The sequence below is a fragment of the Salinimicrobium sp. CAU 1759 genome (genome assembly GCF_054482715.1).
The window spans coordinates 978,887-1,036,557 of record NZ_JBTLRK010000001.1 but is presented as its reverse complement, the minus strand read 5'-3'; the positions used below and the strand labels follow the sequence as shown (position 1 = coordinate 1,036,557).

The window sequence follows — 57,671 nt, the reverse complement described above, 5'->3', positions numbered from 1 at the left end:
AATGCCAGCTTATGACAAGCTGGCATTTTTTTTTGGCTTTTGTCAGCATTTTTCGACTGGCACAATTTTCGTCATTAAGGCAATCAAGCATAAAAAATTAATTAACTAAAATACATTTGTAAAATGGCACTAAACATTAAACCTCTTTCAGACAGAGTACTTGTTGAGCCTGTAGCAGCCGAGACACAAACTGCATCAGGTATTTACATTCCCGAAACTGCAAAAGAAAAACCGCAAAAAGGGAAAGTAGTAGCCGTAGGTGGCGGTAAGAAAGATCACGACATGACCGTCAAGGTTGGAGACACCGTTCTTTATGGAAAATACTCAGGTACCGAACTCAAACTGGAAGGTAGAGATTACCTTATGATGAGAGAGGATGATATTCTTGCTATAGTGTAATTACTGTGGTCTTGCCGCCAAACTTCTTTCCCGGCGGTTTTTTTACCTCATTGTATTAAAGAAAACAACTAACTAATTCCCTTTATGGGAGTAAAAATTTAAATTAAAATGGCAAAAGAAATAAAATTTGACATTGAAGCCCGCGACGGTATTAAGCGTGGCGTTGATGCTTTAGCAAATGCAGTAAAAGTTACTTTAGGACCTAAAGGTCGTAATGTGATCATTAGCAAATCTTTTGGTGCTCCTGTAGTGACCAAAGATGGTGTTACTGTGGCAAAAGAGATCGAACTTGAAGATGCTCTTGAGAACATGGGAGCTCAAATGGTGAAGGAAGTTGCTTCCAAGACCAATGATCTTGCCGGTGACGGTACTACTACCGCTACCGTTCTTGCCCAGGCCATCGTTAAAGAAGGTTTGAAGAACGTGGCTGCAGGTGCAAACCCAATGGATCTTAAAAGAGGAATTGACAAGGCTGTTGAGGCTTTGACTGCCAACCTTAAAGAGCAAACTCAGCAGGTTGGGGATTCTTCAGAAAAAATTAAGCAGGTAGCTTCTATCTCTGCTAACAACGATGACCAGATAGGGGAACTAATCGCCCAGGCGTTTGGAAAAGTTGGAAAAGAAGGAGTGATCACTGTTGAAGAAGCAAAGGGAACTGAGACTCACGTTGATGTTGTAGAAGGAATGCAGTTTGACCGCGGATACCTTTCTCCATACTTCGTTACCAACAGCGAGAAAATGACTGCAGATCTTGAGGATCCATATATCCTTATCTATGACAAGAAGATCTCTGCAATGAAAGATCTGCTTCCTGTGCTTGAGCCTGTTGCTCAAAGCGGAAAACCACTCTTGATCATTGCCGAAGATGTTGACGGGGAAGCTCTTGCTACTCTTGTAGTGAACAAACTAAGAGGATCTCTTAAGATCGCTGCTGTTAAGGCTCCCGGATTTGGAGACAGAAGAAAAGCAATGCTTGAGGATATCGCTATCCTTACCGGTGGTACTGTGATCTCTGAAGAAAGAGGTTTCACTCTTGAGAACGCAACTCTTGATATGCTTGGTACTGCTGAAAAAGTAGCTATCGACAAAGACAATACAACTGTAGTAAATGGTGCCGGCGACCAGCAGGCAATCAAAGACCGTGTGAACCAGATCAAGGCTCAGATGGAGACTACTACATCAGATTATGACAAAGAGAAGCTTCAGGAGCGTTTGGCCAAGCTAGCCGGAGGTGTTGCCGTGCTTTATGTAGGTGCTGCATCTGAAGTTGAGATGAAAGAGAAGAAAGACCGTGTAGACGATGCACTTCACGCAACCCGTGCGGCTGTAGAAGAAGGAATCGTTGCCGGTGGTGGTGTTGCACTTGTTCGCGCAAAAGCTGTCCTTGCCAGCCTGAAGCCCGAAAATGCTGATGAAGGTACAGGTATACAGATCGTAAGCCGTGCTATTGAAGCTCCTCTTAGAACTATTGTTGAGAACGCAGGTGGCGAAGGCTCTGTAGTGATCAATAAAGTTCTTGAAGGAAAAGACAACTACGGTTATGACGCTAAGACCGACACTTTCGTTGACATGATGAAAGCCGGAATTATCGATCCTAAGAAAGTGACCCGTGTAGCTCTTGAAAATGCTGCTTCGGTTGCAGGAATGATCCTTACTACCGAGTGTTCTTTGGTTGACATTAAAGAAGACAACGCCGGTGGCGGAATGCCACAAGGAATGGGCGGAGGTATGCCAGGAATGATGTAAAATAGATTTGAGATCTGAGACATGAGAATTGAGATCTAATTTTCTCAGATCTTGTATTCAGGATAATAGTAAGCCCGCTTCTTTACTGAAGCGGGCTTTTTATTTTCCTGTTGCTGTAACAAAAAGTTCTTCCGGTAGTCTATAGGGAATCGACCCAACACACTAAAGATCAATAAAATGAAAACCAAAAAATTAGTTCTTACTGCAGCGATCATTTTCGCCGGTATGACATCAGCAATCGCCCAGGAAATAAACTGGGGAATCAAAGCGGGAGCTAACTATTCAAAAGTAACTTCTGAACTGGATCCCGATTACATCTTCGGATTCCATGCAGGTTTGGTAGCCGAATACAAATTCACTCCGCAATTCGCTTTACAACCCGAACTGCTTTACTCTCTTGAAGGTGCAAAGGCCGAAATGGATTTTAGAGAGGGAGAATTCTTTTTTTCTTCAGAAGAAAAGATCAGACTGGGATACATTAATCTTCCGGTAATGGTTAAATATTATGCTACTCCGGCACTGTCATTCGAGGCGGGACCACAGATCGGGTTCCTTCTGAGTGCTGAAAGCGAATATGAGCTAAGCTCAAATTTTGAGGGATTTGAGATCGACGAATCGGGTACAGAGGATATTAAGGATGAATTAAAGAAGATTTCCTTAGGACTTAACTTTGGATTAGGTTATGACATTAGCAGCAGCCTTTTCGTGCAGGCGAGATACCACCTGGGATTATCAGACATCAGCGACTATGATGACCAGGATGATGACTTCGAAGGGGATTTTGAAGAGATAAAGAACCAGAGTTTCCAGCTGTCTTTGGGATATAAATTTTAGATTTCAGATCTCAATAAAAAAAGGGGTTCCAAAAATGGCATTTTTGGAACCCCTTTTTTTACTACCGTTTTCTTCAGGATTTCATAAAATCGAAAGCGCCCTTCCGAAGATTTATTCCATATTCAAGGTATGCTTTTAAGCTGGCAAGAAAATTAGCCCAGCCTGCGGTGTTTCGACCATACCATAAAATTCCGTTTTCATTGGCATCCAGTTTGCCTTCTGTGATCTTTACCAGAGTTTTGGAGTCTTCAACCTTTTCAAGTTGAATCTCGACTGTTGTTGTAGATCCTTCTATTCCTTCCCATTCAAAAATGACATTTTTGAGGGAGTTTACATTCATGATTTTTACAGGAAAAGACCCCGAAAATTCAGGAAAGGTCCACTCTACTGTCTTTCCCTCTTCCATGTTTCCTGAAGCATGAGAAATGAAATAGTTGGACATCTTCTCCTGCTCTATTATGCCTTCAAAAACCTCTTTTTGAGGCCTGCTTATTTGGATCGCTGTTTTTATCTCAAGTCCTTCCATCTCAGGTATTCCCTTCGGGTTTTGTATAATTGATGATCCAGGTCACGCCATACTTGTCGGTGCACATCCCATAGTAACTACCCCAAAAGACATCACCTATTTGCATGGTGATCTTACCTTCATTGCACAAGCCTTCAAACAACTTATCGGCTTGTTCCTTGCTCTCTGTATTTATCGACAGGGATACATTGTTTCCCACCACCACATCGGGACACCAGCCGTCATCACAATCACTGCCCATAAGCAGACATTTTTCTCCCAGGGGCAGGGCAATATGCATGATCTTATTCATCCTTTCTTCGGGAATGGACAAACCTTCTTCTGAAGGTATGTCACGAAATCTTCCAATAAAAGAAAATTCACCTCCAAAAACAGATTTATAGAAGTTGAAGGCTTCTTCGCAGTTGCCGGGAAAAGTTAAGTAGGGATTTAATTTTTCCATTTTATACTGATTTACAAAACTTTACATTCATTCTAATTTACATCAATATATGAATTGTTCTATTAAAATTTTCAAAAAAGAAAATTCGCCGGAAAATCGGAAATAAAAAAAGCCATCCGGTAAAGAATGGCTTTGTCTTATTATGAACTTTTCTTTTTTCTAAGAAACAGCTTTTAACCTTTTTATACCAGATTTATCGAGTTTTTGCTCGGCATAATCTTTATCCACAACCAGGCTAGTTGAGGCACCTTCAGGCATTTCAAACATAGCATCTGTGAGAATAGCCTCACATAGAGATCTCAAGCCACGGGCACCCAATTTATATTCGATAGCCTTTTCTACAATGAAGTCTAAAGCCTCATCGGTAATGGTGAACTCAATATCATCCATTTCAAACAGCTTTTGATACTGCTTAATAATGGCATTTTTGGGTTCTGTCAAAATAGATCTTAAGGTCTTTCTATCCAAAGGATTCATGTGGGTAAGCACAGGCAAACGGCCAATAATTTCAGGAATTAGTCCGAAATCCTTTAAATCTTTTGGAATGATATATTTCAACAGGTTTTCTCTTTCAATGGCATCATCACTCTTCGAAGCGCTGAAGCCAACTGCCTGCATGTTCAAACGTTTACTGATGTTCCTTTCGATCCCATCAAAAGCCCCTCCCGTAACGAAAAGAATATTTTCGGTATCTACTTCAATAAATTTTTGATCGGGGTGTTTACGCCCTCCTTTTGGCGGTACGTTAACCGTAGTTCCCTCCAGAAGCTTCAACAAAGCCTGTTGCACTCCTTCTCCCGAAACATCACGGGTAATAGAAGGATTGTCACTCTTACGGGCGATCTTGTCTATCTCATCAATGAATACGATCCCGTGCTGAGCTTTCTCAAGGTTGTAATCGGCTGCCTGTAGAAGGCGGGTAAGTATGCTTTCAACATCCTCTCCAACGTAGCCGGCCTCGGTCAATACAGTTGCATCTACTATGGCCAGAGGAACATTAAGCATTTTGGCGATTGTCTTAGCCATAAGGGTCTTCCCTGTTCCTGTCTCCCCCACCATGATGATATTACTCTTTTGTATCTCAATATCGTCATGACTGGTTGGCTGCAACAATCTTTTATAATGATTATAAACAGCAACTGAGAGTACTTTCTTTGTATGCTCCTGCCCAATTACATACTGGTCCAAAAAAGCCTTAATTGCCTGAGGTTTTCTCAGTTTAAGTTCAGATGAAAGTTCTCCAGTACTATCCTGTCGTGATTCTTCTATTACAATACCATGTGCCTGCTCAATACAGCGGTCGCAAATATGTGCGTCCAGCCCGGCTATAAGCAGGTTGGTCTCTGGTTTTTTCCTTCCGCAGAAGGAACATTCTAGTTCTTCTTTTGCCATAAATCTTTTCTTGTCGCCGAAACCGGCTTCCCTACATTCTTCAAAAAAGGGAAATTATTCCCTAGTTAAAATTTCATCAATCATTCCATAATCCAAAGCCTTATCAGCTTTCATCCAGTAGTCACGGTCACTATCTTCGTGTATCTTCTCATAGGTTTGACCCGTGTGCTTGGCTATGATCTCGTAAAGTTCCTTTTTAAGGATGAGGATCTCACGGGCTGTGATCTCTATATCACTTGCCTGTCCCTGGGCACCACCCAACGGCTGGTGGATCATAACACGCGAGTGCGGTAACCCGCTTCTCTTACCTTTTTCACCTGCACAAAGAAGAACTGCTCCCATAGAAGCTGCCATTCCTGTACAAATCGTAGCAACATCGGGCTTGATGAACTGCATGGTATCATAAATACCCAGACCGGCGTAAACACTTCCTCCGGGAGAATTAATATAAATCTGGATGTCCTTAGAGGAATCTGTACTCTCTAAAAACAACAACTGTGCCTGAATAATGTTAGCCACCTGATCGCTAATTCCGGTGCCTAAAAAGATGATGCGGTCCATCATTAACCGGGAGAAAACATCAAAAATAGCGATGTTCATTTGCCGCTCTTCTATAATATTCGGCGTCATCCCCTGGGGGTACATACTGCTAATGATCTTGTCGTAATAATTACTATTGATCCCGTGGTGACGGGTTGCATATTTTTCAAATTCTTTTGCGTAATCCATTGAAATAGTGTCAGTTTTGCTTTGTAAAGGGGAGATAGTTCTCCCCAAAAATTATTTGCCAAAAAAAGGCGTTATCCCGCATTTGGTCTAACGCCCTTAAAGATATAAGTATTAATTAACAAAAGTTCTATTGATAAACTTCTTTAACAAATTCTTCATATGTTACTTCTTTTTCCTCAAGGTTTACTTTTTCCTTGTAAAGCTCAAGAAGCTTTTGATTCATCAATTGCTCAGAAAGACGCTTCACCTCATCCTGGCGTGAAAGGATACGTGCAGCAATGTCATCAAGCTCTTTATCTTCAGGATTCATCTGTCCAAACTGGGCCATTTGTTCTTTGATCCTTTCTTTTGCAAAGGCCTTAAGATCTTCGAACTGTACCTGCAGGTTATGCTCTGCGATAAGTTTTCCTTCAATGAGTTGAAATCTCAATCCTTTCTCGCTCTTTTCGTACTCTTCCTGTGCTTCTTCTGGAGTAAGTTCTTTTTCTCCTGCAGTCTGGATCCACTTTTGAAGGAAATCTTTTGGAAGGTCAAAAGAGGTATTCTCGATCAACATTTCAGTAACATCATTCAGCAGTTGCTGGTCACTTTGTTGCTCAAATTGCTTGGCTGCATCTTCTTTGATCTTCTCTTTAAGCTCGGTTACTGAAGTGACTTCACCTTTTCCAAAGAGTTTATCAAATAACTCCTGATCAAGATCTGCCAACTCCTGGGTGTTAACTTCCTCTACATGAAATTCAACTTCAACATCAAGACCATGCGCTTTATCATGCTCCACCTTCAAGAAGTCCATCAACTGGTGATCATCTTCAAAAAGATCTTTAGCACTTACTTTAACAACATCTCCTGCCTTAGCACCAAGGAAAGGCTCCTTGTTCTTCACCTTTTCAAGAGGTAAGGTTGTCTTAGATTCTATGCCTTCAGCTTCATTTTTGAAAGTCCCGGAAAGTTGATCTCCTTCTTCGGTAACTTCTTTGGAAATTAATTTTCCATATTGCTTCTGGACTGTCTTTATCTGGTTATCGATCATCTCATCACCGGCAACGATCTTGTAATGAGTGATTGGCTCTTTATTTTCAAGGCTAACCTCAAACTGTGGAGAAAGTCCCAGTTCAAATTCGAAAGTATAGTTCTCTGCGTCCCAATCAAAATTCTCCTGCTCTTTTGGTAGCGGATTTCCAAGAACATCCAGTTTTTCTTCGGTAAGGTATTTATTAAGTGCATCCTGAAGCAGCTTGTTCACCTCATCGACCAAAACAGCTTTTCCGTATTGTTTCTTCACCATTCCCATTGGCACATGTCCTTTACGGAAGCCGGGAATATTCGCATTTTTACGGTAATCTTTAAGGACTTTTTCTACTTTACCGCTGTAGTCTTCTTTTGCTATATCTACCTTAAGTACGGCATTAAGATCATCAATGTTCTCTCTCGTTATATTCATTATAAGCGCTTATAAAAATTGGTCTGCAAAAGTACAACTTTTTTGAGAGCGAACAAAGTTTCAAAAACCTGAAATTCAGCAGCCTTTATTTTCTTTCGGCAAGAGAATAAAGCAAGGACTGGAAAATGGATAACAGGATACTAAAGAGCACCGCGATCCAGAATCCACTCACTTCAAATCCTCCAACAAAAGCGTCTACAAGTAGGATTATTATTGCATTGATCACAAGGAGAAAAAGCCCTAAAGTGAGAATGGTCACCGGCAAGGTCAATAAGACCAGGATAGGCTTGATGATAAGATTAAGAAGAGCCAGGACTAAGGCTACCACAATAGCTGTCCAGTAACCCGTCACGGTCACCCCGGGCAGCACATTAGCCAAAAATACTACTACCACCGCAGTGAGAAGAATTCTTAGTAGAAAGAGCATATCAAATAACTTTAACACTAAGATAGTTCTTTAAATGAAAAACGCCGGGACAGGCCCGGCGTTTTAATGATTCTTTATTAAAACTCTTAGTCGTTACTTGGTGTAATCGTACCGTAGTTACCAATATTTACTTTTGGAACTGTAGCATTGTAAGTTTCATTGATCTCGTCGATGATCTTATTAGCCACAAGCGCATATCCACGTGGTGTTAAGTGAACCCCGTCTAAAGAGAATGCACCACCCGTCGCAAAAGTTGAAGTTAAAACTCCACCATCAAAAGGAATTCCCGTTGTTGCTGTTTCCTGAAGTAAACCAGCAGCATCAACAAGACCAAGGCCATTGGCATTAGCGATTTGAGCGATCACCTGGTTATAAGCAGTACGCGCTCCATTGATACTGGCGATTTCTGAAGGCACCAATACATATCTATCCTGCATTGGGTAAGTAACTCCATTAACAGCCAATTGCCCAGCCTGCTCCTGAGTTAATCCCATAGCCATCAACTCCTGTACACGCCCTGTGTTAACCTGCCCAATTACTCCGGAGCTTGTAAGCACTAAAAGATCCTCGGCAGTAGCTTGTCTAACCTGCCCATATTGCATTCCATATATCGTAGCCAAACCAGGATCCATTCCGCTTTGTATCAACACTTCTGTAAGTTGTGCAGAAATATCGGGAAGAGATTCGTCATAAATAATTACTGGACTAGCCGCACTTGCGCTGAATTCAATAGAAAAAACAGATTCCCCCGGAGTCTCTTCAGAAACACCACGTAGAGCAGTCAATGCCGGATTAAGTTGGGCAAAAGTCGCATTGAGTGTTGGGATCATTGGCCCAAAACTAGGATTTGCAGGGCTAAGCGGTGCAAATGGCACAGTTGTAAAGTAAGGTACATTTGTAACATCTGGAATATTTAAAAGCACTCCTTCTTCGGCACCGGCTTCCATCATTGTAGTTACAATGGTTGAATAAGCCTGAGCAAAAACCTGTGGGTCTGTAATGTCATTTGAACCATATTGTGAAGGGTCGAAATTTCCTGTTTGGTCTACTCCTGCTCCACCTGAAGTCGCGAAACCAAGAACATCATTATTTCCAATCCACAAGGTAAAGAAAGTAGGATTCTGAGCTGCTGCATCGGCAAGAACAGTTGTTCCAGGCTCTGATGCAAAGCGTGCAAAGTAAGGATTGGCTGCTCCTGCTGCTACTCCGGCTACATTCCCATATCCGGGAGCAACAAGGTGATAAACCTTAGCCCCGGGAACACCCATATTACTAAATGGCCCACTCAAAAGATCTGTAACTTCTGTAGAAGGTGCCTGACCGGTATAATTTCTTGGCGCAGGATTTCCCTCTGCATCAATACCGAGAACCAGGCGGGTTCCTGCAATTGGCGTTCCGTTTAACAAAAGTCCTCCTGCATTGTCGGCCATAAGCGGCTGATCAAAATCCTGTGTCTCCTGAACTTTTGAAAACTGTTGTGCAAGAATATTAGGATAAGAATTCTGCTGACCTGTGATATAAAGCGCATTGTCTGCATAACCTGCTGTCAAGGAATTTCCAAGCGCCACATAGTTGGAAAAATCTGCTTCCCCGTTGGAGTAAGCGTCATTTTCATCGACCGGATTCTCAAATTCGGGCTCACAGGCAACCATCCCCAGGGCCAGAATTCCGATGTATTTTATATAGTTTTTCATATTCATTTTTTCTTTAATTATAGTTTATATGTCACACCCAAGCCAGGAATAAAAGCTACAGACTTATAGGTTCCTCCAAAAGGAACTGTCTGCATATTCTCATCGACATAATAATCATAGGAAGCATCAACCTCATCAAATCTTATGTAGGCAAATGAAGCATCAATAGCGAGTCTCGAAGTAACGTCAAGTGAAAGCCCGGCAGTGAATCCCATAGAATCATTACGCGGAGTTTCCGGTGCAAAATAGCCCTCTTTTACCGGAGATTCATCCAGGTAATATCCGGCACGAAGTGTAAGCTTGTCTGTTGCGGTATATTGAGCACCAAATCTCCAGGTGTTGGCGTCTTCATAGTTTCGTGGGTTATTCGCCACCCTACCATTTGCAAATTCAATATCCAGAGATTCATAAACTCCCCAGAAAGTCCTGTTGAAGTCAAATGCAAGCAACCACTTATCGTTAAGCTGGTAGGAAAGACCTACAGTAAGTTCTGCCGGCAACGGCAACTCAGCATCAAAGGTAGTATCACTAAAAGGAGCAAGAGGAGTATTTGGAATATTTTCAAAATCGGCTTCTCCGCCTTCCGCATTCATAATGATCTCAGAACGGTAATTCACTCCTATCCTAAGATCTTCAGTAGCAGTAAACATTGCGCTGGCAGACCATCCCCATTCGTTTACCCCAGATGCATCAATAGTCACTTCGGACCTGTTCCCGTCAATATCGGTAAGAGTACGACTTAGATTACGGTTGAAGTTGACAGATCCTGTCACGAAAATTGGACCACCTCCAAGACTTAAGTAATCTGTAACTTTAACAGAAACTAACGGTTGCACGTATATTGCCTGTAGCTTGATATTGTTCACAAGGTGAGATCCAGCCCAATCATCTTCCCACTCTACAGTACTACCATAGGGAGTATAAACACTTAGACCTAAAGACAACCAGTCTTTTAATTTATAGGAAGCATTAAAGTAGAAAGGAGTTCCCACAGGGTTATCTGTACGGGCAAAAGCTCCCGTTGATTCATTTTGCCAGGCGACTTCAGAAAAAACAGCACTAACTCCGGCAGATATTGTCATTTGATTTTCAAGATAAACAAGACCGGCAGGATTAAAGAAGCCCAGTTCGGCACTGTTAACCACGGCAACTCCCGTGTGCCCCATTGCCAGAGCCCGTTGGCCCTGTACAGCCACACGATAACCGCCAGCATAGGTCAGGGTACCTGCAAGAGCAAATACCAATAGCAATAAAACTTTTCTCATAATAGAATTTGTAGGTTTAATTAAGGATCAATGGCCCAAAAATAGTACAAATTGAATATTAGGCAAGAAAAACCTTTATTTATTATGAGCGCATAACATTTTTACCTCAAAAATCAGATAAATCTCATTACCTCATCATAAAACCCCTTCTTGTTTTCAGCATGTACCCAATGACCGGCACGGGGAATTTCCACAATTCTGGAGTCGGGGAAATGGTGTTCTATTAGACCTTGATCCTCTGGAGAAATATAGCTGGACCTTTCTCCTTTTATAAACAAAGTGGGTTTGGAATACGTGTATTGCTTTGGCATTGCCTGTCCCAGTTCTTCTATTTCTTTGGCCAGAACGGAAAGATTCATTCTCAAGCCCAGCTTGTTCTTTTCCTTCCAAAAAAGGTTTTTTAACAGGAACATTCTAACCGCCTGCTCGGGCACATACTTAGAAAGCACCTCGTCTGCCTCACCACGAGACTCCAGGGTAGCATCATCAACAGCTGCCAATCCTTTTAAGATTTCCTGGTGGTGTGGCGCATAATATTTTGGCGCTATATCTACCACGATGAGCTTTTCAATAAGATCTGGAAAAAGGGAAGCCGCAGTCATAGCAGTCTTTCCCCCCATGGAATGGCCTATCAATAGGACATTTTTGAGACCGTGGGTTTCGATATATTCCTTAATATCTTTCGCCAGTTCGGTATAACTAAAAATCTCGCTGTGAGGGCTTCGGCCATGATTTCTTTGATCTACAAGATGCACCTGGAAACCGGCATCGGAAAATTCATTCCCCAGCGTTTTCCAGTTGTCGCTCATTCCTAAAAAACCATGTAGGATCAACATAGGTTGCCCCTCTCCTAATATTGTTGAATGTAGTTGCATTATTGTCTAAGTAAACTTAGGTATTGATTAATAACATATTCCAATCCCTGGTATAAGGATTCGGCAATAAGAGCATGACCTATGGACACCTCCAGCAGTCCGGGAATGTTTTTACTGAAGTATTCAATATTATTCAGGGAAAGATCATGACCGGCATTTATTCCCAGGCCAAGATCATTGGCTACTTCAGCACATTTACGGTATGGCTCAACACCACTTTTATTTCCTTTTTCGTATTGCCTTGCATATTCTTCAGTATACAGCTCGATGCGATCTATACCCGTATTTGCTGCGCCTTTCACCATTTCAGGAACCGGATCCACAAAAATAGAGGTGCGAATGCCTTTGCTCTTGAATTCGGAAATGACCTCCCTTAGATAATCTTTATGTTTTATAGTATCCCAACCCGCATTGGAGGTAATGGCATCTTCGGCATCAGGCACCAGGGTAACCTGTTCGGGCTTTACTTTAAGAACCAGATCTACAAATTTCTGAATTGGATTACCTTCTATATTGAACTCGGTCGTTACTACCGGCTTAAGGTCCAGTACGTCCTGATAACGGATATGACGTTCATCGGGACGGGGATGGACTGTTATACCTTCTCCTCCGAATTTTTGCACATCTTTCGCCACCTGCACAAGGTTTGGAACATCTCCACCACGACTGTTTCGCAGGGTAGCGATCTTGTTTATATTAACACTGAGTTTTGTCATTTTTAGCTCCTGTTTCGAACAAAAATACAAAGTTGAATAAGCAAAAAAGTACTTTATTTTAATTAATTTGCAGAAAAACAAAGGGGCAATGAACATTCAACCTTACATTCTTAACGAGATCAAAATTCCGCAGTTTGACACTACAGTTACAGATGTGCTGGAGATCTTTAATGAGTTTCCATATTCACACCTGCCGGTAATGCAGGAAAAGATCTATATGGGCTGTGTACCTGTTGCCGATGCCAGGGTTTTTGAACCCGAAAAGAAAATGGAAGAATATCAATATGCACTTGAAGGCTTCTTTGTAAGAGATACAGATAACTGGATCGACGTACTGCACAATTTCTCCAAGAATGATTCGAACATCATGCCTGTGCTTAATTCTCAAAACAAATTCCTTGGCTACCTGGAACTACAGGATATCATGAATTTGTTTACTGAATCGCCTTTCCTTAACAATCCCGGTGGTATCCTGGTTGTAGAAAAAGGAATAAAGGATTACTCCTTCAGTGAAATTTGCCAGATAGTGGAGTCAAACGGCACTCACGTCTTAGGTGCCTTTGTTTCGGGAAGTGATAATGAAAGGGCACAGATCACTATAAAAACCGGAACCATTCCTTTTAATGCCCTTTTTCAGACCTTTAGAAGGTACGGCTACGAAGTAGTATCCCAGAATGAAGAAGATTCATTTTCTTCAAGCCTGCAGGACCGGTCGCGTTATCTGGATAAATACCTAAACATCTAGAAATGAAGGCTGCAATTTACGGGCAATTTTACCACGCTAATTCGGGCATCTATATTGAAGAGCTTTTAAACGTTCTGGATTCTGAAAATATTGAAGTTGCCATTGAAGAGAATTTCCTGAAGCTCATTGATGAGAATAATGAAATAAAAAAAGATTTTCATCATTTCGAAACTTTTAAAAAGCTGGACGACAGCTTTGATATCTTCATTAGTGTTGGGGGTGACGGGACAATATTACATTCGGTCAACTTCATTCAGGATCTGGACATTCCTATTATGGGGATCAACACCGGAAGGTTGGGCTTTCTGGCCACGGTTCACAAGGAAGATATTCGCCCTACAATTTCAAGACTTCTTAAAAATGAATACAAGATCTCAGAACGCTCCCTGCTGTGCATAAAAACCGACCCAAATGTGGAAGACTGGTGTAGCAACAACTTCGCCTTAAATGAGATCGCTGTAAGCCGGAAGAACAGTACCTCCATGATCACTATAGACACCTGGCTCGACGAGGAATATCTCACAGCTTACTGGGCAGACGGGCTAATTGTATCTACCCCTACAGGATCTACCGGCTATTCTCTAAGTTGTGGAGGGCCTGTCATTACTCCCGCCACCAAAGCTTTGGTCATCACTCCTATTGCGCCACACAACCTCAATGCGCGCCCACTGGTGATCAAAGACAACACCAAAATCACTTTAAAGGTTTCCGGACGGGCAGAGCATTATCTGGTCTCTATGGACTCGAGATTAGCAACCCTTAGGAACAATACTACTGTGACCATTCAAAAAGCACCTTTTAAACTAAGAATGGTTGAATTCACTGACGATACCTTCCTTAAAACCCTTCGAAAAAAACTTCTTTGGGGAGAAGATAAGCGCAATTAAAACAATAAAATCTCCTGAAATCTGTTAATGCTAAGGTACAAACCGGTACAGGTTATTGCGGGGCAAACAATATTGTTATATTTGCAAACTTTTGAAGACCTATGAGGTATCTTGTTGTTATGGTTCTTATTGCGCTTTGCGGTAACCAAACATATTCCCAAAATTTTGAAATTGGCCCTTTTGTTGGAGGAGCAAACTATGTTGGAGATGTGGGGAACACTACCTATATAAATCCCAACACTCCCGTTTTTGGAGGTTTAGTGAAGTGGAATCGCAGCGACCGCCATTCCTTTAGGTTCTCTCTGCTTTATGCAAAATTGGAAGCCGATGATGCCAAATCCAATGAAGGCCGGAGACTACAGCGCGGTTATTCTTTCTCAAATACTTTAGCTGAAGCTTCTTTAGGATTAGAATTTACTTTTTGGGAATGGGACCTTCATTCCAATACTTACCAATCAACTCCGTATCTTTACAGCGGCATAAATTATTACTTTGCCAAACATTACATGTTAAAGAATTTAGCACATACCAATCCTCAATTGAATCAACTGGAAGAAGCCGGAAACAATTGGGAGTTTTCCATACCTCTTGTTATGGGCTACAAACAAACCCTGAACAGTTTTATGGCCGGGGGCATTGAAATAGGAGCCCGCTATACTTTTACTGATAATCTTGACGGAAGCCAACCCTCTGAAGTTGATCCTTCTGACGCATTCCGTTTAAGGGATTACGGAAATAGAAATACTACTGACTGGTATGTCTTTACCGGAATTTACCTGACCTTTAATTTCGGTAGAGGCTCGGACTGCTTCAATAAATATTAAAATGAATTTCAAAGAAAAAATTGATCCTTCCCAATTGCCCCAACACATCGCCATTATCATGGATGGTAATGGTAGATGGGCAAAGAAGCAGGGGTTAATGCGGGTGCGCGGTCATGAAAAAGGCACTAAAGCGGTTCGTGACGTGGTAGAAGGCTGTGCCGAAATTGGAGTGCAAAATCTTACCCTTTACGCTTTCTCAACCGAAAACTGGAACAGACCCAAAGTGGAAGTGGACACTCTCATGAAACTTTTGGTCTCTTCACTCAAGAAAGAGATCAAGACTTTACAGGAGAATGACATTAGGCTTAACGCCATTGGCTGTCTTGATAATCTTCCTTCTAAAGCATTCCGTGAACTACAGGAAGTGATCCACAAAACAGCTACGAACAGCAGGATGACCCTTACCCTGGCCTTGAGTTATGGCTCCAGAGAAGAGCTTGGCAATATGGTAAAAGAGATCTCCACTAAAGTAGCTGCAGGCGAGATTTCCACTAAAGATATTGATGAATCGGTTATAAATAAGCATCTTTACACCCGCAATTTACCAGATGTAGATCTGGTAATAAGAACAAGCGGAGAACAGCGGATAAGCAATTTCCTATTATGGCAAATCGCTTATGCCGAATTATATTTTTCAGAAATTTTGTGGCCCGATTACAGGAGGGAAGATCTCTTTGAGGCCATTTATAATTATCAAAACAGAGAACGAAGATTTGGAAAAACAAGTGAGCAACTTAGTTAGTGCCTTTAGAACAAGATATAGATTAGCACTTTTGGCCCTTGGCCTTTTATTCAGTTTTACTTCAGCAGCACAGGATCTGCCACTTGCAAACGGCCAGGAGTACACGATAGGAGAAATAAAAGTCACGGGAAATGTCTCCTTCAATGAACAAACAATAATAGCTTATACAAGTCTTAAAAAGGGCGAAAAGATCTTTATTCCCGGAGACAAGATAAGTAAGGTCCTTAAAAAATTATGGGATGTCGGTTCTTTTAGTGACATCAACATCTATGTAACCAACATAGAAGGAAATGTAGCCGACCTTGAACTGGAGATCCAGGAAGTTCCTGCACTTGCCAACGTGAGAATACAGGGCGTAAAGAAGAAAAAAAGTGAAGAACTAATAAAAGAGAACAAGCTCATTGTGGGGACTAAGGTTACAGAAAACCTGGTTACCACTACAAAGAATTACATTCAGAACACTTTTAAAGAGGAAGGATTCCTAAATACGAAAGTTGCCATAAACACAGTCCCTGCAGAAGATACTCTGAACAGGAATACGGTAAACATGGTGATCAATGTCGACAAAGGCGAAAGAGTGAAGATCGAAGATATCGAGATCACCGGGAATGAAGCGCTATCTGATGCCCGCCTGAAGCGAGCGATGAAAAAGACGAAACAGGAGAACTTCTTTAGATTCTGGAAACGCTCCAAATTCATACCCGAAGAATATGAAGCCGATAAGCAGAACCTGCTTAATGTCTATAAAAAAAGAGGTTATCGCGATGCCAGGATAATTTCTGATAGCCTTGTACAAATAGATGAAGACGATGTCGCTTTACGCATCAACGTGGAAGAAGGAGATCAATATTACTTCGGAGATATCGAATTTATTGGAAATTCGGTTTATACAGACCGGGAGCTGCAGCGGGTACTTGGTATAAGCAAGGGAGATGTCTACAATGGGGTATTGCTGGAAAAGCAGATCGCAGACAATACTAAACCCGATGCCAACGATCTTACAAACCTTTACCAGAACAATGGTTACCTTTTCTCAAATATAAACCCGGTTGAAGTGAGGGTTTACAATGACACCATTGACTTTGAGATAAGAATAAGAGAAGGTAAAGTGGCTTATTTCGATGAGATCACGGTAGTTGGGAACGACAAGACAAAAGATCATGTGATCTATAGGGAAATGCGAACAAAACCGGGTCACAAGTACAGCAAGGAAGCTGTGGTGAGAACAGTGAGGGAACTAGGTCAATTAGGTTTCTTTGATGCCGAGAATCTATCCCCCGATTTTAAGAATGTGGACCAGAACGAAGGAACTGTAGACCTTGAGTACTCTGTTGTGGAAGCCGGTGCCAGCCAGATCGAACTGCAGGGTGGATACGGCGGTGGAGGTTTTGTTGGAACCCTTGGACTATCCTTCAATAACTTCTCGCTTAGCGGTCTTTTTGATAAGGAAGCATACAAGCCATTGCCAATGGGAGACGGACAGACCCTTTCCCTGCGTGCACAGGCAAGTACCTATTATCAAACTTATAGTCTTTCCTTCTCTGAACCATGGTGGGGCGGCAAAAAGCCGGTAAGGCTATCTACTTCCCTGCAACACACAGAGCAGTACTTCTATGATTTCAGGAATCGTGAAGCAGACAAAGACAGAAAGTTCTCTATCTCCGGAATTACTTTAGGATTGGCAAGAAGACTCACAGTACCCGATGATTTCTTCATCCTGTCAACTGCAGTTGCCTTTCAGCACTACAACCTTAGCAATTACAACACCGGGCTCTTCACTTTTGGAGACGGGTACTCGAATAACTTCTCTCTTACCCTTGGACTAACCAGAGATAATACCTTTAGCAATCCTATCTTCCCAATGGGAGGCTCAAAATTTGAAGTAGTTGCGAAGCTTACTCCACCATACTCACTGTTTAACGACGTTGATTATGCGAACCTGGGAGACCAGAGAGAATTTCAGCTCGAGAATGATCGAGGAGTATTGATCAACAGGCAGGGAAGACCATTAAGAGAAGGAGAAGATCCAGTGCCAGATCAAACCAAGATAGACCAGGAGAAATACAAATGGCTGGAATTCTATAAGATCAAATTCAACGGTACCTGGTATACTAACCTTTACGAGAAGTTGGTACTAAGAACTCATGCCGAATACGGTTTTCTTGGAGCTTACAACAACGACCGGGGAGTACCTCCATTTGAAAGATTCTACCTGGGAGGGGACGGAATGGGAACTTTTAGTATGGACGGCCGGGAAGCTATTGCCCTAAGAGGATATCCCAACCAATCATTGATTCCGTTGGATAGAGGCGTGATGACCTCGGCGACAGACAACGACGGTGCAACTATTTACAATAAATATTCCCTGGAATTAAGATATCCTATAACTTTGAAACCTACAGCTTCCATTTATGCGCTAACGTTCCTTGAAGCAGGTGCTTCATTTGACGGGTTCAGAGATTATAACCCATTCCAGGTTAACAGGAGTGCTGGTGCAGGGATACGGATCTTTATGCCGGCCTTTGGATTACTTGGAATCGACTTTGGTTATGGATTTGATCCGCTTCCAGGAGAGACCAAGGCCAACGGTTGGGAGACCCACTTTATAATTGGACAGCAGTTTTAATTTGGCACGGTATTTTCTATAAACCTATTGATCATGAAAAAATCAATTCTTTTACCACTAGCTTTTATAGTCCTTTCCGGCTTTGCCGTACAGGCTCAGCAAACAGTAAGAATTGGTTATGTCGATATGGAATACATCCTGGAAAATGTTCCTGAATATCAGGAAGCCTCTGCTCAGCTCGACAAGAAAGTACAGCAGTGGAAAAGAGAGATCGAAACAGAAATGACCAGGGTAGAAAAAATGAGGCAGGATCTTGCCAATGAAAGGCCACTTTTGACAAGCGAGTTGATTGCAGATCGTGAAGATGAGATAAAATTTGAAGAAAAAAAGATCCTCGATTATCAGCAAAAAAGATTCGGTCCAAATGGCGACCTTATCACCCAGAAACTTCAGCTGGTAAAACCAATCCAGGATCAGGTCTTTGTAGCAGTACAGGAGATCGCCAAAGCGCGGAACTATGATCTTATCTTTGACAAATCGGCAGATGTGGTTACCCTCTATGCAGCCGACAGGCTGGATGTGAGCGATCAGGTTCTTAGGAGCATCACCAGGGCTTCCAATAGAGAGGAACTGGAGACCAGACAGGAAAAGAGGGAGCTTTTAAGAGAGGAAGCCAAGACTGTTGAAGAAGATGCAGTACTTTCTGAAAGAGAACAACTTCAGCTGGAAAGAAAGCAGGAAAGAGAAGCTTTACTGGAGGAGCGTCGAAGAGTAAGAGACTCGATTAGAACTGCAAAACAAGAAGAAGCCGAAAGACGTAGGGAAGAGATCCTGAAAGAGCGGCAAAGGAAAAAAGATTCCGTAGCCAAGGCAAGAGAAGAAAGAGGAAATAACTAATACTGAATACAAATACTTTTACAATAAATAATTCAACAATTAAATAATCAATTCTAAAACAATGAAACAATTTAAGACCCTTCTAATAGCTGTAGCTTTAATCCTGGGAGCAAGTTCTTTTGCAAATGCACAAACTAAAGTAGCTCATATTGCAACGCAGGAACTTATTGAGCAAATGCCGTCGTACAAAGCTGCAATGAACCAGTTGGAAAAACTTCAGAAAACCTACGATACCGAAATAAAAGATCTAGTGACTGAAGCTCAGAACACCATGAAAAGGTATGAATCTGAGGCTCAGACCAAAACAGATGAAGAAAACCAGAAGAGAGCTCTTGAGCTACAACAGACTCAGAGATCTATAGGTGAGTACCGCCAGAATGCCGTACAGGAACTTCAGAAAAAAGAAATGGAGCTTCTTAAGCCGGTACTTGAAAAAGCCCGTACTACCATTCAAAAAGTAGCTCGTGCTAAAGGATTCGACTACGTACTTGATTCTACTACCGGAACAGGAGTTATCATGGCCGATGGTTATGACCTTATGCCAGATGTTAAGAAGGAATTAGGAATCTAATTTCAGCTCAAAATAAATATGGAAAACTGCGCATCATTGATGCGCAGTTTTTATTTTTACAAGGATGAGTAAAGACAATCCTATAGGTATTTTTGATTCGGGTGTTGGCGGCACGTCGATCTGGAAAGAAATTCACAACCTGCTCCCCCTGGAACACACAATATACCTGGCCGACAGTGCCAATGCTCCATACGGCGAAAAACCTTCAGAAGAGATCGTTAAACTTAGTGTCAAAAATACTGAGAAACTCCTGGAGATGGGCGCAAAAATTATTGTAGTAGCCTGCAATACGGCAACTACAAATGCTATTTCCCGGCTTAGATCCTCATATAATGTTCCTTTCATTGGAATAGAACCTGCAATTAAACCCGCAGCCCTTCATAGCAAAGCAAAATGTATTGGAATACTGGCCACGAAAGGAACCCTCTCCAGTGCTCTTTTTGCAAAGACATCAGACCTATACTCGCGCGACAACAAGATCATTGAGGTAGTAGGAAAAGGCCTGGTAGAGCAGATCGAAAAAGGGCAAAAGGATTCCCCTTTTTTAAAAGCTATGCTAACCGAACTCCTGCAACCAATGCTCAAGGCAGGAATAGATCACCTGGTACTTGGCTGCAGCCATTATCCTTACCTCATCCCGACCCTGAAGGAGATCCTGCCACCGCATGTGCAGATCATAGATTCGGGTATGGCAGTGGCAAAACAAACTAAAGTGGTACTACAAAGCCTCGACCTGTTAACCGGTACCAAACAGCATATTCCGCAATTTTTCTCGAATGGTAATGCAGAGGTACTACAGCAAATAATTCCTTCTCCCGCCGGGACTTTTGTAGTGAAACAACTGGACTTCTAAGTTCAAGGTTTAACGTTTAAGATCCAAGGTCTAAAAATTCCGGATGAGTCCTAACCTCTGTATACAATATTAAATATCCATTAATCATCCAAGAACTTCATACTTCTAACCTCGTAATCTAATTTCCTATTTAAAAATCGTATTTTTGCGAAAATTTTGACATGAAAAATATCACTATAAATATTCAGCCTACTACTAAACCTACCATTGTTAAGTTTGAGGCCAATATCTTCCTTACAAAACACGAAAATTTTGAGTTCAGGAATATTGAGGAAGCCGACCGCTCTCCCCTGGCCCAACAGCTGTTCCACTTGCCTTTTGTGAAAACGGTCTACGTAGCTCAGAATTTTGTAGCCATAGAGAAATACAACATCGTTCACTGGAAAGATGTGCAGCACGAAATAGCAGAACAAATTCAGTCTTTCCTTAACAGTGGTGGGATTGTAGTGACACCTTCAGAAGAAGAGATCAAAAAGATCCCGGTCACTGTCTATGCCGAAAGCACTCCGAATCCCACGGTGATGAAATTCGTTTCTAATAAGAAACTTGTTTTGCAGAGTGTAGAATTCAAGAACATAGACGAGGCTAAGAATGCTCCGCTCGCAAAAGCCCTTTTTCACTTTCCCTTTGTAAAAGAAGTTTTTATTGATGAGAACTATCTCTCAATCATGAAGTACGATATAGCTGAATGGGAAGAGATCACACAGGAGCTACGGGAATTTATAAGAGAATATTTGGAACAGGGGAAAGAAGTACTAACGGAAGACCATGAGAATACTTCGGCTTCAAAAAAGCAAGATTCGGCACCTGTTCCCGAAGTGCAGCTTGAAGGCACTTCAAAGGAAATTGTAGCTATTCTGGATGAATATATAAAACCTGCAGTTGCTAGTGATGGAGGGAATATCCTGTTTGAAAGTTATGATGAGGATCAGAAGCTGGTAAAGGTGATCCTGCAGGGCGCATGCAGCGGCTGTCCATCTTCTACAATCACTCTAAAGAATGGCATTGAGACTATGCTTAAAGATATGCTCCAGGGACGTGTGGAGCGTGTGGAAGCCATCAATGGCTAAAGAATAAGGAAGCAAACAAAAAATGCCGGAACTTAAAAAAGTTCCGGCATTTTTTGTGTGAATGAGCACTGAATAGTTCAGTTCAAATTAAGTTTAACTGAAAATCCCACCCCCGATTGGCCATAGCTCTTAAAAACTACAGGGTCACCTCTCATTTCAAATTTGGCAGCTTTATTGTGCTTTCGGGCTGCAACGAATAATGGTACAGAAGCAATAACACCTGCAGCACCAACATAGGCGGGCCAAATGCCTTCGTTAGGATCTACGCCTTCACATTCGAAAATACAGAAAGTCTTGTCAAAATTATTGGCTAAACCAAAAGCAATTAAGCCTACACCTCCTCCAACTGCTACCCAACCCCCTGTTCTATTTTGATTGCGCTTTTTTATATGGTATTCATAAGTGGATTTTTCGTCTATGGACTCAGTTTCAATCTTCTGGCTCAACCCCTGGTTTGCACCTCCAATGATAATGGAGACGGCAATTAAAATATGATTTTTCATAATTACCTATTTAGTTAATATTCAAGTATTTACAATAGTTTAAATTACGAAGAATATCAATTGGCAGGAGATATTTTCCTTCTAAAAACTGTACAGCTCTAAAAAATGTAGAGGAGGTTTATTAAGACAACTTCCTGGAGGAAATAAACAAACTAATTCATGGGAAATTTAATCTTAAACGAACTTATTCTCGTGATCATCAAATAGATCTGCTTTACTCACAAAACATAAATAAAGCTGTAAAGGAAGGTTGAGGAGCTGAAAAATAAGTTGGAGCGGTCCCAAAAAGATCAGCTTTAAATATTTCTAAGATCGGTTCTATTTTAATGGCAACCCGGCACCGGGAAAATGAGTGGTCTGCACGGCGATATTAAACTCTCTGTAGAGCTCGAGAAGGTTCATGGTGGAAGTGATAAGATCACGGGTCTCTAAAAGCATTCCAAAATAAAGTTCGGAATTCTTCAGGCTACTTTCGGTAGTTCTGATCCTTTTAATCTGCTTCTCGACCAGCTCCCCTACATCATTTAAAAGATCCTGTTTCCCGGCCAGGACCACATCGATCCTTGCAAAATCCTGTTCATCGAAAATGTTCTGGATCTCATCAAACAACGCCTGCATCTTATCGTCCACCCTCTTAAGGTCCCTTATCTGATTAAATTTAAGATTCTTGTGGTTGTTGTTGACGTGATTGTAGCTGTTCCTGGTAATATAGCCAATAGACTGCACTATATCCTGCAGGTAGTCCAGGATTAGAATATAAAAACGATTAGAGTCCAATGAACCTTCCTCTATGGTTTTGATAAAGTAAAAGACGTTTCGCTTGAGTTCATCAATCTCAGATTCCAGTTTTTTAATGGATTTCTTATTCTTTTTGAGCTTGCTCTTATCGTAATAACCCAGGTTCTTCACCGTCTTAGAGAACATCTGGTTTACGCCGCAAACAATACTGGAAATATTCTTGGAGCTTTCAACCACAATATCATTGATGGTACTGATGTCATTTCTTCGGAAGGGTTTCTTCCGTTTCTTCTCCTTCTCTTTCCTGGAGTGAAGTACGAAGCTGCGAGCTATGCTAAAAATCGCTAGGCCTATTAAAATTGTAATGGCTATAATTCCGCCGAAATAGATAATAGCGGCAAAGATGGCAGCGGCCGAGAATGCAACAAGTGCGGTTACAAACCAGCCTCCAATTACATTTACCACGCCGGCTACCCGGTAAACAGCGCTCTCTCTATCCCATGCTCTATCGGCCAAAGAGGTACCCATTGCAACCATAAAAGTGACATAGGTAGTAGATAGCGGAAGCTTTAGACTCGTACCAATAGAGATCAATATACTGGCTACTACCAGATTGACGGAGGCACGAACCAGGTCAAAGGCAGGTGTATCTTCAGAATCTCTTGTAAAGGCCCTGGGCTTTTGGAATTTTTCTTCGATCTTCTTGCTAATGATCTGCGGAGTTATGGCACCCATCACGTTTCCTAACATCACAGAATACCGCACAATCCCGCGGGAAAGAAAATTGGGATCGAATCTTTCTGTCACTTCTCCCTGCCTGGAAAGGTTCACTCCCGTCTCCACTACATTACGTGCCTTTCTAGAAAACCATAAGGTGATGACCATGACTGCACCGGCTCCCAATAAAAGAAAAGCGGGTGTTGCAACTTCTCCCTGTAATCCACTCATTAAAAATTCTGAAGGCAGAGTGCCGGCAGAAGTATATGCCGCCTGCCATAATTCAAAGGATTGCCAGGCCGCGATAGGTACTCCAATGAAGTTGACAAGGTCATTTCCGGCAAAAGCAAGAGCAAGGGAAAACGTACCCACCAGGATAATGAACTTAAGGATATGAGTTTTGAACAGGCTCATTAAAAGTTGCGAAATAACCGTAAACAGAACCAGTCCTATTCCAATAATTATCAGTGTATTATTGTCAAGGTAGTCCAGAAAATCCTGAGAAACAAAGGTTACCGATTTTAAACCTTTTAAAAGAATAAAGTACAGAATAGCGGTAAGAGATACCCCTCCAAAAACAGCACCTGCGTATTTAATTTTTTTCTCGAATTGAAAGGAAAAAATGAGGCGTGAAAAATACTGTACTATGGCACCAATGAGAAAAGCAATAACGACAGCCAAAAGAATGCCGACAATAATTTCGGTCGCCTTGGAAGTATTGATATAATTAAAAATCTCCCCGTAATCACCCGTGTCATAGTAGATCTTGATCACAGCCATACTTACCGCAGCTCCTAAAAGTTCGAAAACAATGGAAACTGTGGTTGAGGTAGGCAATCCCAAAGAATTAAAGAAATCCAGGAGCAATACATCAGTGATCATTACTGCCATGAAAATGATCATGATCTCCTCAAAATAGAATTCTCCCGGCATAAAGATCCCCTTACGGGCCACTTCCATGATCCCGCTCGAAAAAATAGCACCCACCCCAACTCCTATACTAGCCACTATGAGAATGGTCTTCATTGGAAAGGCGCGGGACCCAATAGCCGAACTAAGGAAGTTGATCGCATCATTGCTAACTCCAACAACCAGGTCGGTCACGGCAAGGCCAAAAAGAGCAACAAGCATTACGATATAAATATCTTCCATAGGGAAAAGCAGGTTTTGCTAATCAAATTTAGGAATTATTTACAGAAAGGCGCGATTATCTGTAAATACCACTCTCACAACAAGTGAACTCCTGAAAACATATTGCCTAACTTTCTTGTTTTCAATATTTTATATGAGTATCTTAGTGTACTTCCCTAAATTAACAACAGTTAAATATCTTCCCTCAACTGTAGTAGACAAGGTCCCTCAAAAGGAACATTATTAATTTAAATGATTGAGCTATGAAAAATTTATTTTTAACATTATTCCTCTTTGGAATAATTAGTCCGGCTTTCGCTCAGATAACTGAGCCTGAGGAACTGAAAGAAGTGAAACTGGTAGCAGTCAACTACAAATATCTCGACGCCGTAACTAAGCAGGAAGTCGCGATCCCGGTAAGAAAATTGGAACAACATGTTGCTAATTATGACATTAAATCCTCAGAAGTATATCATGATGATTACGATATGTATGAAGTTACTTTTTTCATACCTGAAGGTTCTGTCCTGGCGGCCTATGACAGGGATGGAAAATTGATAAGAACTATTGAAAGATATAAGAACGCAGGAATACCTGATGTAGTTAGACAAGCGGTCAATAAAAAATATCCTGACTGGTCAATTTCCAAAGATGTTTATCTGGTCAACTACCACGACGCCAAAGGGGCTGAAAGACAATACAAGCTTAAACTCGAGAACGGGAAAGATGTCGTAAGGATCAAAACAGACGAAAGAGGAAACATTCTTTAACTTTGAAAAAACCGGGGTTTCAAATTCGCTGTCATCCACTTTCCAGGGGTAATGATTGCTGCAAAAGGTTTAACAATTTGTTGCCATTAGGGCGTCTGTGAAATTTGTATATTGATATTCAATCAATTACAAAAATTGCTAACCTTAAAAAGAAATTATCATGGCAGTAATGAAAGTACTGGAGATTATGGCTAATTCAAGCCAGAGTTGGGAAGAAGCCGTAAAGAATGCAGTAAAAACCGCAGCAAAATCTGTAAAAAATATTAGGTCTGTTTATGTAAAAGATCAAACCGCCAATGTAGAAGGTGATAGTATTACAGACTACCGGGTGATCGTAAAGATCACTTTTGAAGTAGATGCCTAAAATACGCACAATTTAATTAGTTAATTAAGCTTCCTTCGGGAAGCTTTTTTAATTTTAAACGACCAGTACTAGTGGTTTTTTATTTATTTTAACAGTTCAAAGGCGTTTTAAAAAGCTGATATTTTCACCTTTGCAGCAAACTAATACTTTACATGGAGGAGATCAACGGTATCAAAGACATTTCTGAAGAATATTTTGAAAAATTCCTGGGTTACTTACCCGATCTATTAGGTGCCATTTTATGGCTGGTAATAGGCTGGTGGCTTATAAAAATAATCATAGGATACCTGCGAAAATTCTTTGCCAAAAGTAATCACGATCCCGCCCTTACCAAGTTTCTTCTAAACCTTGCTAATGGGATCCTACTGGTACTGCTGCTTATTAGTGTGGTAGGAATGCTGGGGATCGAAACCACCTCGTTTATAGCTATTTTAGGAGCCGCAGGTTTAGCGATTGGGCTTGCACTGCAGGGGTCGCTTTCAAATTTTGCAGGGGGTGTGCTTATTCTCCTGCTCAAGCCTTTTAAACTGGGAGACTGGATTGAGGTCAACGGCATCTCGGGGAGTGTAAAGGATATTTCCATGTTCTATACAAAACTTAATACATTTGGAAATCAATTAGCTATTATTCCCAATGGAGAACTCTCCAATGAGAACATCATCAACTATTCCGCTGAAGATAAAAGAAGGGATGCAATCACTATCGGGATCTCCTATGACAGCAATATAAAACTCGCTAAAGACACTTTAATGGGTTTGCTTAACGAGCAGGAAGATATATTGGAAGATCCGGCTCCTGCAGTTGTAGTGACCGAATTAGCCGATAGTTCTGTAAACCTTTCCGTGAGATTCTGGGCCAAAAATGAGGTTTTCTGGGATCGTCACTGGTATACTATTGAAGAGGCCAAGACCCGACTGGAAGCTGCAGGAATCTCAATTCCGTTTCCACAACGCGACGTACATTTCTTCAACCACAGCAAGGGAGAAGTTGAGAGTTAAGACTGCGGAGAAATTTTGGGAACTGGGTGGATTGCATATCCGCGCCATCTGGACATCCGGATTGAGCCGTCAGTGATCAGTCGTCGGTGTTTGGAAAAAATGGATCATTAAACCGGCACAAATTTCAAATCCGCGCCATCTGGTCTCAACTTCAAAAACTTTGAATTCTAAATTCTGAATCTTAAATCCTATCCCGCCTGAAAGTCTTTCAGGTAGTACGGTTCAAAATAAGCTACGTCTTCAAATTTTTTCTTCTGAAATTTTTCTTCGGCCAGGATCAGCATTTCTGCAGCCGAAGGTAGTTTGTCTTCAATGAAAGTGGCATTGGGATGATTACAGATGTTCCTGAATTTTTCTACTCCGTTTCCAATGAAAGTGACAGCAGCATTTTCAAGGTACTTTGAAAACGAATCGGGAGTCAGGATCTCGGCTCGGGTATCAAAGACTTTTCTGTTTTCGGAAGTAAATCCGGCGGAATAGACTTCCATTCTGCGGGCATCCAAAAGTGGGATAATAAAGCCGTCTTTTTCCTGCTTTACCTGCAGGGCAAAAGATTTAAGTGTGGGTACTGAGATCAAAGGAAGATCAAGGGCAAAGCAGAGCCCTTTTGCCGCAGAAACACCTATCCTGAGACCTGTATATGACCCCGGACCTTTACTTACTGCTATCGCCGAAAGATCTTTTGCCTGCAGCTCATTTTCCTTCAGGATCTCCTCAATAAAAATGTGCAACCTTTCGGCATGCGAGTAACTGTTGCTGTAGTCTTCTTTTAAAGCCAGCAATTTTCCATTCTTTCCCAGTGCTACCGAGCAGTTGGTAGTAGCTGTTTCGATACATAAAATCACAGCCGCAAGATAAGGATTATTCCGTTTCCTGTTTTACCTCAACTTTATCGCCCGGTTTTAGAACCTTGGTAACTGTATTGTATGGCCCGGTTATGACTTCCTCTCCTTCTTCAAGACCCTCTGTGATCTCTATCCTGGCATCATCCTGAATCCCGGTTTGCACTACACGCATCTTCGCCTCATCTCCTTCCTTGATGTAGACCGTCTCAAAAAGTTGTTCGGGAGCGGCTGTTTCTTTCACATTTCTGCGATTACCCGATGTAGTATCGGTCTTAACTACCACAGCGCTAATAGGCACAGCAATAACGTCATCTCTACGATTAGTAATAATGTCTACTGTGGCTGTCATTCCCGGTCTAAAAGGAGAATAATTCTCGGGCTTTCCTTGCAGTAGGTGATCGTAGGATTCCTTAAGGATCCTCACCTTCACTTTGAAGTTGGTCACCTGGTCTGCCGTCGCTGTTGCGTTGGCCGAGTTGGAAATTTCTGTCACCACGCCTTTGAATTCCTGCTTCAGGTAGGCATCCACTTCAACAATGGTAGAATCTCCAATGGAAACCTTTACAATATCATTTTCGTTTACATCTACCTCGACTTCCATATCGGTTAGATCGGCTACCCTAAGGATCTCCGTTCCTGCCATTTGCTGGGTTCCAACCACTCTTTCTCCAAGTTCGGCATCAAGAGAGGAAATGGTACCGCTCATAGGGGCGTAAATATTTGTTCTTCCAAGATTTTCTGCAGCCTCCTTTACACTGGCTTCGGCACTCCTTACATTGTAGAAAGCCGCCTGCCTTGTTGCTTGTGCAACTTCATAAGCAGAAACGATCCTATCCCATTCCGCCTTAGAAATTATACCTTTCTCAAAAAGGGATTTGTTCCGCTCGTAATTGGCTTCAGCTTCTTTTAGGGAGGCTTCGGCCTGTGATAGTCCAGATCTTATATTCTGAAGTCCGGCGCGGGAACGCTCAAGATTCGACTGGTAGATCTCAGGATTTACTCTTACCAGCAGATCCCCTTTTTGAACCTGCTGCCCTTCAACCACCGGAAGTTCAATGATTTCTCCCGACACTTCCGAAGAAAGCTTCACCTCAACTTCGGGCTGAATTTTCCCGGTAGCCGAGACTTTTTCAATTACATCAAACCTCTGTACTTCTGTAACCTCAACTTGTTTGAAATTTCCCGATTTGCCAAACCAGCCGGCTTTTTTACCAACAACCAGCAGTACAACAATAACAAGGGCAATTCCTGCAATAATGTAAATAGTTTTTTTCTTCATTACTTAAAATTTGAGATCTGCAATGGGTACTCCAAAATAGAGCTCCAGCACTTTTAATTTAAAGATGTAATCATATTTGGTCCTTACGACTTCACTCTCGGCATTCTCAAGATTGAATTTCGCCTGACTGAAATCAAAGGCATTGGTCATTCCAACGTTATAACGTTCTGTAGCATATTCGTAAGCAAGTAATTGAGCTTCCCGCGCTACAAGTGCAGCCTCATATGCTTTTAGAGCTCCACGGGCATCTGTGTAGGCCTGGTAAACATTTGCTTCCAGGTCAAGTCTGGTCTGCTCGAGTTGATATTCAGAGCGTAACACTCCTACTTCTCTCCTTTTTACCTGATTACGGGTGGCAAATCCATTAAAGATAGGTACACTTAGCTGTACCCCATAAGAGATACCATCATTAAGCTGAAGCTGCTCAAAAAAGGGCAATGGGCTACCAATTTCTGTTGCCATGTTTGGCGCAACTACGATCTCTTCTGTAGCTTCCACAAAACCAATTTGGCGGTAAGGCTCATCGGGATCCAGTCCTGCTGCTCTTATCCTTCCGGCACCAGATTCCCTGGTGTTGTAGTTGAAGAATGCGCCAAGGGTTGGCCAGTAAGCGCCGCGGGCGATCTCCAGTTCCTTTTCAGCAAGTTTCCTGTTCATTTCGGCTACCTGAACTTCATATCTCTCTTCTTCGGCGACATCAATAACTTCAGAAACCGGAACTTGAAGAATTTCACTTCCAAAGACGTCATAATCCCTTTCGGCAACATCAAAATTCTCGTAATCTTTTATAAGCAGCAATTGCGCCAGGGAGATCAAAGATATCTCGATCTGGTTCTCGGCCACGATCATTCTTTGAATTTCGTTGGCTGAAGTAGCTTTAATCTCAAGAAGATCTCCTCTGGGAAGGGAACCTGCCTCTACCAAAGCTTCGGCTCTTTCCAGTTGTTCAAGGGTAATTTGATGCTGTGCCTCAATTACCTTAAGGTTTTCCTTGTTGAACAAGACCTGCAGGTAAGCATTGGCGACAAAAAGTGCGATATCATCCTTCATTTGCTCCAGCGAGTATTCACTGGCCAGTTTTGCCATTTTTGCGTACTGGTATTGATTGAAGTTCCTCAATCCGTCAAACAAGGTAAGACCTGCTGTAACTCCTGCAGAGAAGTTACGGGTAGTTTGCGTTTGAAGAATTCCTGTGGTGACATTCTGGGTAAGACCGGTATTCCATGAGTTGGAAGCCGAAGCATTTACACCGGGAAGAAAATTCCCGAAGGCATCAGAGATCTGTATATCTGCCAGGTCTACATCCAGCTGGCTTTGCTTTACCGAAATATTGTTCTCGAGTGCATATGCTATACATTCCTGAAGTGTCCATTCCCTTTGTTGAGCAAAACCAAAAAGGCTTGAGGAAAGGAAAACTGCAGTCAATAAAAATCTTTTCATAGTGGTAGTTGTAAAATATAAGTCTGTAGTTAGCTGCTTTTGTTACACCTGTGGAATCACTATTGCGCCTGTGCCATAGGACCGGCCGGTTTTAGCTGATTCCAAACCTTTATTTTGTCGTCGGCCGAAATCCCGTTCTTCACTTCTACAAAGATCCCGTCACTCACTCCCAGTTCCACGTCCCTGCGCTCAAATTCCTGATCGCCGGTGGCGACTTCCACAAAAGGCTTTTGGGTCTTTGGATCGAACTGAATGAGAGCTTCTCTCACTGCAAGTACATTCTCTGCTTTTGCAAGAATGATTGAGGCATTGGCACTAAGTCCTGCTCTAATGAAAGTGCTGTCGGCTTTATCCAGAGTTCCTTCAATATCAAACTGTATCGCCCCATTCTCCTCTACTCCTTTTGGAGCAATATAATCCAGCACTGCATTAAAAGTCTTATTCTCTATAGCACCTACAGTCACTTCAAGAGGTAGATTCTCCTTGATCTTTCCAACTTCACTCTCATCAACCTTTCCTTCAAAGATCATTTCATTGACATCGGCCAGTACGGCAATAGTGGTTCCATCATTGAAATTATTACTTTCGATCACCTGGTTACCTACTTTCACAGGCACATCAAGCACCATCCCTTCTACCGTAGATCGAATCATGGTGTTGGCTGCTGTTCCAAGCCCGCTGGTAGTTCCCGTACGAACGATCTCGTAATTCTGCCGGGCCGAATTATAATTCTGTTCTGCCCTTCTATAGGCTACCTGTGCATTGTCAAATTCATTGGCAGAGATCACTCCCTTCTCAAAAAGGCTTTTTTGACGCTCATAGTTTTTGGTTTCGTTATCAAAGTTGATCTTGGCAGTTTGCACAGCATCCTTTGCACTTTGCAAAGAAGAGACATTCGGGATCACCCTTATCTTGGCGATTTGATCTCCTGCCTTTATCCTGTCGCCAGCTTCAATGTAGATCTCTTCAATAATTCCCGAAATATTCGGCTTGATCAAAACCTCTTCTTTTGGCACAATATTACCTGTAGCCACCGTCTTTTTCACAATAGTTTGTTCTGAAGCCTGTTCGGTCTCATAAACTGTTGGATCCTCCTGATTCTTTGCGTACAGATAGTACAAAGCACCGGTAAAAGCTACGGCTATTACAACCAGGATCAGGATAGTTACAACTCTTTTCATTCTGTTACTTATTTGTATTTGATGTTATTCAGTTCTTAATGCATCAACGGGTTTAATTCTAATTGCGTTTTGTGCCGGGATCAAACCTGCAAGTAATCCCGAGATCACGAGAATGGCTAATGCCACCATCACAACCCCCAGGTTTACACTTGGATTGAGGAACATCATTTCTGAAGTGTCCATTCCACTCAAAAAGTTGTTTACAAGAGCAATGACTCCTGTTGCAAGTACAATTCCAGCCATTCCTGAAATAATTGTAAGGAAGATAGATTCCATGAGGATCTGTCCTCTTATTGCCCAGGGAGTCGCTCCCAGCGCTCTTCTTACTCCAATTTCATTAGTTCGCTCCTTCACAACAATAAGCATGATATTGCTAATCCCAATAATTCCTGAAAGCAGAACCAGGATACCCACGAAGTAAGCCACTCCTTTCAAGGCAATGAACAAGCCGTTGATCTTATTATACTCCTCAAAAAGGTCAAAATTGCCTACTGCTCTGTCGTCTTCGGGATGTATAGAATGCCGGGACTTAATGACATCAATCACCTCTCCTTTGAGTTCGGTAATAGAAGAGCCATCCTGAGCGGTGATCGCCATCCAACCCACATTGTTGCCACGGTTGAAAGCCTGAGAGAAAGCTGTGAAGGGAACAAATATCTGTTTCTGTTGTTCTTCGGCGTTACCGTTGTTGCCCTTCTTTTTATAGGTACCTATGACCATGAAATTAACTCCGTTGATCTTTACATAACTTCCGAGCACCTCTTCTCCCTGTTCATATAAAGTAGTGCGGACACCTTCTCCTATCACAGCCACTTTTCTCTTGTCGTTGATGTCTGAATAGTTGATGAACCTTCCGGAAGTGATATCCATTGGCTCCTGCTGAATGATCTCGGGATAGTCTCCATAAACATTAAAAGCACCGGTGTTCAATCCACGAACCACATTATTGGCACCTCCAAAGCCTCCCAACTGATTACGGGGAGAAACAAATCTCATGTTTGGCACTTCCCGCTTAATTGCGGCCACGTCATCTATTTTAAAACTATATCTTCTTCCTTTTGGCAGGCCCTTATAAGGTTTTGAAGTGACCTGGGTCCACATGAACATGGAGTTTGTCGCCATTCCGCCAAAACCCTGTTTTACGCCATTTTCGAGTCCTTTTCCTGCAGCGAGCAGGATCACCAGGATAAATATTCCCCATAGTACCCCAAAGGCGGTAAGAACTGTCCTAAACCAGTTTGCGCTAAGTGCTTCAAGTATTTCGTCCCAATTATCTCTACTGAACATGCTTATTCATCTCTTAAGGCTACAATAGGTTTAATCCTTGCGGCCCGGTAGGCCGGAAAGAACCCTGCGAGGGCCCCCGCTACGATTAATATTATTACCGTGGTAAGTGCAACTCCAAAATCTACTGAGGGGTTTGCAATAAAATTGGTTTCTATCATAGGTCCTACAAGCTCAAGCAAAGCAAGGCTCCCAATGAGTCCTACGAGCCCGGCTATGGCAGTCACAAAAATGGATTCGTGCAAGACCATACCTACAATAGAAAGAGGTTCGGCTCCAAGGGCTTTTCTCACTCCAATTTCGCGCGTGCGTTCTTTTACTATGATGAGCATAATATTGCTCACCCCCACAATTCCCGCGATTATTGTACAAATACCCACACCCCAAAAGAAGAATTTGATCATATCCATGAGATCATAGAACCTCTTGGCATTTTCCAGAGAGTTGTTGATGTTGATCGCCCGGGTATCTTCGGGGGCAATAGAATGTTGTTCTTTCAGGAATTGCTGTAACTCTGCAGAAAATTTATTTGAAGCTGCCAAAGCCGCTTCAAAATTATCCTCTTTTTCAAGGGTAAAGGCCATGTTGTTGATATAATGCTGCCCGTTAAAAACTCTTTGAGCGGTGGATAAGGGAACATAAACCCTATTCTCTTCCCTTTCCCCTCCGGGATCACTAAAAACTCCAATTACCTTAAAGTTTATTCCTGAGATCTCTACATATTCCCCAACAGGATCTTCCTCCTTAAAAAGGTCATTTTTAACAACCTTTCCAATAACAGCTACCTTTTCGTAATTCTGGTGATCCTGGTAGTTTAAATATCGCCCCTGGATGAGAGGTGTGTTTTCCAGGAATTGATAATCGGGTAAAACTCCTTCTACCCGGTATGATCCTGATTCTTTCTTATAGTTGACAATCCCGTTCCAGATCCTGTACACCGCCGATTTATACTCAAGTTCATCTATGTACTTTTGAGCTGTGGTCTTATAGTCTGTATTCTTCAGTTTTATTTCCCGCCCGGGGTTAAGACCTTTATGCTCCACAGATGTTCTTCCGGTCCAGACGTAAAGAATATTGGCAGCATCCTGCTCAAATTCGGCTGAGATGCCGTTTCTCATCCCTTGTCCTATTCCGAGAAGAATAACGAGAATAAAAATCCCTGAAGCAACAGAAAGACCGGTAAGAAAAGTTCTCAATTTGTTCTTTCGGATGGTTTCGAAGATCTCTTCCCAACGTTCCAGACTAAACATATTGCAGTGCCTTTACCTGATCTACTTTTTGGTCGTCGATGATCACACCGTCTTTTAAGTTGACGATGCGTTTGGTCATATTGGCTATATCGTGCTCATGGGTAACGATAAGGATGGTACGCCCTTCTTCATTGATCTTCTGAATAAGGTCCATGACCTCATAGGAAGTCTTGGTATCAAGAGCACCGGTGGGCTCGTCGGCAAGTAAAACTTTTGGGTCACTGGCAAGAGCCCTTGCAATTGCAACTCTTTGTTTTTGCCCTCCCGAAAGTTCATTGGGCAGGTGTTGCGCCCATGGAGTAAGACCTACTTTATCAAGGTATGCCATAGCCCGCTCCATTCTCTCCTTACGCTTCATCCCCTGGTAATACAGAGGCAGGGCAACATTATCAAGAGCAGATTTGTAGTTAATCAAGTTAAAAGACTGGAAAATAAAGCCGAGGAATTTATTCCGGTAACGGGCTGCAATCTTTTCATTCAGGTTTTTGATGGGAACACCATCCAGGGTATACGTCCCGGCATCGGCCTCATCAAGCATCCCCAAAATGTTGAGGAGGGTGGATTTTCCAGAGCCAGAGGATCCCATTATAGAAACCAACTCCCCTTCAGCTACATTGAAGTTTATTCCCTTGAGAACGTGAAGGGAATTACTTCCGGTCTTATAGGACTTGTGCAAATCTTTAATTTCAATCATACAGGCTATAATTCCAATTAATTATTGGGGGTCAACCATTAGACTTGCAAAAACAGGAAATGTTACATTTTTCAGAAAAAAGATTCCCAAAAAAGGGATTTTTGGAAGCGAAAGGAGGCGGGAAATTATTCTTCTGCGCGGGCTTTCCTGCGCGACCTCCAAATGAAGTAGGCTACCCCGGCCATGAGCAGGTAGGGAAAGATCATTAGATACATGATCCCGTCATTAATACCTTCAGCCGCCGATTGGCCTTCTTCAGTTTCGAGAACAGCCCGGCACATAGCACATTGCGCATCTACATCTATAGTGATGAACAATACAAATAGCGTTGTAAGTAAAGTGCGAATCTTCATACGCTTAGTAATAAGGCATCATAAACAAATAAACCAGCACCCCCGTCACCGCGACATACAGCCAGATTGGATAGGTATAACGGGCAATTTTACGATGCTTCAGAACCTCCCCGGTCAAGCCGCGATACATGGTGAACAGTACAAGCGGAACTATAATAGCCGAAAGCAGGATATGGGTTATAAGAACAAAAAAGTAAACATACCTGAGAACACCTTCTCCTCCATATGGAACAGGCTCATTGCTGATCTTGGAAATTACATAGCTTACAAGAAATACTGCCGAAAGGAAAAACGCAGAGATCATTAAATTCCTATGCCATATAATTTCTTTGCTTTTCATCGCATAGAAACCTGTAATAAGGAAAAGTGCGGTAAAGAAATTTAACACTGCATGAAAAAGTGGAAAATCAGTAAATCTTCCACCCAAAATCTCATATCTCTCGGGCAGGTACATCAATACAAGTACTGCTACAGGCACCAGAATTGAGACGACAACTATGGCCGGAACCATCACCTTATCTGAATTTCTATTTATCATTTACCAGTTTCTTAGCGTCTGCAATTAAGATATCTATTTGAGGCTCTTCTTCCCCCGGTTCCACTACAGCCTTACGGGGTATTGAACCACGGTAATATATGATAGGATTACCATAAGGATCTTTACGTGATCTAATATACCCTTCCCGGTCTACCAATGCAAAATATCCCGAGTGGGCAAAACCACCTTCAGCTGCCTCATCTTCCCCGGCGTAAATATTAAAACCTGCGTTTGCAAGATCATAGATCTCCTCCCGCTCTCCGGTCAATAAATGCCAGTTGGGATGTGTAACTCCGGTTCTTTCGGCATAATCCTTTAACACCTGCGGACTGTCATGTTGAGGATCAATACTGAAAGAAGCGATCCCAAAATCATCATTTTTGGAGAATACATCCTGCACCTGTACCAGATTGTCCTTCATGACAGGACAAATTGTAGGACAGGTAGAAAAGAAGAACTCAGCTATATAGACCTTTCCATCATAATCCTTATTAGTAATAGTATCTCCATGTTGATCGACAAACTCAAATGCCGGCACCCGCTTTCTCTCACCATTTACCATGATATAATCAAGTTCGACCCCGGCAGAAGCCCGTTCTTCCTGCCCATCTGAACGGCTTGACGAGACCACCTCCCGCTCTTTTACCCTGTCGATTATTTCCGGAATTACTATGATCCCAAAAATGAGGATCACAAGGGAAATTCCTATGTAGGAGTAGTTTTTCATTTATTGCTGAGTATTCTCTTTGTTGTATTTCTTTAGCTCCAAACGATATTCGGCAAGGATCACCTTCACGTCGTCATTCATTTTGTTATTAAGCACGTAGATTGAGCCGGTATCGTACCCGTAAAGTTCATTCCCGTCGTCGTCACTGTCTCTGCCTCTCAGTTTTCCATTCTTATCAATGATAAACACATTTGGAGTGGAAAGATCGCCGGTAAGCTCAAGATCTGTGTTGAGGCTGTCAAATAAAGTGTTGATCTCTTCGGGAGAACCTGTCACAAATTTCCACTTTTTAAGATCTATAACGTCGGAAATTTTCTTCTTTAGCTCTTCTACCTGGGCTTCGCTTCCTGCAGGAACTATTGACACGAATTGAAAGTCATTGAATTCGTGGTAACGATCGTAGATCTTTTCAGCCAGGTGATAGGCATTACTGGAATAATCCAAAGGCTCACTACCGGGAAAACCAAGAATGGTGATCTTTCCATCAAAACTAACTTCCTCCTTCGCGTCATCAAGACTACTGAAGGATTCCAGTTGATAGATCTCCTGCGTAAGCACCGGCAATTTGGCAAAGTTATTTACTCCCGAAGCGAAGAAAAGGTATGCTACCAGAGGGAGGGCAAAAAGGACAAAAATGACAAAGAATTTTTTCATGTTATCTTTCCGGAAAGATGTGCACAAAAATAAAAAAAGGCGGTTTTAAAACCGCCTTTCCATAATGTTTTAACGTTTAGAAATCCCAGGCGACCTGCCCCCTTTGCATTACCTCATAAACGTAATCTCCTTCGGTAAGAAGAATGAACACAAGATAGACAATAAGGAAACCTGCCGTCCAAACCACAGAGCGTCTTAGCCCCTTGGTCTCGCCCTCCATGTGCATGAAGGCCCAGGTAATGTAATATGCCTTCCAGATCGTAAGGACAATGAATATCCAGTTGATCAATTTAAGGCTGATAAAATAAGTATGCATTAAAAAGTCTGGCTTGATAATTCCCAGGATAACTTCCACAAGAGTTATAACAGAAAGTATAATAAATACAGTCCAGATCCTTTTTGAGTTCGATTCGTGTGCGTGTGTAGTATCGTGTGCCATTTTTAGTCCTTATTCCAAATTAAACCAAATAGAAGAAAGTAAATACAAATACCCATACAAGATCTACAAAGTGCCAGTACAGTCCAACTTTCTCCACCATTTCATAGTGACCTCTTCTCTCGTAGGTTCCAATAAGTACATTAAAGAAGATGATGATGTTGATAAGCACCCCAGTTAGAACGTGGAAACCGTGAAAACCTGTAATAAAGAAGAAGAAGTCTCCAAAAAGCGGATTTCCATATTCGTTCTTTTGAAGGTTTGCTCCTTCTATTATACCTATTCCTTCACTTTCAAGTTTAGCCAAAGAAGCCTGTCTCGAAAGAACCACCTTTTCACCGGTCTCTGTCAACTCTTGTGTTCTAATATGTAGATTTGGATTAGCCTCAAACCCTAATAGCACATCTTCTATTGTAAATCGCGGCAAAGTTGGTTCATCTGTGAACCAAAGCCCGTTTGATCTTTCATGCTGCACCCTTTCTGTTGGTAGAGCTACTACAAACTCGTCTAAAGCAACACGATGCCCTTCATCATCAACTACCTGAAGAACATTACCACCTCTTGTCTCAATAGCTCCGTAAGTTCCCTGTATAAAATTCTTCCACTCCCAGGCCTGTGAACCAAGGAAGATGATACCTCCAATAATGGTTAGCAACATGTAGAAGGTAACCTTTGCTCTTTTCATTTGGTGCCCTGCGTCTACCGCCAGAACCATAGTTACAGAGGAAAAGATAAGAATAAAGGTCATTAATGCCACGTAGTACATAGGAGCATCTACCCCATGCAAGAATGGAAAGTGATTAAACACCTCATCGGCTATTGGCCAGCTATTAGAAAATTTATATCTGGCAAAACCGTAAGACGCAAGAAAACCGGAAAAAGTAAGCGCATCTGACAATATGAAGAACCACATCATCATTTTTCCATAGCTCACCTTCAAAGGTTGATTCCCACCGCCCCATGTTTTTCCTTCGGTACCTGTTCTGGTAACAGTCGCTTCCATAGAAAGAGTTTGATTTTTAAAGTATGGGCAAAAATAGGTTTTTTATTTATCTAAAGAAATATAAAAATAAAAACAGGTAGATCCAAAGGGCATCTACAAAGTGCCAGTATGTAGCACCAAGTTCTAATCCAAGTGTTTGCCCAGCGTGGTATCGCTGTTTAAAATGGTTATAAATTATCACCAAAAGTACGATTATTCCTCCCAAAAGGTGGACTAAATGCGAGCCCACGATCAAGTAGAGAAAGGAAGTGGTCACACTACTTGCACTTCCGGTAAAAAAATATCCTGTTTCCAAAAGCTCACTAAAGCTCTCAAACTGAAGTGCAATAAAAACAAAACTTAACAACAAAGTTGCCACAAGATTTGTCATTGCTACCGAATGTTTATTCTGTTTTACGGCTCTTTCAGCAAAATGAAAGGTAAGGCTACTCAATAAAATAGCTGCTGTACTCCAGAAGAAAGTCGCCGGCAGTTGTAGGTCCGCCAGCCAGTCCGGTCGGTTTTGGCTTACTACATAAGCACTGGTAAGGCCCGCAAACATCATGGCCATACTTATGATCCCGAACCAAAGCATCATCTTTTTAGCTCTGTCCTGCTTATGTTCCCGGGTTCCTTGTGTTAAATCCATACTCGAATTAATTTATCTAATACATATATTATTTGCAGCAAAGTGATATAGGAAACACTCGCAAGCATGAGTTTTTTTGCCGATCTTTCATCTCTGTTCCTGTAAAGCTGCACGGCATAATAAAGCATTCCCAATCCCAGAAGTAGCACAAGCACTGCCGAGAAAGGAGTAATATAGAGCGCCCCGGTCATTCCCGATACCGGGATCAATGAAACTATAATCGTCCAAATGGTATAAAGCACGATCTGCACCGCGGTACCTTTATCCCTCTTACCTGTAGGCAGCATAAAAAAGCCGCCTTTTGCATAGTCATCATATAACCACCAGCCTAATGCCCAAAAATGCGGAAACTGCCAGAAAAACTGGATCATAAATAAAGTCCCCGGCTCTATTCCAAAGTTCCCCGTCGCCGCCACCCATCCTAACATGAAGGGGATCGCTCCCGGAAAGGCTCCAACAAAAACAGATAACGGAGTTTTTGTTTTAAGCGGGGTATACACACTCACATAAAGGAAAATAGATATCGCTCCAAACATTGCTGTTCTTGGATTGATAAGATAAAGAATGATCAAACCCAGAATTGTGAGGGAGCTGGCAATTATAAAAGCAGTATTGACAGACATTCTCCCGGAAGGAACGGGACGGTTTCGCGTCCTCTTCATCAATAGATCAAGATCCTTTTCGAGAATCTGATTATAAGCGTTTGAAGCTCCCACCAGGCAGTAACCTCCAATTGAAAGCATTACCACAGTAAGAAGATCAATAGATTCTGCTCCTAAAAAATAACCGGCAACCGAAGAAAATACAACGCTTATCGCCAGCCTTACTTTAGTAACTTCCTTAAGATCACTTACCAGGGATACTGCAGGACTATGTACTTGGGTGTTTTCCAAAAAAGGCAATTTTGGCGCAAAGATACTTCTTAATTGGTTTTTATCAAGAACCTACAGCCGTTAAATTTTACAGTGAGAGAAAAATCATTTGTTGATAATCAGCATTTTAAAGGGCTACATATCGAAGTACCAATTGAAAATGTCTGTGCGTAGTCCAATGTTGATCCAGTAAGTTGTATTGTCGAAATGCTGCACACTATTCACCTGGGGATCAAAATTTCGATAAATGAAGCTGCCGAAAAATTTAAGATTAGTCAAAGGATTTACGATATAACCCACTTCAGTTTGCGCAAAGAAAGAGTCCGTATTATTCCCCTGACCAATTTTCACACCGGTCTCCAGAGGCCGGTCTTCTTCGCTGCGGTAGATATTCCCACCGTAATAGTCTCCATTCTCAAAAAAATCAAATCCTCGTTCTCCGTAGATGGCTTTCACGTGTCCGTAATACCTTCCTTTTTTATAGCGTGCAATTGCCACCACTTCCCGAAAATTAGCACCCCACAAATGAGCCATAGATTGATTGGCATGCCCATAATTAAGGGTTATGGTATTGTGAGAATAGGTATATGGCCGCACCTGATTGTACTCGAGCTGCAAATGAAGATCCTCCACATCAAATGCATTGAAATATTTAGTTCCTATTTGAAAACCATGCTTGTTCTTCCAACTACCTTCTCCTCCAAACACATCACTGGACGAAAATTCATCAATAAGCCACTGGCCGTAACTAAGGAAACTGTTATTCCATTTGTATTTTGCGGTAAGCCCAATAATGGCGTTTCCTGCTTGTGCCCCGGTGGAAAATTCTATTGCCCTGTAAAAGATCACAGGGTTGAGATAATTCAGGTCAAACCCACGATTATTATCATTCTCCCACATGACAGATTCAAAAAAGCCAATATTGAGTCTCTTCGTAACATTGTAACTTAGGTAGTGATTGGCCATGAATTTTGTGCGGTAAGAATCCTCACCCGTTACTTCTGGCCGCACATCGCGCAAAGACATCCAGGTATTGGTATACTTAATTTTCCAGAAGGTGGTGTTAAGTTTGAAGAATGGATAAGGAGACGCATTATCACTTAGCAGCAAAGACCTGTAGCCGTCCCCTATAAAGTTCTTACCATGTCCAAACTGCAGGTTGAAATATTTCCCGGGACTAAAAGAAAGATAACCTTCAGCCACAGGGTAGTCATACGCCTGCCCCATAAACCCCTTGGCGATTCCACGACCAGGAATGATCGCAGCGCCCTCACTACCGGGTCTAAGAGATTCGGCATAGCGGTTGAAATAATCGGCAAATCTCCCCTGGTTCTCATATACCACCGAGTAAAAACTGAGATTCTTTCCAAGACCTCCCTGGAAAATGGCGGCACGTGTATTATTGTAAGTTACGTCCAGGTCACTATCAAAATCCTTCCCAACCTGTAGGTCGAGCCCAAAGTCTACTGTGAACCAGTAATCTTCCCCCTGGAACCTGAAGAGATGTTCGTTCCACACCTTTCTTCCCACCCAAGAATCCACAGGCTTTTGAAGTGTCAACAGCTCCTCCTCAAAATTGTAATAAGGCTGAACTTCAGAAAAAAGAAATGGCTTTGAAGAAGTATGAAAATTTGTTCCCACCATGTTAACCTCATCTTCAAACCGACTGTAAAGTTCGTGAGAAAGAGGTATGTTGATCTCACTTTGCAGGCGTGGATGATGGAAATCAAGGGATTTTATCTGGTCATACTCATTGGCAACCTCAACCGGGTCATCTTGCTCTTCCACTTCGTTCCGAACCACTTCCACATCTTCCTGTGGCACTGATGTTTTTGGCACCTCGATCTGCATTGGGATAGTCACCGGCATACGGAACTGCATATCCATGGGCCTGCTGTTATAGGTTGCAGGCGAAACCTGCGGAAGGTTGTCAAAAATGCGATTCATCTCCTCCTTTAGTTCAGGATAGGCAGCATCGACATAATTAATTTTGAAATCACCTTTCCTGGTCACCTCAAAGAGCACAACAATCTCCCCTTTATAATCTTCTTCGGAAACGACTTCAGGAAGCCTGAAGTTTTCCCTTACCTTTTTCTTGAGAGTATTATTGAAACATTCATTCTCCTGTTCGTATTGCACGGATTCACATTCAGGAAAGCGGGGAAATCTTTCAGGATCGCCTTGAAAGGTCTGTGAAAAGCTGAAGAAGGGAAATAATAAGATGAGGAGCGGGTAAAATTTTATCATATCCTGCACTAAGCTGAATGTATTACACGGGAAAGATACAGTTTTTTGAATTTCTGAAGTATTTTCCTTTACACAAAAAAATCCCGCAACAAATGCGGGATCAAAAATGTCATTTTTAAGCACTATTTAATTTTGTACCCTAAAAGTTATTGGCAAAGAATATATAACCCCCACCGGTCTGCCCCCTTGCTTTCCCGGTATGAGTTCAGGAAACTTATTGATCACCCTTATCGCCTCTTCCTCCAATTTGGGATGAGGCCCTCTTACACCTACTACTTTTACACTTCCATCTTTTTCTACCCTAAAGCTCACGTAGATTCTGTGAAGCCCCATTAGACCAAGTTCGCTGCCAAGACTGGTGTCAAACGTACGACCTACCAGCTTATTCACTTTTTCACCAAAGCATGCTTTACGTGCGTTATTGTCATTAAGTCCCTCACAACCGGGAAAAATCGGCGCTACTTCTACCGAATGAATATCGTAATCTTCTATTTCATCCTCCTTTTCAACAAAATCCACTTCGGCTACCTCCAGGATCTTGTCATCACTCTCCGTCGAAGCTATATGAGTTTCCTCTACATCGAGATCATCATCTTTAATATCTATCTCCTTTACAATTTCCCGGGGCGGTTCGGGAGGTTTCACCTCCTCTACTTTGGTAACAGGCACTTCGTCCTCCTCAAACTGACCTGTAAATACAAAATCCTCCTGAGTTACAGGACCGGCATCGACCTTCCACTCTATGAGTTGCCATACGAGGAAGAGAGCCAGGATAAGCCCCAGCTGAAAAAATAAGATACTCCTTTTTGAAAGATCTGCATTGCTGTTCTTCTTGTTTTCCATAGTGATATATTTAGAGATTAATGATTCCTGCAGGCAAAGCAGATATTTTGAATATCTTTTTAGTTAATCTTTTAGAATAACTTCAAGAACCAGGCCGAAGAGCAGCAGCCTCTTTAAAAATCCTACAGAATTTCAAAGTTCCCCTACAAGGGAAATACCGGAACAAAAAAATCCCGCAACATGTGCGGGATTTCAATTTATATTGAGTGACTAAACTTAGTCTTGTACTCTAAAGGTAATTGGCAGAGAGTAAAGAACCCCAACCGGTTGACCACGTTGCTTACCGGGCTGCATCTTAGGGAGCATGTTCACTACCCTTTCAGCTTCCTGTTGCAGGCGTGGGTGTGGTGCACGGGCACCAAGAACAGTAACACTACCATTCTTTTCGATTCTAAACTGTACATAGATCCTGTTGATCCCGGAAAGTCCAAGATCACTTCCTAAACCTGTATCAAATCTCCGGTTTACAAAATCATTGATCTTTTCACTCATACAGTCTTTACGAGCCTGGTTATTCCTTTCTTTTTCGCAACCAGGAAAAACAGGCACATCTTCAATAACTGCAAACGGAACGTCCCCAATTTCTTCTTCTTCCTCTACAACTTCTACTTCTTCAACCTCCACGATCTCATCCTGGTTGGTCTCAGTAGACTCAATAACAGTCTCTTCAACCTCTTCTTCATCCTCTACGATCTCAATAACCTCGGGTGCTGGTGGCGGTGGTGGTGGCGGTGGTGGCGGTGGTGTATTCAACTCGGTGATTGGCACATCTTCCTCTTCAAAGGCATCCATATCTACCATTCCGGTATCAATGGCCTCCCTGTCATAGGTTTTCCACTCAATCGCCCTCCAGGTAATGAAAAGCATCACGATCATTCCAATCTGGAAGAACAAAACACTTCTCCTGGATAAATCAGCTTTTGGGTTCTTTTTGGGTTTCATAATTCCGTTTTAATTATAGGTTGGCTAAAATAATTAATTTTTCATTAAATCTAAATTAATCTTAGCTTTTAACCTGATTAGATATTTCCTTAGAGACCATACAAAAACTCCGGCAACAAACACTCCAATAGTGTTGGCAAGAATATCATAAAAGTCCAGCTGTCGGTAATTGGTCAATGTATCCTGAAGAACCTCAATAAAAATGCCAAAGGCTATCGAAATTACAGAAGTAACAATGATTCTCTTAAAAAGTCCTTTATCTTTAAATCCAAAGGTCCCATAGAGCATCCACAGCAAGCCCAGACCAAAATAGGCTCCTCCGTGCATCATTTTATCACTCATCCCAAGATCCTTTACAGGTGTATCGGCAAGATTGATGAGCGACAGGTATAATATTAAGCCGGTATAGAGGATAGCCGGCAGAAGGAAAAGAATTTTAACCTTCGACAACTTCTGTATATTCCTCTGCACTTAAAAGATCATCGATCTGCGAAGCATCACTAAACCGGATCTTCACCATCCAACCCTCACCATAAGGATCTGAATTCACCTTTTCGGGCTCATCTTCTAAACTTTGATTGAATTCAACGATCTCACCTGATAGTGGTGCGAAAAGATCTGAAACTGTTTTTACGGCTTCAACTGTTCCAAAAACCTCTTCTCTTTCTAAAGTTTCATCCACAGTTTCAACCTCCACATATACAATATCACCTAATTCGCCCTGTGCAAAGTCGGTGATTCCCACTGTAGCTATATCGCCTTCAATTTTTACCCACTCGTGATCGTTGGTGTATTTTAAATCTTTTGGAATTTTCATCGGTTGGTTTTTTATTATAGCAAAGTTAATTTTTTAATTCTTTAAGTCAAGCCCCCTCATTTAATTTCCGAAGTTATATCTCAAGGTCACACCAGATCTAATAGTTGTTTGAGGATAAGCCGTTGAAATAGCATATTCCGAGAAGCTGTGATCGTAGTAGACCAGGGCTGTAAGATTTTTGGAAAGGGCATAATCTGCCGTGAAATTTATCGCCCAGATATCCTGCCCTGCGGTTACCTGACTGTTATTAATATCCAGGTATCTAATCACAGTCTCATTATGACGGTATGAAATATCTGCCTTAAAATTCAGGTCACTACTCAGGATCCTTTGTCGGCCTCCAATCTTTGTGTCAATTTTCAAATCCTTGATCCTGTAACCAAGTCCCAGAGTATATTGGTTCCCGCTTATCTCGGTAAGCAAGTTGTTGTCAAAACTCAAAGAAAGCGCCCTGTCCTTCTGAACATCAGCCAGGATCTTAATAGAATTCGCCATCTCCATGTCTATCCTAACCAGCGGACTGAATTGTTCGGTAAGGTTAATATTTGAAAAGAGGATCTCGCTTTTGTAGTTTCCTGCCTGGTCAAGGTCACGGGGAGTTTCGGGATCATAATCCAGGTTAGTTTGAAATTGGTTAACAGTATAACCTGCCGTATAGCCGTGGTTGATCGAAAACCTTTTGAAATTCTTTCTGAACCATGGCAGGCGCATAAAGCCGGTATACTTCAAATTCCAGTTAGGTAAAGGAAAATCCTTAAATGCTCCTAGAGATATATTGTCAGGATCGGTGCCGGAATATGCTGCCAGGAATGCAGGAAGAAGAACGTTCTGACTGTTCCTTCCAAAACCTACCGGATATCCAAATTGATCTGTATCATTAGGATCCTGCCCGTTTTCTATAGCCAGCCTTCTTGCGATCTCAAGTCTGTTCTCCCTGAATTGCGCAAAGTTTGCTGAAGACTCGGCTGTACTTTGATTAAAAGCTGTGCCCAGAAGTATGGTGGAAATGTTGAAGTTCCCAAAAGTGTAGGGAGTTAGCGGAATGTATTGATCTCCAACCACTCTGTAGTTTTCCTGAAAAGTTTCAGAATACAACCTGCCGGCTGTTAACTGGATAGTGAGATCGGGCAGGAGAGAAACTTCCGCATTGATCCCAAGTTGCTCATTCGCTACCTGAGTATATTGCTGGTTGAAATCCTGATATAGGGTAAGCCAGCCTTTTCTTGCAGCCATGTATCTTACCTCTTCCTGACTCCCCAGTGTAAATCCAAAGGTAGGATTCCAGGTACCCATAAATCCTATATCATTGGTATAGCCGGGAAGAAAAATCCCGTTGTTCTCCTGATAGTTGACCTGTATCCTTTGTATTGCAGTAAGCAATCCTACAAACGTATTATAGGTTCGATCCCCTGCACTGAGACGGGTGGCATCTGCCGGAGTGATCGTATCCTGTGTATTCCGGTTAAGGGTTGGTACTGCTCTGCTTCTCTCCTCTATGGTTTTTGCCCCTCCCGGACGTGTCCTTTTCTTCAACCCAATATAATCGTATAGAGTTTGCATTTCAAGATTCGCATTTACCTGATGCACATTGGAATTTTGAACACTATTACCAAGATCTGGAACATCCTCAAGTGTTTCAAAGATCTGGGATCCCCGTTCCCACTGGAAATTTCCTGTATACGAATAAGTAGTTTTTAAGAATTCCAGGGCCGGGATTTTGGAGAGAGGCAGGTCGTAGTTCACTTGCAGGGATTGGAAATGTTGATTTGGAATTCCCGTATTGAAGAACCCATCCCAGACTCCCGTAGTGGTATCGGGATTATTCTCGTCATCAAGGTAGTTCCGCACCACCCTGTTGGTCGAAGAGTCGAAGTTCAACCTAAGGCTTTTAGTAAAATTGTAATTTATGGTGTACTGCCAGTCGAACAAAAAATTTCTTTGGTACAGAGTAGGGATCCCGTTAATAAAACCGGGTGGTAAATTGATCTCCCGGAATTTTTGTTCATTGTACTGCCTGAAGATTGTAGAACTTGCAGCAATGTTAGATGGAAATACGTTAAAATTAAAGTCTCGTAAAAGAGCAAAATAAGCGCTGCTGTCCAAAGCTTTTACATTTCTCAACGGCTCGATATTAACAGGAGCAAAGGTATAATCGTAAGTAGCCCCCACCCTCACGTTTTGATCAAAGGCATCTTCAATTTCAAAATCGCGATGATCCACCTGATTGTAACTACCGGAAAGACTTAGGTTTTCAATATCATATGGCATAGGTTTACCATCTCCCACTCTTTCCTTTCTCAGGCCAATGACATTAATACTTTGTCGACGGGTATAATCTTCGGCTCTTTCCCTAAGATCATCTCTTATCTCATCATTTGCGGCATTGTCTAAAACATTTTCCAGTTCCAGATCAAGATACTCAGGATCATATTTTGGTGTGATCAATTCTTCACCATAGCTATAGCTCACCGGGATCTTCACACCCCAGGTAGGAGGAAGCAGTTGCCCCATATTGAGGTTGCTCACCACATCATACTGCATAAGATCTTCCCTACTTCTTTGGTTTGGTCCCTGCTCAAGGGAGCCAAATCCTACAGTACTTCTTCTTCCGGTAGCCGAAAGATTTGCAAAGTCGGCTACATTGGCGTCCATATTTACGATCGCTGCCCAACCACCTTCATTGTTTAATTCTGAAAGCCGAAGTTCATTGAACCAGACTTCTCCGCACAGGTTTCTGGAAGAGGCATCAGAAAGGCCATTTTTGACACCCAACATGAGCATCCTTACATTCCCGAAACTGGGGTTTCCTTTTATTCCTATCCTTAATTGTCCTACTTCGTAAGGTGCTTCGGCTGATACAGGCTCTCCGCTTTCTGTAAAGAAATTCAATTCGGTATTTACAAAGTTGGGATTCCCGATAACTGTTGCTTTTATCTCCTGTAACAATTCCAGAGACAGGTTCATCCTGTTCTCTTCCGGCCAAATCTCAGAAGCAGAAGCTGCGCCATATTCAGTTGGCTTCAGCGGGATCTCCACCTGGTAGAAGTTGTCTGTAAAATCTGTTCCTATTCGCATGAAAGCCACCAGCTCACCCTCCTGCCATTTAAGCCTGTTCACGAGTGGTTCTGCGTGAATGAACATTTCCAGATTCTTGTACTGTCTCATATCGAGCTGGAAGTTCTTGTAGACCCCGCGGGAATCCTGTGGTTCGAGATCACAAACCACTAAAGAAAGTGACTGTTCGTTTTGACGCACTCTGGTATTGTTGTTCATCAACTCCTCCCTGTCAACTCCCGGAGGCAGGACGTAAGGAATTGGCTGCCTGTTCTCATTCTCTTCAATATTTACTGAAGCTACAACGAAAGTAGTGCTCTCATTTGTAGGATCAGACTTATCGGGATCAAGCGATTGAGTGTAACGACGGTAATCCCCACGCACAAGATCCATGGTTCCAAAGCGCAGAACCGTTGGGTCCTCAAAGTCTGTAAGGTACATTCTCATAAACCTGATGGACCTGAAATCTCCAATTCCCCCCCTGGCAGCGGTTGGCTCATAGATAGGCACCTTGAACTGTAACCACCTCACAGGCATTTGTTGCCCGTTAGGAAGATCTATGGAAAATTCCTTGACGTCGGTTATATATTGATTATTATCTATACCCATACCAGGGAACATCGGTACATCATACTCGTAGTAGCTGTCTACGGTATTCATGGTATTATCCCTGTTAAGATCTTCAACGGTAGGCAGAGTGGTATTACCGCGGTTTGTGTTAGTAACATCCGGCGGGGAATTCCCCTGGATCCCGTTGTAGTTGAAATAGCGCTCCAGGATCCCTCCGGAAGCACTTAAAAAGTAGTCATAGTTATCGGCTGAAGGATCGGGAAGATTAGCAAAAGCACCAAATCTGGCAGCTTCCTGCAAGTCATCCAACCCATCATATCCTATATCCTGGTTTAGCCGCTCCTGCCCTTCAGTGTTAAAGGCATAGATAAGGGATTGATTGGAGGGTACTTTCCCGAATTCTGTAGGAGTTGTATTTTCAACGCCTCCATCCGGTGGGAGTCCGTTTTCATATTGTTTTCTTCCGTCCTTTAAAACATCTTCAGAAATGTTACCCAGGTTGAAGACAAGCTTTCCGCCGTCATTACCAGCATTTTCTGAATATAGAAAAGGATCCATCAACCAAAATTCGATGTATTCCACATTACTCTGCTCAAAATTCGTGGCATTCAGAGCCCGGCTGATCCCTCCAAAGTTCTCTGAAGGATTTGGCAGCGTATTCCCGCCCATCGCTGAAGGGTTGTAGTTATAGGGTCCTCTTACACCCGGATAGTAAGCAAGGTCCATGGTATAGAGTACCTGCGATTGCCCCTGTACCACATCTACGTTCGGGAAGATCTCATCGAGGAACACACGACGGGTAGCATAACTGGAAAGATCGGCATCTGTAATGCCCGGTGGCCTGCTGCTTCCGTAGAAGATAGGATCAATAGTATACCACGCAAGTTTTGCTCTCTTATAGCCTGTTGCGAGGTCGCCATTCGCAAGTTCACCTCCAAAGCCCAGGGGCACACTGGATAATTCCCATCCCAGTGGATTATCAATAGCTATAGACGTTTGCGCTGCTTCAAAATCGTCTACATAAGTTGTAGCCCGGCCTTCAAATTCACTTCCTTTTGGAGCCCCGGGAACAAGGTAGGCTACTTCCCCTCGTAACGAGAGGTTTGAAATAACATCGGTATCAATATTTGGAAGCCTGTTGACAAGGCGTGTCAAAAAGGGCATTTCTGTAGAGTAATTCAGGTTGAGACCAAGGATCGTGTTATTTATAGGCTCATAGCTGTAGTTGGACTTTTGTGTAAGCGGGCGCTCATTAAGGTTAAGATAAGTAGCTCCCACCAGAAAATTCTCGTTGAAAAGATGCTCCACATGAAGCCCGGTGAACCTTTTTGTTTGCTGCCCAAAAAGGGCATTATTTTCTGTTGATACCTGGATAGGAATATTGGATGCGAGCAAGGCTTCATCAAGGATCTGCACCCTTCCAAACTGATAGTTCACCACATAATCCACACCTTCCTGCAGCACACGCCCCCCGGCAGTCACCGTTACCGATCCCTGGGGCACATTGAAGGCACCTATTGGAATTCCTTCAACGCTTGAGGATTTGTAACGTCCACGAAGCTGAAATTTATTTTTTTCCGCCTGCTCCTGTTCTGCCTGAGTCTTAGTGGTGTTATATAAAGCCCTGAAAACATACTTTTGCTGATTCGCATTCCAGGTCTCGGGTAATTCATAGACTTCAGATCCTGCATTGGGATTAGGATCCAACTGGTTGAACAAATAGCGACCAAATGGCTCCACCGAGGTGAAAATAATACTTCCGTTCTCTGGATTAATGGTTATGCCCGGCACAAAATCAAAAAAGCCGTCACCACCCACAACAGGATCACCTGCAAGATTGAGGTTGTCGAGATTGAAAACCCTGAGGAGTGTTGTTTGCTCCACATCTTCGGGTAGAGGAACTCCATCCACCCCGGTAATATAGTTAAGCGGTTGAGGATCTGTGTAGACAATATTCATCCTAAAGTCTTCCCGCTCGAGATTAAAAGCTCCAAGGTTGTAGATGTTCTTCATCATAAGGTCCCAAACCGGCTCATCTACATTGGTCACCGCACTTTTAAGCATTTTCACAACCAGGTTTTGGGAGACGGAAGATTCGTCTGTACCCCCGGAAGCATCAATACCATCACTTGCAAATTCACCCACCTGGTAAACTTCCCCTCCTACCGTATATTGGAACGCCACCCCGAGGATCTCATCACTTGCCAACCTCTGGTTGAGGGAAATATACCCAAGTCTGGAATTGAGCTTATATTCTGAAGGTTTTAACTGCCTTGCGTTTTCCAGCTTTACGTAATCCCTTCCTTCCGAAACCTGCAGGCCTCCAAAGCCAGCTTCCACTCTTGCCACATCCCGAATAGCAGGAGTGAGCACCGATTCCTGAGGTCCGGTTATACCAAATGGATTAAGATCGTTATTCCGGTTGTCCGCAAAAGCACCGGCAGGCCTGTTGAAAAATCCGGCAGGCGGATTTTCAAGTCCGATGTTTCCCGGCACAGGTGATTCTCCCAGGTCCTGGATGGCAACAATGTTCCGGGTATCGGTAAGGTTTTGAACGTTATTGGTCCTGTTAGTCACCCAAACCTGCACCCGCGTGATCTGTACATTGGAATTTATAAAAGGGTAGTTTTCAAGAGCTTCGTCGTAATGATCCCTAAAATAATGAGCCAGGAAGAAGTGCCTGTTCTCGTCGTATTCTATGGCAAATTTCTCAAACTCCTGAACTGTCGCGCCCCCTTCAACATTTACGGTCCTCCGCTCACTCTTTTGCTCAGAGAAAACTCCGGTGATAGTTGTTTTTCCGAATTGAAGCTGAGTCTTTAAACCAAAAAGGCTTTGTGCCCCCTGGATCAAAGCCGAATTTAGCGGCATATTGATATTCCCCACCTCGATCTTTTGAATAATATCATCTTCGGTAGGCGTATATTCCAACTTCAGCTGATTCTGAAAATCAAAAGTAGATTCGGTATCGTAATTGGCAGTCACTTTAAGGCGTTCCCCAATATTTCCGAGGAGACTCAGCTGAATCCTTTGATCAAAATCAAAGGTAAAAGTGCTTCTGTTACGTGGAGAAAAAGCCGGGTTGTCCCGTTTGGAATAAAGAATACCTAAATCTAAAGCTACCGATCCCTGCGGAATTAATTCAATATCACCGCCACCAAATATATTCTGAAAAAAACCTGAATTGACATAGAATCCCGGCAGCAAGTCCCGCTGACTCTCCTCTGTCCCTTCTTTCCTGCCCGAGATAGCATCGGACTTCTCCTGAAAGTAGCGCTGCATTTCTTCTTTTATCACTAATTCCTGATATTCTTCAGGTGTGAGGATGAGAGGAGCAGAAATATTAATGACCCCAAGAGTTTCGGTGTAGACGTAGCGGTCAAGAATGGGATCGTAGGTATAGGAGGCGACTATACTATTAGGATTAGGCATCCTGAGTTTCCCCAGCGAATACCCTGTCTTTGTCGTATCCTGCTGAACTATGGTATCTTGCGCCAGGGCAGGCAAAGACACTACCAAAACACATAGAAGCGCAAAGGAATTTGACAGCCAAAACCTATACTTATAGTTCTGCCCCAAAGGAATTATAATTTTTTAAGTGCCTGCTTTATAAGAGATTCCACTGTAGCATCGGGTTCTTCCTTCACAATTCTCTCCACCACTTTTTCAGATTGCTTACGGGTATATCCCAGAGTCTCTAAAGCAGATAACGCTTCTTCGCGGTTTGTATTGCTCTGGAGAGGGGAAACTTCCTCCATTCCAAAGACTTTTACAATTTTATCCTTAAGGTCAATAATGACCCTTTGTGCTGTTTTTGCTCCTATCCCTTTTATTCCCTGTATGGTAGCCACATCACCAGCAGCTATGGCCTCCATGATCTGCCGGGGCTCAAGGGAAGACAACATACTGCGTGCAGTACTTGCCCCTACTCCCGAAACTGAGATCAATAACCTGAAGATCTCCCGCTCGGTCTTTTCCCAAAAACCAAACAAAGTATGAGAATCTTCCTTTACCTGCAGGTGTGTATATAACTGCAGCGACTCCTGTGATGGGATCTGAGAAAATGTATGAAGGGAGATATGTATGAAATAGCCTATTCCATTGCAATCGATCACCACATTAGTGGGATTCTTCTCAACCAGACGGCCTTTAACGCTATAGATCATGTAAAGTAGTAGCTTAGTATGCCAAATGTACTAAAATTCACACGACGGGAAAACAACTATCTACTTGTAGAATTACCTCTCAAAAATGGCATTTTTGAGAGGTAATTATCAGAAAAAAGAGTGTCTGTCTAAAAAGTCTATTTTTTGTCAGGCTGAATCTGTTTCGGCTTCCAATCCATATTTTCAATGGGTTAGGATCCCGGAATAAATTCTGGATGACGTTTTATATGCTTTTCAGACGGACTCCCTGCTTTTAGTTTTTACTGGTCTCGTTTTGCCTTCTTTTCCTTTTCCTGGGCGTCAACCACTGCTACTGCAGTCATGTTGACGATCTCCTCTACGCTCGCCCCCAACTGAAGGACGTGCACGGGCTTATTCATTCCCATTAGGATCGGACCAACCGATTCGGTCTTGTTGAGCTCCTTAAGCAGCTTATAGGTACTGTTACCCGAATCTAGGTTTGGAAAGATTAAGGTATTTACTTTGCGACCTGCCAACTTTGAAAAAGGAAATTTCTTCTGCAGCATTTCACTATTGAGGGCAAAATCGGTTTGCATTTCGCCATCTACGATAAGATCCGGGTAGAAGCGGTGTAAATAATCTACAGCCTCTTTAACCTTTTCGGCTTTTTCATTCTTAGAGGAGCCAAAGTTTGCATAGGAGATCATCGCAATGACTGGTTCCATTCCAAAGAGCCTTACAGTTCGTGCTGTCATTTGGGCGATCTTGCCCAATTCCTTTGCTGTTGGATCCACGTTTACTGAGGTATCACTAATGAACAAAGGACCCCTGGAGGTATTCATTAGGTTGGTAGCAGCAACTTTTGAAACACCTGCCGCCTTACCTATGAGTTCCAGCATAGGCTTAAGTACTGTTGGATAAGCTCTCGAATATCCCGAGATCAAAGCATCTGCATCCCCCGCATTCACCATCATGGCCGCAAAATAATTTCGCTGCCGCATCAACAGCTGTGCATCATATTTGGTGACGCCTTTTCGTTTACGGCTTTGCCAGTAAACTTCAGCATAACGATTACGCCGCTCGTCCTCATCATCACTTTTGGAATCGATGATATCCACATCATCGGCATGGAAATCGATCTCCCGCATGAGCTCTTCAATAACATCACGACGACCAAGCAGTATTGGTTTTGCTATACCTTCGTCATGAGCTATTTGTGCAGCCTTAAGCACATCCAGATGGTCTGCTTCAGCAAAAACCACCTTTTTCGGACTCATTTTTGCCCGGTTCATTAACAAACGGGTGATCTTGTTATCATTACCCATTCTTTCCAGGAGCTCATCCTCATAACGTCCCCAATCCTGGATAGGATTTTTTGCCACCCCACTTTCCATAGCAGCCTTAGCCACTGCCGGTGGTACCTGGGTAATAAGTCTTGGATCAAATGGTTTTGGGATGATATAATCTTTTCCAAAGAGAAGCTTGGTTTCGCCGTAGGCAATATTCACCTGCTCGGGCACCGGCTCTTTTGCCAGGGCGGCAAGGGCCTTCACGGCTGCCATCTTCATCTCTTCGTTGATCTTGGTCGCCCGCACATCAAGGGCTCCCCTGAATATGAACGGAAAACCAAGTACATTGTTCACCTGATTAGGATGATCACTGCGGCCGGTAGCCATAATAATATCTTTACGGGTCGCTACCGCAAGATCATAATCTATTTCGGGTTCCGGGTTTGCCATTGCGAAGACTATAGGACGCTTTGCCATTTTCTTGAGCATCTCGGGAGAAACTATATTCCCCACAGAAAGTCCCAGGAAAACATCGGCTCCATCCATTGCTGCTGCCAGATTCTCGTACTTCTTTTTGACCGCAAATCGCTTCTGAAGATCAGAAAGATCATCCCGGTCCTTATGCAGCACCCCTTTAACATCGAACATGATGATGTTCTCCACTTTCACCCCGAGCAAAACGTACAGATTAGCACATGCAATCGCAGCCGACCCCGCACCCGAGATCACCACTTTCACTTTTCCTATCCTTTTACCGGCAAGATCAAGTGCATTAAGTAGAGCCGCCGATGAAATTATGGCTGTACCATGTTGATCGTCATGCATTACCGGAATATCCAGCTCTGCCTTCAGCCTTCTTTCGATCTCAAAAGCTTCGGGAGCTGCAATGTCCTCGAGGTTGATCCCTCCAAAAGTAGGAGCAATATTTTTTACTGTTTCTACAAAAGCATCCACATCTTTTGTGTCTACCTCGATGTCAAAAACATCAATATCTGCAAATATTTTAAAAAGTAGTCCTTTTCCCTCCATTACCGGTTTGGAAGCTTCGGGACCTATGTCCCCAAGTCCCAGAACGGCCGTACCATTGGAGATCACCGCCACCAGGTTCCCCTTGGTGGTATATTTGTAAACGTTCTCAATATTTTTATGAATCTCAAGGCAAGGTTCTGCAACTCCGGGAGAGTATGCCAGCGAAAGATCCCGCTGGGTAGAATATTTTTTGGTTGGCACCACCTGTATTTTTCCCGGGTGGGGTTTGGCATGATAGACAAGTGCTTCACGCCTTTTGCGTTCGTTCTTCATATTTCCCTGTTTTTTTCAGGTGGCACAAAGGTAACAGTTTAGCAATTATAGCTTAGTGATGCACGTCATTTTTTAGCCTGCACCAGGTTTACCAATTATTGAAATTATATAAATCAGGTCATTACCTGAAATCAATTTTATCTGGCGGAACCAGCTCATCCAGTTTTCCGTGATACTTCTCCGGAAGCAACTCCAACCCTAGTTGATAGGATGCATTCATCCAGCCAAAGCCCGATGTTGTGATGTAGTCGAACTCTGTTCCTACATTTCCATATTCAGCATAAACTTTATGAGTGGCATCGACCACATCATATTTTTCCGGAATTGTGCCGTTGTAATCCACGGCATTTTTTGTGATCATCCAAAGCCACCTGTAGATCAATTCATACGCCTCCTCTTCATATCCGTAATCCAAAAGCCCCTGCCACAGTAGCATTTGATGTGGTGCCCAGCCAAAAGGATAATCCCATTGCCGCTGTACGTCATTTGTCGCTGTTTCTTCCACAGAGGATCTTGAGCTGGAGAGTATCCCGCCCTGCGCCTTTAGATCTTCCATTAACTGCGGAACCATCCTCTCTGCCTGTTCTTTGGAAGCCAACCCGCTCCACAAGGGGTAGAAATTTGTAGCCGAAACATAGCCCGTCTGTTCCCCTTTTTTGAAGTTGTAATCGTAAAAGCTGCCCTCCTCATCATTCCAGAGGTAATTGTTCATCAGAGTTTTACGCTCTTCAGCCTCTTCTTCCCAGTAGTCATCTGAGTAGGTTTTCCCTTCTGAAGTCGTGAAGCTGCCGCCGAAATATTGGCCTATAAGATGTTCAAAATCCTTTTCATACTTATAAAGCAGGGAGTTGAGATCTACTGTGTTTAAATGTGCTGCGCGATTTTCCAGCCTCCAGGAAGTGTCGTGCCCACTTTCCCTCAACGTCCTGTCGTGAAGGAAATATTCATCTACTTCGGGATCTTCTATTTCTCCTGACTGATATTTTTCCACAAATTCTGAAGTTTCCAATCCATGCTTGCCCGCAAATTCCTGAAGCACCTCATTAAAATGCCCTTTTTCAGTCTCCGGCGGAATGCCTTTTCCCTGGGCATAATACCTGTTAAGACCATTCCCCGTCAGCCTTTCGCCCTCTACCATCCACACTTGCTCATATTCCTTAATAGCTGCTTTTAAGGCTTTCCGCAGCCAATCCTTATCCTTTTCATCCATGGCTTCATATACTTCCCGCACAAAAGAGGACATGAATGGCGGCTGTGTTCTCGTTAAGTAATAAGATCGGTTGGCATTCAGAATCTTTCCGTAGTGATCGATCTGGTAAATGAAATTGTCCACCATCGCCTTAGCCAGGTCAATTCGACCGTCGATGAGCAGTCCTACCCCTTCAAAATAGCTATCCCAACCGTACATTTCATTGAACCTCCCACCGGGAACTACAAAAGGAACTCCGCGGCCATTCTCGATTTTTAGAGCGAGAAGTCCGGGTTTATCATTGATGAACTTGACGTATTGCGGACTTATTTTCTGCGGAAGAACCACTACTTCAAATTCGTCAAATTCATCCTGAAGATCTTTGTAATATTTAATTCCTGCAGTGTCTGTTGCGGGAACATACAGCCGTTGCACCCCATCTGAAGCTTTTGTGTCTTTCAGGATTTTCCTCAAGCCCTTCCTGTCAATAGTTCGGGTAAGATCATCCCAAAATTGCTCTTCAATCCTGCGGGAAATGCGCTGCGTAGGGGGCTCCTTTATCCTTTCAAGTGAAATCCTGAGACTGTCCTTTTCTTCAGCCCTCGCAATAGCCAATTCCTGAAGCAGGTTCGATAAATAGTAAATTCGGCTTATCTCTATGGAATCACCTTTGGAAATAGGGACCAAAAATGGCATTTTTGGATCATCTTCTACGGTGATCTTTTTGTCAAGATCTGTATCGGCTTGCTCTAAAAGTCGGGGCATGGTCTCATTCACCTTCAGCTGAAGTTCCTGTGCGCCTAAGGAAAAACTCAGAAGAAAACAAATAGAAATAAAGGCTGAAAAAAGCTTTTTTGACACCATGACTTTTCTGTTGAAACAGAAAGTTACAAATTCTGCCAGAGAAAAAGATGAGGCTAATCCTTGAGGAAATCGATATTGCGGGTGAGTCCGCTATACTTGGTGCGTTTCACCGCCGACTTCTTAAAGACTTTCTTGAAGGTATCTTCGGTGATCTCCTCCCAATCTTTTTTACTCATGCTTAGCAGCTCGGGGTGCGGATTGAAGAGTGGTTCTCTATGAGGTCTTGAAAAGCGGTTCCAGGGGCAAACATCCTGGCAAACATCACAACCAAACATCCAGTCATCAAATTTGCCTTTCATCTCCTGCGGAAGCTGATCCTTCAACTCAATGGTAAAGTAGGAGATACATTTGCTGCCATCCACCTTGTAAGGTTCCACAATG

52 protein-coding genes (1 of these 52 cut by a window edge) are annotated in these 57,671 nt (G+C 42.6%); 15 read left to right on the top strand and 37 right to left on the bottom strand.

Annotated features, from left to right (window positions below; genetic code table 11):
• Nucleotides 1-123 precede the first annotated feature (123 nt).
• From ACXYMT_RS04720 to ACXYMT_RS04710, 3 genes are all read left to right on the top strand, one after another.
• The gene (locus tag ACXYMT_RS04720) at nt 124-399 is read left to right on the top strand and encodes a co-chaperone GroES (RefSeq protein ID WP_459057935.1); all 276 of its coding nucleotides are present in this window, start codon (nt 124-126) and stop codon (nt 397-399) included.
• A gap of 108 nt (nt 400-507) precedes the next feature.
• Nucleotides 508-2,145: a chaperonin GroEL gene (gene groL / locus ACXYMT_RS04715; protein WP_459057934.1), complete on the top strand. Its 1,638-nt coding sequence runs from the start codon at nt 508-510 to the stop codon at nt 2,143-2,145.
• A gap of 177 nt (nt 2,146-2,322) precedes the next feature.
• On the top strand, nt 2,323-2,979 hold the full coding sequence (locus ACXYMT_RS04710; protein WP_459057933.1) for a porin family protein: 657 nt from the start codon (nt 2,323-2,325) through the stop codon (nt 2,977-2,979).
• A 73-nt stretch (nt 2,980-3,052) separates the two neighbouring features.
• On the opposite strand, the gene ACXYMT_RS04705 is transcribed toward ACXYMT_RS04710, so the two are convergent.
• From ACXYMT_RS04705 to ACXYMT_RS04660, 10 genes are all read right to left on the bottom strand, one after another.
• Nucleotides 3,053-3,505: an SRPBCC domain-containing protein gene (locus ACXYMT_RS04705; protein ID WP_459057932.1), complete on the bottom strand. Its 453-nt coding sequence runs from the start codon at nt 3,503-3,505 to the stop codon at nt 3,053-3,055.
• Nucleotide 3,506: 1 nt separating this feature from the next.
• Complete coding sequence (locus tag ACXYMT_RS04700; protein ID WP_459057931.1) at nt 3,507-3,947, bottom strand: VOC family protein; 441 nt, start codon at nt 3,945-3,947, stop codon at nt 3,507-3,509.
• A 159-nt stretch (nt 3,948-4,106) separates the two neighbouring features.
• On the bottom strand, nt 4,107-5,339 hold the full coding sequence (clpX, locus tag ACXYMT_RS04695; RefSeq protein ID WP_459057930.1) for an ATP-dependent Clp protease ATP-binding subunit ClpX: 1,233 nt from the start codon (nt 5,337-5,339) through the stop codon (nt 4,107-4,109).
• Between the two features lie 54 nt (nt 5,340-5,393).
• Nucleotides 5,394-6,068 carry an ATP-dependent Clp endopeptidase proteolytic subunit ClpP gene (gene clpP, locus ACXYMT_RS04690; RefSeq protein ID WP_324720049.1) on the bottom strand — a complete coding sequence of 225 codons (675 nt, stop codon included), beginning with the start codon at nt 6,066-6,068 and terminating at the stop codon, nt 5,394-5,396.
• Nucleotides 6,069-6,195: 127 nt separating this feature from the next.
• A complete protein-coding gene (gene tig / locus ACXYMT_RS04685; RefSeq protein WP_459057929.1) occupies nt 6,196-7,509 on the bottom strand; it encodes a trigger factor in 1,314 nt (437 codons plus the stop codon).
• Nucleotides 7,510-7,594: 85 nt separating this feature from the next.
• Nucleotides 7,595-7,936 (bottom strand): phage holin family protein, encoded by a 342-nt coding sequence (locus ACXYMT_RS04680; RefSeq protein ID WP_459057928.1) that lies wholly within the window; start codon nt 7,934-7,936, stop codon nt 7,595-7,597.
• 86 nt (nt 7,937-8,022) lie between these two features.
• Nucleotides 8,023-9,630, bottom strand: coding sequence for a G-D-S-L family lipolytic protein (locus ACXYMT_RS04675; protein ID WP_459057927.1), 1,608 nt, complete (start codon nt 9,628-9,630; stop codon nt 8,023-8,025).
• Between the two features lie 17 nt (nt 9,631-9,647).
• Nucleotides 9,648-10,895 carry an OmpP1/FadL family transporter gene (locus tag ACXYMT_RS04670; protein WP_459057926.1) on the bottom strand — a complete coding sequence of 416 codons (1,248 nt, stop codon included), beginning with the start codon at nt 10,893-10,895 and terminating at the stop codon, nt 9,648-9,650.
• 113 nt (nt 10,896-11,008) lie between these two features.
• Nucleotides 11,009-11,770: an alpha/beta fold hydrolase gene (locus ACXYMT_RS04665; RefSeq protein WP_459057925.1), complete on the bottom strand. Its 762-nt coding sequence runs from the start codon at nt 11,768-11,770 to the stop codon at nt 11,009-11,011.
• Nucleotides 11,770-12,486: a pyridoxine 5'-phosphate synthase gene (locus tag ACXYMT_RS04660; RefSeq protein WP_459057924.1), complete on the bottom strand. Its 717-nt coding sequence runs from the start codon at nt 12,484-12,486 to the stop codon at nt 11,770-11,772. The genes ACXYMT_RS04665 and ACXYMT_RS04660 overlap by 1 nt, the downstream gene beginning before the upstream one ends.
• 88 nt (nt 12,487-12,574) lie before the next feature.
• On the opposite strand from ACXYMT_RS04660, the gene ACXYMT_RS04655 reads away from it, so the two are divergent.
• From ACXYMT_RS04655 to ACXYMT_RS04615, 9 genes are all read left to right on the top strand, one after another.
• The gene (locus ACXYMT_RS04655; RefSeq protein WP_459057923.1) at nt 12,575-13,231 is read left to right on the top strand and encodes a CBS domain-containing protein; all 657 of its coding nucleotides are present in this window, start codon (nt 12,575-12,577) and stop codon (nt 13,229-13,231) included.
• A gap of 2 nt (nt 13,232-13,233) precedes the next feature.
• Nucleotides 13,234-14,118 (top strand): NAD kinase, encoded by an 885-nt coding sequence (locus ACXYMT_RS04650; protein ID WP_459057922.1) that lies wholly within the window; start codon nt 13,234-13,236, stop codon nt 14,116-14,118.
• A 101-nt stretch (nt 14,119-14,219) separates the two neighbouring features.
• Nucleotides 14,220-14,942, top strand: coding sequence for a type IX secretion system protein PorG (porG, locus tag ACXYMT_RS04645; protein ID WP_459057921.1), 723 nt, complete (start codon nt 14,220-14,222; stop codon nt 14,940-14,942).
• Nucleotide 14,943: 1 nt separating this feature from the next.
• On the top strand, nt 14,944-15,684 hold the full coding sequence (locus ACXYMT_RS04640; RefSeq protein WP_459057920.1) for an isoprenyl transferase: 741 nt from the start codon (nt 14,944-14,946) through the stop codon (nt 15,682-15,684).
• Nucleotides 15,668-18,310: an outer membrane protein assembly factor BamA gene (gene bamA / locus ACXYMT_RS04635; RefSeq protein ID WP_459057919.1), complete on the top strand. Its 2,643-nt coding sequence runs from the start codon at nt 15,668-15,670 to the stop codon at nt 18,308-18,310. Before ACXYMT_RS04640 ends, bamA begins: the two co-directional genes overlap by 17 nt.
• A gap of 33 nt (nt 18,311-18,343) precedes the next feature.
• On the top strand, nt 18,344-19,147 hold the full coding sequence (locus tag ACXYMT_RS04630) for an OmpH/Skp family outer membrane protein (protein ID WP_459057918.1): 804 nt from the start codon (nt 18,344-18,346) through the stop codon (nt 19,145-19,147).
• Between the two features lie 61 nt (nt 19,148-19,208).
• Nucleotides 19,209-19,718: an OmpH/Skp family outer membrane protein gene (locus ACXYMT_RS04625; protein ID WP_324720036.1), complete on the top strand. Its 510-nt coding sequence runs from the start codon at nt 19,209-19,211 to the stop codon at nt 19,716-19,718.
• Nucleotides 19,719-19,782: 64 nt separating this feature from the next.
• Nucleotides 19,783-20,571 (top strand): glutamate racemase, encoded by a 789-nt coding sequence (gene murI, locus ACXYMT_RS04620; RefSeq protein ID WP_459057917.1) that lies wholly within the window; start codon nt 19,783-19,785, stop codon nt 20,569-20,571.
• A gap of 161 nt (nt 20,572-20,732) precedes the next feature.
• Nucleotides 20,733-21,641, top strand: coding sequence for a NifU family protein (locus ACXYMT_RS04615; protein WP_459057916.1), 909 nt, complete (start codon nt 20,733-20,735; stop codon nt 21,639-21,641).
• A 77-nt stretch (nt 21,642-21,718) separates the two neighbouring features.
• On the opposite strand, the gene ACXYMT_RS04610 is transcribed toward ACXYMT_RS04615, so the two are convergent.
• Together ACXYMT_RS04610 and ACXYMT_RS04605 are read right to left on the bottom strand one after the other, a co-directional pair.
• Entirely contained in the window at nt 21,719-22,144 is a 426-nt protein-coding gene (locus tag ACXYMT_RS04610; protein ID WP_459057915.1) for a hypothetical protein, read from the bottom strand.
• Between the two features lie 318 nt (nt 22,145-22,462).
• Entirely contained in the window at nt 22,463-24,751 is a 2,289-nt protein-coding gene (locus ACXYMT_RS04605) for an inorganic phosphate transporter (protein WP_459057914.1), read from the bottom strand.
• 242 nt (nt 24,752-24,993) lie between these two features.
• Here ACXYMT_RS04605 and ACXYMT_RS04600 point away from each other — a divergent pair, with 242 nt between their 5' ends.
• The 3 genes from ACXYMT_RS04600 (at nt 24,994) to ACXYMT_RS04590 (ending at nt 26,862) form a co-directional block, all read left to right on the top strand.
• The gene (locus ACXYMT_RS04600) at nt 24,994-25,500 is read left to right on the top strand and encodes a nicotinate-nucleotide adenylyltransferase (protein ID WP_459057913.1); all 507 of its coding nucleotides are present in this window, start codon (nt 24,994-24,996) and stop codon (nt 25,498-25,500) included.
• A 160-nt stretch (nt 25,501-25,660) separates the two neighbouring features.
• Nucleotides 25,661-25,864, top strand: a complete 204-nt coding sequence (locus tag ACXYMT_RS04595) for a dodecin family protein (protein ID WP_459057912.1) — start codon at nt 25,661-25,663, stop codon at nt 25,862-25,864.
• Between the two features lie 152 nt (nt 25,865-26,016).
• A complete protein-coding gene (locus tag ACXYMT_RS04590; RefSeq protein WP_459057911.1) occupies nt 26,017-26,862 on the top strand; it encodes a mechanosensitive ion channel family protein in 846 nt (281 codons plus the stop codon).
• 188 nt (nt 26,863-27,050) lie between these two features.
• On the opposite strand, the gene tsaB is transcribed toward ACXYMT_RS04590, so the two are convergent.
• The 25 genes from tsaB to queG all read right to left on the bottom strand — a co-directional run.
• The gene (tsaB, locus tag ACXYMT_RS04585; protein WP_459057910.1) at nt 27,051-27,707 is read right to left on the bottom strand and encodes a tRNA (adenosine(37)-N6)-threonylcarbamoyltransferase complex dimerization subunit type 1 TsaB; all 657 of its coding nucleotides are present in this window, start codon (nt 27,705-27,707) and stop codon (nt 27,051-27,053) included.
• A gap of 16 nt (nt 27,708-27,723) precedes the next feature.
• Nucleotides 27,724-28,986, bottom strand: coding sequence for an efflux RND transporter periplasmic adaptor subunit (locus ACXYMT_RS04580; RefSeq protein WP_459057909.1), 1,263 nt, complete (start codon nt 28,984-28,986; stop codon nt 27,724-27,726).
• A 3-nt stretch (nt 28,987-28,989) separates the two neighbouring features.
• A complete protein-coding gene (locus ACXYMT_RS04575; protein ID WP_459057908.1) occupies nt 28,990-30,426 on the bottom strand; it encodes a TolC family protein in 1,437 nt (478 codons plus the stop codon).
• A gap of 59 nt (nt 30,427-30,485) precedes the next feature.
• On the bottom strand, nt 30,486-31,607 hold the full coding sequence (locus ACXYMT_RS04570) for an efflux RND transporter periplasmic adaptor subunit (protein WP_459057907.1): 1,122 nt from the start codon (nt 31,605-31,607) through the stop codon (nt 30,486-30,488).
• A gap of 24 nt (nt 31,608-31,631) precedes the next feature.
• Nucleotides 31,632-32,894, bottom strand: a complete 1,263-nt coding sequence (locus tag ACXYMT_RS04565) for an ABC transporter permease (RefSeq protein ID WP_459057906.1) — start codon at nt 32,892-32,894, stop codon at nt 31,632-31,634.
• A gap of 2 nt (nt 32,895-32,896) precedes the next feature.
• Nucleotides 32,897-34,141 (bottom strand): ABC transporter permease, encoded by a 1,245-nt coding sequence (locus tag ACXYMT_RS04560; protein WP_459057905.1) that lies wholly within the window; start codon nt 34,139-34,141, stop codon nt 32,897-32,899.
• Nucleotides 34,134-34,835 carry an ABC transporter ATP-binding protein gene (locus ACXYMT_RS04555; RefSeq protein WP_459057904.1) on the bottom strand — a complete coding sequence of 234 codons (702 nt, stop codon included), beginning with the start codon at nt 34,833-34,835 and terminating at the stop codon, nt 34,134-34,136. Before ACXYMT_RS04555 ends, ACXYMT_RS04560 begins: the two co-directional genes overlap by 8 nt.
• Nucleotides 34,836-34,960: 125 nt before the next feature.
• Nucleotides 34,961-35,188: a hypothetical protein gene (locus ACXYMT_RS04550; RefSeq protein WP_459057903.1), complete on the bottom strand. Its 228-nt coding sequence runs from the start codon at nt 35,186-35,188 to the stop codon at nt 34,961-34,963.
• Between the two features lie 4 nt (nt 35,189-35,192).
• A complete protein-coding gene (locus tag ACXYMT_RS04545) occupies nt 35,193-35,726 on the bottom strand; it encodes a DUF420 domain-containing protein (protein ID WP_459057902.1) in 534 nt (177 codons plus the stop codon).
• Nucleotides 35,716-36,453 carry an SCO family protein gene (locus ACXYMT_RS04540; protein WP_459057901.1) on the bottom strand — a complete coding sequence of 246 codons (738 nt, stop codon included), beginning with the start codon at nt 36,451-36,453 and terminating at the stop codon, nt 35,716-35,718. Before ACXYMT_RS04540 ends, ACXYMT_RS04545 begins: the two co-directional genes overlap by 11 nt.
• A complete protein-coding gene (locus ACXYMT_RS04535; protein ID WP_459057900.1) occupies nt 36,454-37,107 on the bottom strand; it encodes a hypothetical protein in 654 nt (217 codons plus the stop codon).
• Nucleotides 37,108-37,183: 76 nt separating this feature from the next.
• Nucleotides 37,184-37,546, bottom strand: coding sequence for a cytochrome C oxidase subunit IV family protein (locus ACXYMT_RS04530; RefSeq protein ID WP_459057899.1), 363 nt, complete (start codon nt 37,544-37,546; stop codon nt 37,184-37,186).
• A 19-nt stretch (nt 37,547-37,565) separates the two neighbouring features.
• Nucleotides 37,566-38,546: a cytochrome c oxidase subunit 3 gene (locus ACXYMT_RS04525; protein ID WP_459057898.1), complete on the bottom strand. Its 981-nt coding sequence runs from the start codon at nt 38,544-38,546 to the stop codon at nt 37,566-37,568.
• Between the two features lie 46 nt (nt 38,547-38,592).
• Nucleotides 38,593-39,174: a cytochrome c oxidase subunit 3 gene (locus tag ACXYMT_RS04520; RefSeq protein WP_459057897.1), complete on the bottom strand. Its 582-nt coding sequence runs from the start codon at nt 39,172-39,174 to the stop codon at nt 38,593-38,595.
• A complete protein-coding gene (cyoE, locus tag ACXYMT_RS04515; protein ID WP_459057896.1) occupies nt 39,165-40,067 on the bottom strand; it encodes a heme o synthase in 903 nt (300 codons plus the stop codon). Before cyoE ends, ACXYMT_RS04520 begins: the two co-directional genes overlap by 10 nt.
• Nucleotides 40,068-40,181: 114 nt before the next feature.
• On the bottom strand, nt 40,182-42,293 hold the full coding sequence (locus ACXYMT_RS04510; protein WP_459057895.1) for a gliding motility protein RemB: 2,112 nt from the start codon (nt 42,291-42,293) through the stop codon (nt 40,182-40,184).
• Between the two features lie 126 nt (nt 42,294-42,419).
• Nucleotides 42,420-43,136, bottom strand: coding sequence for an energy transducer TonB (locus tag ACXYMT_RS04505; protein ID WP_459057894.1), 717 nt, complete (start codon nt 43,134-43,136; stop codon nt 42,420-42,422).
• A gap of 216 nt (nt 43,137-43,352) precedes the next feature.
• Nucleotides 43,353-44,078 carry an energy transducer TonB gene (locus ACXYMT_RS04500; protein ID WP_324719998.1) on the bottom strand — a complete coding sequence of 242 codons (726 nt, stop codon included), beginning with the start codon at nt 44,076-44,078 and terminating at the stop codon, nt 43,353-43,355.
• A 33-nt stretch (nt 44,079-44,111) separates the two neighbouring features.
• Complete coding sequence (locus ACXYMT_RS04495; RefSeq protein ID WP_459057893.1) at nt 44,112-44,528, bottom strand: VanZ family protein; 417 nt, start codon at nt 44,526-44,528, stop codon at nt 44,112-44,114.
• Nucleotides 44,515-44,895, bottom strand: coding sequence for a glycine cleavage system protein GcvH (gcvH, locus tag ACXYMT_RS04490; RefSeq protein WP_459057892.1), 381 nt, complete (start codon nt 44,893-44,895; stop codon nt 44,515-44,517). The genes ACXYMT_RS04495 and gcvH overlap by 14 nt, the downstream gene beginning before the upstream one ends.
• Before the next feature lie 60 nt (nt 44,896-44,955).
• Nucleotides 44,956-52,068: a T9SS outer membrane translocon Sov/SprA gene (gene sov / locus ACXYMT_RS04485; RefSeq protein WP_459059143.1), complete on the bottom strand. Its 7,113-nt coding sequence runs from the start codon at nt 52,066-52,068 to the stop codon at nt 44,956-44,958.
• Between the two features lie 35 nt (nt 52,069-52,103).
• A complete protein-coding gene (gene ruvA / locus ACXYMT_RS04480; RefSeq protein ID WP_459057891.1) occupies nt 52,104-52,685 on the bottom strand; it encodes a Holliday junction branch migration protein RuvA in 582 nt (193 codons plus the stop codon).
• A 260-nt stretch (nt 52,686-52,945) separates the two neighbouring features.
• A complete protein-coding gene (locus tag ACXYMT_RS04475) occupies nt 52,946-55,237 on the bottom strand; it encodes an NADP-dependent malic enzyme (RefSeq protein WP_459057890.1) in 2,292 nt (763 codons plus the stop codon).
• 121 nt (nt 55,238-55,358) lie between these two features.
• Nucleotides 55,359-57,290 (bottom strand): trehalase family glycosidase, encoded by a 1,932-nt coding sequence (locus tag ACXYMT_RS04470; protein ID WP_459057889.1) that lies wholly within the window; start codon nt 57,288-57,290, stop codon nt 55,359-55,361.
• A gap of 53 nt (nt 57,291-57,343) precedes the next feature.
• On the bottom strand, nt 57,344-57,671 hold the 3' end of the coding sequence (gene queG, locus ACXYMT_RS04465) for a tRNA epoxyqueuosine(34) reductase QueG (RefSeq protein WP_459057888.1). 596 nt of this gene lie beyond the right edge of the window; only the last 328 of its 924 coding nucleotides appear in the window; the start codon falls outside the window, past its right edge; its stop codon occupies nt 57,344-57,346.

Excerpts from the sequence above, each read along its gene's own strand:
- ACXYMT_RS04720 (WP_459057935.1), top strand. The coding sequence starts at position 124 with ATGGCACTAAACATTAAACCTCTTTCAGACAGAGTACTTGTTGAGCCT.
- ACXYMT_RS04700 (WP_459057931.1), bottom strand. The coding sequence starts at position 3,947 with ATGGAAAAATTAAATCCCTACTTAACTTTTCCCGGCAACTGCGAAGAA.
- ACXYMT_RS04625 (WP_324720036.1), top strand. The coding sequence starts at position 19,209 with ATGAAACAATTTAAGACCCTTCTAATAGCTGTAGCTTTAATCCTGGGA.
- ACXYMT_RS04565 (WP_459057906.1), bottom strand. The coding sequence starts at position 32,894 with ATGTTCAGTAGAGATAATTGGGACGAAATACTTGAAGCACTTAGCGCA.
- tig (WP_459057929.1), bottom strand. The coding sequence starts at position 7,509 with ATGAATATAACGAGAGAGAACATTGATGATCTTAATGCCGTACTTAAG.
- ACXYMT_RS04560 (WP_459057905.1), bottom strand. The coding sequence starts at position 34,141 with ATGTTTAGTCTGGAACGTTGGGAAGAGATCTTCGAAACCATCCGAAAG.
- ACXYMT_RS04590 (WP_459057911.1), top strand. The coding sequence starts at position 26,017 with ATGGAGGAGATCAACGGTATCAAAGACATTTCTGAAGAATATTTTGAA.
- clpX (WP_459057930.1), bottom strand. The coding sequence starts at position 5,339 with ATGGCAAAAGAAGAACTAGAATGTTCCTTCTGCGGAAGGAAAAAACCA.
- ACXYMT_RS04650 (WP_459057922.1), top strand. The coding sequence starts at position 13,234 with ATGAAGGCTGCAATTTACGGGCAATTTTACCACGCTAATTCGGGCATC.
- ACXYMT_RS04555 (WP_459057904.1), bottom strand. The coding sequence starts at position 34,835 with ATGATTGAAATTAAAGATTTGCACAAGTCCTATAAGACCGGAAGTAAT.
- ACXYMT_RS04660 (WP_459057924.1), bottom strand. The coding sequence starts at position 12,486 with ATGACAAAACTCAGTGTTAATATAAACAAGATCGCTACCCTGCGAAAC.
- gcvH (WP_459057892.1), bottom strand. The coding sequence starts at position 44,895 with ATGAAAATTCCAAAAGATTTAAAATACACCAACGATCACGAGTGGGTA.
- ACXYMT_RS04500 (WP_324719998.1), bottom strand. The coding sequence starts at position 44,078 with ATGAAACCCAAAAAGAACCCAAAAGCTGATTTATCCAGGAGAAGTGTT.
- ACXYMT_RS04570 (WP_459057907.1), bottom strand. The coding sequence starts at position 31,607 with ATGAAAAGAGTTGTAACTATCCTGATCCTGGTTGTAATAGCCGTAGCT.
- ACXYMT_RS04470 (WP_459057889.1), bottom strand. The coding sequence starts at position 57,290 with ATGGTGTCAAAAAAGCTTTTTTCAGCCTTTATTTCTATTTGTTTTCTT.
- ACXYMT_RS04630 (WP_459057918.1), top strand. The coding sequence starts at position 18,344 with ATGAAAAAATCAATTCTTTTACCACTAGCTTTTATAGTCCTTTCCGGC.
- clpP (WP_324720049.1), bottom strand. The coding sequence starts at position 6,068 with ATGGATTACGCAAAAGAATTTGAAAAATATGCAACCCGTCACCACGGG.
- ACXYMT_RS04610 (WP_459057915.1), bottom strand. The coding sequence starts at position 22,144 with ATGAAAAATCATATTTTAATTGCCGTCTCCATTATCATTGGAGGTGCA.
- ACXYMT_RS04605 (WP_459057914.1), bottom strand. The coding sequence starts at position 24,751 with ATGGAAGATATTTATATCGTAATGCTTGTTGCTCTTTTTGGCCTTGCC.
- ACXYMT_RS04505 (WP_459057894.1), bottom strand. The coding sequence starts at position 43,136 with ATGGAAAACAAGAAGAACAGCAATGCAGATCTTTCAAAAAGGAGTATC.
- ACXYMT_RS04475 (WP_459057890.1), bottom strand. The coding sequence starts at position 55,237 with ATGAAGAACGAACGCAAAAGGCGTGAAGCACTTGTCTATCATGCCAAA.
- ACXYMT_RS04510 (WP_459057895.1), bottom strand. The coding sequence starts at position 42,293 with ATGATAAAATTTTACCCGCTCCTCATCTTATTATTTCCCTTCTTCAGC.
- ACXYMT_RS04600 (WP_459057913.1), top strand. The coding sequence starts at position 24,994 with ATGAAAAATTTATTTTTAACATTATTCCTCTTTGGAATAATTAGTCCG.
- ACXYMT_RS04520 (WP_459057897.1), bottom strand. The coding sequence starts at position 39,174 with ATGGATTTAACACAAGGAACCCGGGAACATAAGCAGGACAGAGCTAAA.
- ACXYMT_RS04540 (WP_459057901.1), bottom strand. The coding sequence starts at position 36,453 with ATGAAAAACTACTCCTACATAGGAATTTCCCTTGTGATCCTCATTTTT.
- ACXYMT_RS04575 (WP_459057908.1), bottom strand. The coding sequence starts at position 30,426 with ATGAAAAGATTTTTATTGACTGCAGTTTTCCTTTCCTCAAGCCTTTTT.
- ACXYMT_RS04670 (WP_459057926.1), bottom strand. The coding sequence starts at position 10,895 with ATGAGAAAAGTTTTATTGCTATTGGTATTTGCTCTTGCAGGTACCCTG.
- ACXYMT_RS04525 (WP_459057898.1), bottom strand. The coding sequence starts at position 38,546 with ATGGAAGCGACTGTTACCAGAACAGGTACCGAAGGAAAAACATGGGGC.
- ACXYMT_RS04615 (WP_459057916.1), top strand. The coding sequence starts at position 20,733 with ATGAAAAATATCACTATAAATATTCAGCCTACTACTAAACCTACCATT.
- ruvA (WP_459057891.1), bottom strand. The coding sequence starts at position 52,685 with ATGATCTATAGCGTTAAAGGCCGTCTGGTTGAGAAGAATCCCACTAAT.
- ACXYMT_RS04705 (WP_459057932.1), bottom strand. The coding sequence starts at position 3,505 with ATGGAAGGACTTGAGATAAAAACAGCGATCCAAATAAGCAGGCCTCAA.
- ACXYMT_RS04550 (WP_459057903.1), bottom strand. The coding sequence starts at position 35,188 with ATGAAGATTCGCACTTTACTTACAACGCTATTTGTATTGTTCATCACT.
- ACXYMT_RS04580 (WP_459057909.1), bottom strand. The coding sequence starts at position 28,986 with ATGAAGAAAAAAACTATTTACATTATTGCAGGAATTGCCCTTGTTATT.
- ACXYMT_RS04655 (WP_459057923.1), top strand. The coding sequence starts at position 12,575 with ATGAACATTCAACCTTACATTCTTAACGAGATCAAAATTCCGCAGTTT.
- ACXYMT_RS04545 (WP_459057902.1), bottom strand. The coding sequence starts at position 35,726 with ATGATAAATAGAAATTCAGATAAGGTGATGGTTCCGGCCATAGTTGTC.
- ACXYMT_RS04640 (WP_459057920.1), top strand. The coding sequence starts at position 14,944 with ATGAATTTCAAAGAAAAAATTGATCCTTCCCAATTGCCCCAACACATC.
- ACXYMT_RS04680 (WP_459057928.1), bottom strand. The coding sequence starts at position 7,936 with ATGCTCTTTCTACTAAGAATTCTTCTCACTGCGGTGGTAGTAGTATTT.
- ACXYMT_RS04530 (WP_459057899.1), bottom strand. The coding sequence starts at position 37,546 with ATGGCACACGATACTACACACGCACACGAATCGAACTCAAAAAGGATC.
- porG (WP_459057921.1), top strand. The coding sequence starts at position 14,220 with ATGAGGTATCTTGTTGTTATGGTTCTTATTGCGCTTTGCGGTAACCAA.
- ACXYMT_RS04595 (WP_459057912.1), top strand. The coding sequence starts at position 25,661 with ATGGCAGTAATGAAAGTACTGGAGATTATGGCTAATTCAAGCCAGAGT.
- ACXYMT_RS04665 (WP_459057925.1), bottom strand. The coding sequence starts at position 11,770 with ATGCAACTACATTCAACAATATTAGGAGAGGGGCAACCTATGTTGATC.
- murI (WP_459057917.1), top strand. The coding sequence starts at position 19,783 with ATGAGTAAAGACAATCCTATAGGTATTTTTGATTCGGGTGTTGGCGGC.
- ACXYMT_RS04535 (WP_459057900.1), bottom strand. The coding sequence starts at position 37,107 with ATGAAAAAATTCTTTGTCATTTTTGTCCTTTTTGCCCTCCCTCTGGTA.
- groL (WP_459057934.1), top strand. The coding sequence starts at position 508 with ATGGCAAAAGAAATAAAATTTGACATTGAAGCCCGCGACGGTATTAAG.
- ACXYMT_RS04710 (WP_459057933.1), top strand. The coding sequence starts at position 2,323 with ATGAAAACCAAAAAATTAGTTCTTACTGCAGCGATCATTTTCGCCGGT.
- ACXYMT_RS04675 (WP_459057927.1), bottom strand. The coding sequence starts at position 9,630 with ATGAAAAACTATATAAAATACATCGGAATTCTGGCCCTGGGGATGGTT.